Origin of the sequence: Streptomyces sp. S186, assembly GCF_051603415.1 — a bacterium.
Lineage (GTDB): Bacteria > Actinomycetota > Actinomycetes > Streptomycetales > Streptomycetaceae > Streptomyces.
The window spans coordinates 8,097,879-8,154,200 of the sequence record NZ_CP193932.1 but is presented as its reverse complement, the minus strand read 5'-3'; the positions used below and the strand labels follow the sequence as shown (position 1 = coordinate 8,154,200).

The following is a 56,322-nucleotide window of genomic DNA, read 5'->3' as shown; positions in this document are numbered from 1 at the left end:
TGGTTGTGGGGGACACGTAGGACCATCCTTCGTTCGTGGTGGGCAGGTGGACCGAGGGGGTTTCCGGGTCTGCTGCCGTGCATGCAGACGGCATGCAGCCAATACGGCATGTCTCCGCGGCAAGCCCGATCAGGACTTGAACCACCATGGGAGTGGGAATGGGAATGGGAATGGCGACCCCGGGTCGTGAATCTCCACATGGTCGGCCGTTGTCAGCGGCTTCGCAGGGGAGTTGGCCTTCCAGCCCGGTGTGGCCTGCGGCAAGAAACTAGGAAGCTACTGTTGCGTTCTCCGGGATATCTCGTAACAGAAATGTCTCGATCATCACCCGTCACCTCCTCGGTGGGCCTCCCGGACCCACGGGTATTCCTTTTGGTAGAGGCGCCGTATTCCGCTGGGCAGAGGCGCCGTATTCCGTAGGGAATAGGCCCGCCCGGCAGCTCTGTCCTTCGGCAGGCCGCTGATTCGCAACCCGGGGACGACGGATCCGGCCACCTGCGCGACCACGATGGAAGCGAGTCGAGCGTCCCTTCCCGCAGTCCCCGGAGTTCCCATGTCGCAGGCAGCCCCCCATCCCTGCAGTCCCCCAGGCTCCAGCACCGCCCCTCGCAGCTCTCCGGCGGCCAGCAGGTGGGGACCCTCCTGCTCCTCCAGAGCTTGAGGGAGGGTCGCTGTGGCCCGCGCACTTGCCAACCGCCCGGAAATCATCTTCGCGGACGAGCCAACTGCCAACCTCGACTCCCGCTCCGGTGCCGAGGTATTGGGCTTTCTCCGGGACACCGTAAGGGAGTTGGGACAGACCGTCGTTTTGGTCACCCACGACCCGGTCGCCGCCTCCTACGCTGACCGCGTCATCTTCCTCGCCAACGGACAGAAACTGGAGCAGTGAGCACAGGCGGTAAAGCCGATGGGCGGGTGTCGCACCATCCGCAGCGAGCACCAGCACCCCGCCTCAGTAAGGGGGGTGAGGTTGCAGGCCACGACGCGCTCAGACATGCGGCACCCCGCGAGCGACGCCACCCCACCACCCCCACCACACCCGGCGTCGGGCCCCTCCTCAACTGATGGTGGGCGTTCGGATGTTATGGGTCCGTATGGGTCCGGATGGCGTTGCGCTGCCGCTTCGTCGGATCCCTTGACACTCGACGTCCTGTCATGGACATTGCCCTAGACCCTAGTTGGTCCAGGCCAGAGCGGGCCGGCACAGACACGCTCAGGCAAGTACAGGTGAATACGGGCACGCTCAGATCTGCGCGGACAAGCACAAGCACACTCGGACCAGCTCAGGGAAACCCCCCACATGCCCTGGAGGTCAACCGTGAACAGCCCCGGACTCAGAACCGGTTCCAGAGTGAGATCCCGTTCGCCCCTCACCGCCGTGGCCCTCGCCACCTCCGCCCTCACAGCCTTGGTGACCGTGGCTCTGGCCGCCCCCGCCACCGCCACCATCCGCCCAGCCGCCGTACGGACCACCCCGCCCCCCTCCCCCACGGCCCCGCACACCGGCGTCGTCGCCGGAGCGCGCACACCGGCCCGCACACCGGGACGCGCGCACGCCATCCGTACATTCCTGGCAGGGCGTCGCGCCGTAGCCGGCTCAACGTGGACACACCACCCCCGGATCCCCGGCAACCGGCCGACCATCTCGTCTCCCCGGGCCGGCCAGGTCACCCACAACTGGTGGGGCGTCTTCCCTCAACCCGGCACACATGACGGCATCATGGCCACCCATACCGTCGACCCGCCCTACACAGTCACCGACGCGGACAACGTCACCTACGCGCCCACCACCAAGGCCCAGCACTCCTGCATGGAAGTGGTGACTGCGTACACCAACACCGGCAACGAGATCTGGGCGTGGGACTGGTGCGGGACCGTCGGCCCGGCCAAGACCGTCCCCATCGACGCCAACTTCCTCAAGAACTACACCCCCGGCAAGGGCAAGCCGGCCGCGTACAGCGTGCAGATGGTGCAGGACGACGCCGCCGCCAACCACTGGTCGGCCTATCTCTACAACTACCGTACTTCCGCCTGGGACCTGCTGTTCCAGCAGTCGGGGACGGACCAGAGCGGACTGGCTCACGGCTGGGACATGTTCGAGATCTATGCGAGCGTCAATCCGGCTACGGGAGAGGGGTATTACTGCACGGAGGCACAGAACACCACCTTCGACAGCAGCGCCGTGCAACTGCGCAGGAACGGTGCCTGGAAGCCGGCCGGCCCGTCCGACTCGCCATGGACCGAAACCGACCCCGATCCCAACGCGTTCCTCTGCCCGCCACTGAAGTTCATCCAGGCGGACGCCAATGATCACTGGACCGTCCGACAATGACCCGGAAGTGACTCGGTAGCCCCCAGCGCAGGGCTTCCCAACGCCACGAAATGAAACGGGCGGTGCACCCAACGGTGCGCCGCCCCAAGGTCGTTGCCCCAGACATCACAGACCCCGCCGGGCCAGCGGGACTGACTGTCTGCGTAATGTCCGTGATCAGTCCGCACGCATCACGCACCCGGACCTATGAGGTGGCTGCGATACTGGATGTGCCGTAGACCGAGCCGGATGCGCTGGACGAGGCGTTCGGGGCCCGGGCCGACGCCCACCGCCGCAGCTCGACGGCTTGGCAGCTCGGCATGGCGGCACACACCGGACGTACACCTGTCAGTGCATCCGGCTCAGGCCAGCCGCGAGGGGCTTGACCTGCGACTTTGCCGCGAAACCGCTGCGGACCAAGGGAAACTGCCCTCGGTAGTTCTCACTGGTCCGCAGGGTTTTGCGGCCCGCTGCGGCCGTGGGCTCGGACACCGCCAGGTGGCTCACCCGTGGCTCACCAGGCTCATTCACGAGAGCCCAAAAAAATCGGACGGCGATGTCGAGAAGCCGCGTCCGGCTCCGTCCCCGGGGTGAATGCGACCACAATGGGTCGCACCAGCACCGAGGAGAACCACGATGGCCAAGTACCTGCTGCTGAAGCACTACCGCGGCGCCCCGGCTCCGGTCAACGACGTACCCATGGACCAGTGGACGCCGGAGGAGATCTCTGCGCACGTGCAGTACATGAACGACTTCGCGGCCCGGCTGGAGAAGACCGGCGAGTTCGTCGACGGGCAGGCGCTCGCCCCCGAGGGAGCGTGGGTCCGCTACGACGGCGAGGGGCGCCCGCCGGTCACCGACGGACCGTTCGCCGAGACCAAGGACCTTATCGCCGGCTGGATGATCATCGACGTCGACAGCTACGAGCGCGCCGTCGAGCTGGCCGGGGAGCTGTCGGCCGCCCCTGGGGCGGGCGGCAAGCCGATCCACGAGTGGCTGGAGGTGCGCCCGTTCCTGGCCGCCCCGCCCACCATCACGGAGTCATGTCACTGATGGACGAGGCCCTGCTCAGGAGCCTCACGCCGAGCGTGCTCACCGTCCTCGTCCGCCGCGGAGCCGACTTCGCGGCGGCCGAGGACGCCGTGCAGGACGCGCTGGTCGAGGCGCTCCGTGTCTGGCCGGCCGAACAACCACGGGATGCCAAGGGCTGGCTGATCACCGTGGCCTGGCGCAAGTTCCTCGACGCGACGCGCGCCGACGTCGCCCGCCGCCGGCGCGAGGACCGCGTCGAGCAGGAGCCGGCGCCCGGGCCGACGCCCGCGGTGGACGACACGCTCCAGCTCTACTTCCTGTGCGCCCACCCGTCGCTCACCCCGGCATCGGCGGTCGCGCTCACGCTGCGCGCCGTCGGCGGGCTCACGACCCGCCAGATCGCCCAGGCATATCTGGTGCCCGAGGCGACCATGGCCCAGAGGATCAGCCGGGCCAAGCGCACCGTCTCCGGCGTGCGCTTCGACCGGCCCGGCGACGTCGCCACCGTGCTGCGCGTCCTCTACCTGGTCTTCAACGAGGGCTACTCCGGCGACGTCGACCTCGCCGCCGAGGCCATCCGGCTCACCCGGCAGCTCTCGGCCGCGATCGATCACCCCGAGGTGGCCGGACTGCTCGCCCTCGTGCTGCTCCACCACGCCCGGCGCGCCGCCCGGACCGCGCCTGACGGCAGCCTGGTGCCGCTCGCCGAGCAGGACCGCGGCCGGTGGGACACTGCGCTGATCGCCGAGGGCGTCGAGATCCTGCAGGCGGCTCTCGCCCGCGAGCGGCTGGGCGAGTTCCAGGCCCAGGCCGCCATCGCCGCCCTGCACGCCGACGCGCCCACCGCCGAGGAGACCGACTGGGTGCAGATCGTCGAGTGGTACGACGAGCTCACGCGCCTGACCGACAGCCCCATCGTCCGGCTCAACCGCGCGGTCGCCGTCGGCGAGGCCGACGGACCCCGCGCCGGCCTGGCGGCGCTCGCGGCGCTGGACGACTCACTGCCCCGTTATGCCGCGGTGGCGGCGTACCTCCACGAGCGCGACGGCGACCTGGCAACGGCGGCACGCCTGTACGCCGAGGCAGCCCACAAGGCACCCAACCTCGCCGAACGCGACCACCTGACACGCCAGGCCGCCCGACTCAACACCCGCCGACGTCACTGACGGATCACGCCCAGATCTACCCGCAGCGCCGGGCCGCCCCGACGCCTGATCCACAGACTCTTCAGCCCGTAAAGCAGACTTGACACCAATCGAGGGGTGACAAGTAAGCTTTACACGTGCGAAACAGCGTCAGGGAACTGCGGTCGTCACGAGGACTCTCCCAGGGTCAACTGGGCACGGCCCTTGGCGTCTCACGGCAAACGATCAACGCCATCGAGACCGAGCGGTACACACCTTCTCTGCCGCTCGCCTTGTCCATGGCCAAGTTCTTCGAAGTCAGCGTTGAGGAGATGTTTCACGTCGATGAGAAACCAACAGATGACCAGTAACACAGCCAGGCGGTCCGTCCCCGGCTTCTTCCTCGCAGTCGGAGCCGCCTGCCTCGTGGCCGCGACTGCCGGCGGCCACCTCACTCTCGGCCTGGTGACGTTCGGGATCCTGGCGGTCTGCAGTCTTGCCTTGGTGCTACTGGGACGGCGGAGCGAGACCTATCAGGGCATCACCGAGAAAAATCCCGACGAGCGCTTCGCCCGGATCGCAGGGCGAGCCTGGGCCGGCACGGGCGTGGTGCTTACCGTGGGGAACCTCTACGCCTTCATCGGTGAACTCGCATCAGGAAGAAGCGGCGATCCGTACTTCTGGTTCGTGGCCACCGCCGCCATCACCTACATCGCGTTCGTCGCCTTCTTCTCCCGGCACACCTGAGAAGAAGCCATAGTCTCGAAAACGGGGCGCCGCGGGGACGGCTCACCACCGCACGTCCGACCATGCAACACGATCAACCTGAACGGGGGCACCCTGCACCCTGCTCGGCGCGATGGCGACACTGCCGCCACCCAGCACCCAGATCTTCAAGGTCGGCCCCTGAAGCCGTAATTGGGTCACGCCATTGGGGCACGCCCCCTCTGCCGCCCAAGTCCCTTCAAGGTCAACTACTGGCGCTACTGGCGGGGCGCTTATCTCGGCGACGCCCCTGGAACGGTACGCACGGCCCGGCGTCGGTGCCGTTGCCCGGCACGTCGGCCACCGCGACCGGCGGCCCGCCGCAAACACCTGCGACTCCCCCGATCACATCTGTTGCCTGTTTCTGTTGCCTGTTTCCGACGTACTCCGGCTGCCCCCAGAAGGACGCCGTGCTCCGGCTGCCCTCCAGACGGACACGGCAGGGGCGCGTCGCGCACCGCCGGTCAACTCATCGGCCGCCGGCCGGCGCCAAGCCGGAGCACGGCGAGCAGCTGAACAGAGCGCGGGGCGCTCCCCCGGCCCTCCGTTACCTGCACCGTCGCGCACGCTCCATCGAAGCATTCATGGAACCGTGCATCGCTCTGCGGTCCCACCGAGAACCGAAGTTCCGCCGACTCGAGCGCAAGTGCACAAGTGCACAACTGCCAGGTTGACCGCCTTGTCCTCCCGGGCAAAGGGATACCCCAGTGCGGTGACGGTTCGCCAGGAGCCGACCGTACCGCGCTGCAGCACAGCTATACCGACACACCGCGGTGTCAGCCAGTGGACTGTGGACTTTTGACGGCGGTCAGCGTTGCGGCGGGGAGGGGTCGCTGAACAGATCGGCGACCAGGGCGCGGGCGTAGGCTTCGTCGGTGTCCGGCACGGAGAAGACGACGCGGAAGTAGAGCGGGGCGACGATCCGGTCGAGCAGCCGTTCCAGTGAAGGGGGGCTTTCGCCCCGGCCGCGGGAGGCTTCGAGGACCGCGTCGAGGCCGGCGGTGGCGCGTTGCAGACATTCCCGGAGGCCGCTGCGGCGCTCGTCGATGTCGGAGGAGACCTCTGCCCGGAAGAACGCGATGCCACCGGGCCTGGTCAGATCGGCCAGTGTCCGGATCGCGTAGGTCTCAAGGTCCGTGCGGAGATTTCCGCTGGACGAGGTCCGGGCGTCGGTCTCGTGCCGGGCGGCCAGCTCGGCCAGCAGGGCCTGCAGTGTGCCCCAACGCCGATAGATGGTGGTGGGGTTGACCCCGGCGCGCTCGGCCACCGCGGGAATCGTCAGCTGGGCGGCGTCGAGTTCGCCGGTCAGGTCGATGAGGGCCTGGTAGACCGCCGCCTGGACGCGGGCGCTGCGGCCACCGGGACGCTTGGCGCGGGGTTCGGCATTCACGCTCCACAGGTTAACGCAGAGAGGATTGCTTTAGCGATAGGGAGGCACTAGCCTCACTAAAGCAAATCGAACTGCTTTAGACGGCTCGGTTATCGCCATCACTCCGGAGGGGACTGCCATGACCACCACTGCCCGCGACCTCGGCCAGCGCTTCCACGCCGCACTCATCACCGGCGACTGGCCGGCCATCCGGTCCATGCTCCACGACGACGCCACCTGGACCCTGCCGGGCGAGAACACCATCAGCGGTACCGTCGTCGGCGCGGACGCCGTGGTCAACCGCGCCCAGAGGATCGCCTCCTACGGCCTGTCCTTCGAGCTGCTGCACGTCCTGGTCAGCCGCGACAACATGGCCCTGTCACTGCACAACACGGCCCAGCGCCCGGACGCGATCCTGGACGAGTACCTGACCACCGTCTGCCGCCTGCGGGACGGCAGGATCGCCGACATCGAGACCTACCTGTCCGACGTCCCCGGCATGAACGCCTTCTTCGTCTGAGGGGAACGCACGCTCCGCACAACCTACTTGGCGGGGCGCCGGCCCGTTCGGCTTTCGGCTACGTGACCGCGGCAGGCGATCCGATCGCCCACGTCCGCGACACCGCGCCCGTGGCCGCGGAGTTGCACAGCGTCGGCATCGACCATCTGGTCCGGCTCGGCGTTGGGCTCGACGTGAGGCCCGGCGCCGGCTGTTGGTCCCTGGCATGTCCGGGGCCCGACCTCCCTCTCGCCGGGGCGCCGGAGGACCCGCCCCATAGGCTGACACGCTGCTAAGTGGTCGGCGCCGTAAATCCTTCTTGCGAATCGGGCGGGTCGTCCGGGGCCGCTCCCGCACCAGGTGTTCCACGGCCTGGCCCGGCCCAGCCAGGCCCCGTCGCCGGGCTTGGGCGCTTCCCCCCCTCATTGAGGGTCGCCCCGAGCAGCGCCTCGAACAGCTCCATGCCAGTGGAGGTGTACTTGCGGGGGGCCGTCGGAGGAGAACACCCGGTCCTCGCGGTTAGACCCCAACCCTCGCGGTTGAGTTGGCATGTGCGGGCGGGCGTGGCATTGGTTGACCTCGTCAGGGCTGGCTTGCCGCGGCCAGCGGGGGCTCCTGCCATGCCGGGTAATCGGTGTAGCCCGCAGCGCCGTGGCCGTATAGCCCCGGCTGGTCGATGTGGGTGTTCAGTGGCAGATTCGCCGCGAAACGGTGTGGCAGGTCGGGGTTGCTGAGGAACAGTCGCCCGTAGGAGACCAGGTCGGCGCGGCCCGTCGTGAGCACCGCCTCGCCCGCTTCGCGGGTGGTCGGGGTGCGGTTCTCGCCGACGTTGGCGATGAGGGTGCCGTGCCAGCGCGGGCGCAGGTCGGCGAGGGCGGGGTAGCGGTCGTTGTCGGTGAGGTGGAGGTAGGCCAGGCCGAGGCCGTCGAGGTGGGTGAGGAGCGCGCGGTAGACGGGGGCCGGGTCGGACTCTGCCATACCGAATTGGGGGTTGCCCGGCGAGAGGCGCAAGCCGAGCCGGCCGGCGCCGATCTCGTCCGCGACGGCCCGCACCAGCTCCCGCGGGAAGCGGATGCGGCCGGCGACGTCGCCGCCGTAAGGGTCGGTGCGGAGGTTGGTGTTGTCGGCCAGGAACTGGTGGATGAGGTAGCTGTTCGCGCCGTGTAGTTCGACGCCGTCGAAGCCGGCCCGGATCGCGTTGCGGGCTGCGGCTACGTGGTCGGCGATCGCCGTGCGGATGTCGTCGTACGTCATCTCGCGCGGCGTGACCGGGGCCGCCTTGCCATCCTTCACATGCATGGGTCCGGGCACGGGCACCGGGGAGGGGCCGGCCGGGAGGTCGCCGAGGATGCGGGAGCATGGGTGGCCCTGGCGGCCGCCGTGCATCAGCTGCGCGAAGATCCGGCCGCCGGCGGTGTGTACCGCCTCGGTGACGTGCTGCCAGCCGGCCACATGTCGCTCGGACTCCAGCCCGGGGATACGCCAGCCGCTCTGGCCCCGGCGGCTGGGCCAGATGCCCTCGGTGATGATGAGGCCGGCGCCGGCCCGCTGGCGGTAGTAGTCGGCGACGATCGGCAGTGGCGTCCCGTCCTCCTCGGCCCGGAAGCGCGTCATGGGCGACATCACCATGCGGTTGGGGAGGATGAGTTCTGCCGAGCTGAAGGGCGTCAAGAGCTTCGTCATGCCGGAACCGTAGAATCTGACATTGACGTCAATTTCAAGTCCGGCGAGGGGAGATGTCCGATGCGGATCGGTGAACTGGCCCGCCGCACCGGCGTGAGCGAACGCTCGCTGCGCTACTACGAGCGGCAGGGGTTGCTCGCGGCCGAGCGGACTCCCGGCGGCCATCGGGAGTATCCGGAAGGCACCGTGGACCGGGTCATCCGCATCCAGGAGCTGTTCGCCGCCGGTCTGTGCAGCGCCAAGATCGCCCAACTGCTGCCCTGCCTACGCGATCACGACGGCGGCCCGGCGGCCACCGCCACACCGCGGTTGGCGCAGGAGCTACGGGCCGAGCGCGAGCGCATCGACCGCACCATCGCGGACCTGTGCCGCTCGCGCGCCGTCCTCGACGAGGTCATCGACGCCGCCTCCGGCCCGTGACAGTGGCCCTTCCGCCGACCCGGCCCTACAACTCCCGTTCCTCCGCCTGGAGTCGGCTTTCTACGCCGGCCCCGGCCGCCCCGCTGCCCACCGCGGCCACGAGGTGGCCGAGCACCACTACAGCCCACACCCACACCACCAAGAGAGGCCCAGTGGTCCGCTACACGCGCGGGGTGCGCGCCTCGATGCGGTGGTCGAAGGCGGCACCGCCGACGCCGACCGTGGTCACCCCGCCGTCGACGGTGAGGACGGCCCCGTTGACGTAGGACGCGGCGGGCGACAGCAGCCAGTCGATCGCCTCGGCGACCTCCTGCGGATCGCCCGGCCGCCGGGCGGGAGTCAGCCGGTTCGCCTCCTCGTATGCCGCCTCGGCACCGCCCGCCAGCCCCGCCTCCGCCGCGAACCGCGCCATCCGCTGGTCGGCCATCTCCGTACGCACCCAGCCCGGGCACACCGCGTTGGCCCGCAGCCCCTGCGGACCGTAGTCGACGGCGAGAGAGCGGCAGAGGTGGAGCAAGCCCGCCTTGGACGTCGCGTAGGCGGCGTTGCCGACGCTGTTGCGGAGGGCTGCGACCGAGGCGACCGCGACCACCGCGCCGCGGGCCGCCAGCAGGTGCGGAAGCGCCGCACGCAGCAGCAGGAACGGGCCGGTGAGGTTGGTCCGTATCAGCTCTTCCCAGTCCTCGACCGCGGTGTCGCCGACCGCGCCGCCCCGCCCGATTCCGGCGTTGAGCACCACACCGTCGAGTCTCCCGTAGGCCGCAACCGTCGTCTCGACGAGCTCGCGCACGGCCTCGGGGTCGGCGGCGTCGGAAGGGTGCGCCAGTGCTCCGGTCTCCTCGGCCACCCGGCGCAGTGGCTCGGGCCGCCGCCCGGAGATCACGACCTGGTGCCCGGCGGCGCGCAGCAGCTGGGCGGTGGCGGCCCCGATTCCCGTTCCCCCGCCAGTCACCAGGACAACGCGCTGTTCTGACATGGTTGTTTGCCTCCGAAGGTGGTTGGCTGCCGGTTCCCCGCACTGCGAGCATATGAAGCGCCGGCACCGCCGGCCCGACCGGGTGCCGCTGCCGTCGGCACCGCGGCTGGGTGCGAGTCGAGGAACGACCGCAACGCCCGCAACGCCCGCGCGAAGGGCAGCGGCGAACAAGGCGGCGAATGATGGTGGAAACGGTGTGACGGCGGGGCGACCCCACCGACCTCGGCATGCCCGTCGTTCCCAAGCCGCACTCCGGCTTGAGGCGAGGATGAAAACCACTGGTCGTTCCGTCGTAGGTGGGGAATGCTGCCTGAATGATCGACCGTGAATTCGCCGTCCGGCTGGTGGAGGCACAGCTGGAGCGTGAGTCGCCGGGGCGGCTGCTTGTGGCTCATGTTGAGGAGCACGAACTGGCGTGGATTGTCTACTACCAATCCGCGGAGTATGTGCGGACGGGAGACCCCTCCCGGTTGTTGGTGGGCAATGGCCCATATCTCGTCGATCGCGTTGATGGCGGACTGCATTCGATCGGTGTGGCATCCGCGATCACCGGCGCGTGGGAAGCGGACTACCGGACCCGCATCCGGAAGACGGCAACGCGAACGGCGGTGGACGACCTGCACGACGAGATACGCCAGACAACAGCAACTCACGGGCGGATCTTCGCTATGCGCGTGCTGCGACAGAAGGTTCCGGCGCTTGCTCCCGCGGAGGTCGTCGAATACGTCAATGCTCTGCAGAGCGGCTCAGCGCCGCCCCCTCTCGTGGCGATCGCCACCAAGGCCCTCGTCCCCGAACCAGCCCCCGTCCTCAGCGTTCACACCATCCAGAACGGCTTCGCGACGCTGTGACCTGTGGAACCAGAATGTGACGCAGCTTCTCAGGATCGATCGCTGGGGGTTGCGATGCCAGGCCGGCTGCCAAGGGTGAGAACCCGGACCCGATGCGGCATCTGATGCGCGCTCACGGCTGCGTTCCGCAGGACCTGATCGACGCTCTGATCGCCGTCGCCGTCACCGGAGGGATGACGACTGCTTCGACGCCACGGCCCTGGCACTCGCACCTCGCAGATCGCCGACGGCGTGGAGGATCCCTGGAAGGACGCGGACACCGAACGGTTGTCGCGGCAGCCGTCGAGTGTGCGGCGTAGCAGAACCGCCGTGGTGCCGGCGTCGCGCGTTCGGCCGGAGCGTGGGCTGCTCCTGGCCGTGGACGTGAACTGATCTCCCTTGGAGGGCCCCTCTCCCCAGGGGACAGCCGATCAGCTCTCGCGTGCGGTCGGTTTGACTTCGACGGGCCTCCTTCACGGTGGGGTTGGTGAGCCGCGCCCAGTCGGCGCTTGGCACGACGTGCGCGACGGTGACGCTTCGCCAGTTCCTATCTCTCCCATGGCGGCAGTCCCCCTTACAGCGGAAATCTCCACCTGTTTATGATTTAAGAGATATTTACCAGTTGTTTTCAGGAAAGTGAGGGTGTGCGTGAAGCCGTCCCGTATTGCATCTGCCGTCGCGGCTGCCGCGATAGCGCCTGCCGTCCTGTTCGCTTTGCCGGCGGTCGACGTTGAAACCGCCACGTCGCCGGCCAGCTCCACCCCTGATACGGCACCGGACACGAAGCCAGACATGCAGGGGAACGCGAAAGCCAACGAGAACAACGGACCTTGCCCACCACGCCCCTGTTCATGAGCAAATGGGCGTTATGTAGAGTCGGTTGACTCGACGATCAAGGGGAACCCCATGTTCAAGCCCTCAGCACCGGGCAAAGCCGTTACCGCCATAGCCCTGGCCGCGCTCAGCGTCTCCTGCAGCACCAGCCCGAACGCCGATAGGCCAGCTGGTGGCTCGGTCGCCGCCGGTAGCGAGGCCACAGCGCAGGCGAGCCCGCCCGCTTCCCCCATGACGTCCCGCGAAGCGTCCGCTGACTCCACACCGGCCCAGGAACCCATGGAGGAACCGGTCAGCGAGGTCCGAGACGCTTTCGCCGGGCTCCAGGCGACCCTGGGTGACGCGTGCACCCCGGGCAACTGCGCCTACTTCCTCGGCCGGGTCTACGACGAACTGCACCGCCTGGACCGGGCCATGAAGGCGAACACCAAGGGAGCCGGCCACTTCCCCGAGCCGATCGCCCTGATCAAGGAGCTCGACGTGAAACTCGGAGGCGACCGGTCCTTCGAAAACCTCAAGAAGCACCAAACCTCGCTGATCGAAACCCGCGACGAGATCAACACTTGGATGCAGGGCCACCCCGACGACTACCGCTGACACGCCTGTCTGCCACCTACCGCGGTCCGGGCCGCGGCGCTTCCTTCGGGGCAGTCAGCGGTGGTTGGGGTTCAGCAGCGCGGCAGCCGCAGCGATGAAGGCCATGGACGACTCCTTGGCCGCACGCCGCAGGGCGTCCAGCTCGGCACGGCCGGTGGCGTTGCGCAGGGCGTACGTGGCATCGGCGGCCTGCTGGGCGGGTCCGGCCAACTCGGGGACCAGGACCTGGAGACGGACGTGGGGCGTGGTGATCGCCGTTCGGGTGTCGTGGGACTTCGTCTGGGCCTCCAGCTGGTGTTCGGTACCGGCCTCGATCAGAGCCAGGCGCTCCCGGTGGAACATCGCCGAGCGGTGCGCGTCCAGGGCGGCCGCGAAGTCGGTGACGGCGGCTAGCTGATCCTGGCGGTGGGTGTCGGCACGCTGCTCAGCGCGGGCGGAGACGGCGGCGCGGTGCTGAAGGAGCCCGGCAGTCAGGGCGCCGGCCAGGGTGCCGATCACGGCAACGATCGAAGGCCACATGGACATGGGGTGTTGGGTCCTCTCCAGGTGCGGGTCGCAAGGGGCGGTCAAGTCAGGGCAGGGCGGTGGCCAGGGCGAGGAGCAGGCAGCCGAGGACAGCCGCGCGGTGGTGTCCGTCAGCCCCGGAATCCGCCCCCTGCACCGAAGAGCATGAAGGGGATGGCTCCCCGGGCGGGCCGGAACTCGACCTGGACCGGGCATTCACCGAGCCAGCCCGGCCCGGCCGCCACGTAGGATCCAACCTGTCGCACTGCAGCTGAAGTTGAGTCAGTACAGCAGGATATGGGTCAAGTCCGATCACCTGCGGCAGAGTGGCGTCCTTGGCGATGACGTACTCAATGATGCCCATCGCCCCGCGTCACCGAACGGCAGCACCCGGCACTCCGGCCAGCCCTCCGTCGCCGTGCCTGGGCCCCTGTACCAGGCCGGTCAATGAGCCACGGCAACCGCAAAACCGCCCCCGCCGCCACTGCGGGGCCGGCCCGCTGCACGGTCACCATCTGTCACAGCTGCTGCGGTAACCCGAAGATCCCCGGCCTCGACCAAGCCACCCAGCTCGCCGAACTCCGACGAGCTGGTGGTCCGCCCGGCGCCCGGACGCCAGGGCAATGCCGCCGGCGCCGGCGGTGCCTTCCGCACCAGCCTGCTCCTGGGCCGCCTGGCACCGGAACTGGTCGCCGGTTCCGTAACGTGGCGCTGCGTCCCCTGCTGACCACCGACTCCAGCGCTGCCGCAGCCCACGCCACACGCTAACCTCGGCATGAGGGACGATCCGCGATGAGCGCACCCGTACTGCCAGGCGTACTGGCCGACCTCGCCCCGCTGCTGGATCACTGGGGCTACGCGGCGGTCGGCGGTCTGCTGTTCCTTGAGGACTTCGGGATCCCGGTCCCCGGGGAAACGGTGCTTATCGCCGCCGCCGTCTACGCCGGAGCCGGGCGGCTGAACATCGTCGCGGTCGGTGCGATCGCACTCCTCGCCGCCATCCTGGGCGACAACGTGGGCTACGCCATCGGCCGCTTCGGCGGCCACCGCCTGGTGACCCGGTTCGGTCGGTACGTCCTGCTGACCCCGGCACGCATCGCCAGGACCGAGGCGTTCTTCAACCGGCACGGCGCCAAGATCATCACTGTTGCGCGCTTCATCGAGGTCCAGCGCCAGGTCAACGGCATCATCGCCGGGCTCAGCGAGATGCCCTGGCGGAGGTTCCTCGCCTTCAACGTCCTGGGAGCCCATCAGCACGGCGAACGCCGCCACCTGTCCCCTGCGGCGGGTGTCGGTGGGTCCAGCGGTGCCTGCACGCACTGCGGCCCGCCCGCCGGTAGCGGCCGGCGCCCCCGCGCGGCCACCAACGGCATGTGGCCCACTGCGGTGACCGCGAAATCGCCAGCCGCATCGCCCGTGTGCCTGCCGCCACCACCGCTGAACAGGCCATAGGCCCAAGCCCCGTACACGGCGGCATCCCGCGCCCCGCCCAGGACACCATCAGCGCCAGTGCCACACTCACCAGCAACGGAGATAACGGGCCAGGGCTCTGACCGGCATCCCCGGTCCAGGCTGACGGCACACCGAAGCTCCGGTTGTGAACGGCGACTTGGGAAGGTCATCCGTCCACAACGGGAGCTTCGTTGCTTTCGTGGCGGGCCACCCGAACCTCGTCACCCCGCTGTGACCGGCCCACTCACTTGACCAACGACGTCCGGGAACCCTTCGCAGTGCGGCAGCCGGAGGACGACGCGGCGGACACCCTGTTGCCGGTGGCGAGGTGTCCTAGATCACTGAGGCAAGTTCCGTCACGAGTCCCCCATTCCGGCTTCGACCGCCATACGCTCACCAAACACACAAGAAACCCACAGAAGCTACACAGTCACCACAGAAAGCGATCATGGACAGAACCATACGAAGAGCCGCGAAACTCCTCACCGCGGCGGCTTTATCCCTGACCCTTCTCTTACCCGTCCTCGCCGTGACCGCGACCCCCGCAGCCGCCGCGACCGACGCCTACACCTTCACCAACCCCGACGGCACCCTCAACGCAACTGGCACCGGCGACGGAAACCAGATCTCCGTCACCCCCGACGGCACCAACTACACGGACTGGCGCCTGATCAAGCTCGGCGACCCCGGCACATTCAACATCGCCAGCACCTCCTCCGGGAAGTGCATCTATGCCACCCAGCCCGCCGTTCAGCAGTCCTGCGGCAAGGACGGCGAGCAGTGGCACTTCCGCCCCGTCGACGGGAAACCCAACACGTTCGGCATCGTCCGCCGCGACGACCGCAGCGGCACCGAGTGGTGCATGGACAACCGGGGTGGTCTGCACCTGTGGGGGGTCCTCGCCCAGCCCAACGTCTGCAACGGCAGCGCGAGCCAGGAATGGACGGTGCCCGTAGCGAAGGCGGCCGAGGCGAAGCAGCTCGCCCTGGACTACTACGCCGACCTGTGTTCCAAGAAGACCGCCACCTGTTCGTGGACGCAGAAGTCCGAAGGGCAGCCCGAAGTCCTACCCCGTCAGCCCGCCTCGTCGGTCTGGTACAACGACACCGGCGCCGCGATGAAGCAGGTCTTCACCACGATCTACCACTCCGGCTGGGCACAGTCGTACTCCGCGGGAATCTCCACCTCGGTCGGTGTCACCACCCCGGTCCAGGCAATGATCACCAGTCAGCTCACCGCGACGCAGACCTACCAGTCCGACGAGACCACCGTGAACGGCATCGCGATCGACGTCCCGTCCAAGAACTACGGATGGGTCGACTTCGCCGCAGTGGGCAAGAAAGTCACCGGCACGTGGACCTTCAACACCGACAACCAGCCGTGGACCGCTGACGCGACCGTGACTGTTCCCGTCATCAACTCGACGGCCGGCTCCACCATGTACGTCGCCCACACCAGCCCGGACGCACCCGGCGGTGGCACCAGCAGCACCGACGTCAAGCCTGCCGCTCTCGCGAAGACCGCGACGGCCACGATGGACGTGCCCGCAGGCGGCAGGCTGACCGCCTACAAGGGCGGTGTCCAAGTCAGTGACGCCGACGGCAGCACGATTGCAACGGTGCAGCCCGGCACCGTTACGGACACCAACGGCATGACCCACAAGGTCCATCTCGCGGTGGACGGCAGCACGGTCACACAGACCATCGAAGGCGTCACCGGCGACACCATCACCGGCACGATCGCACCCCCGACCTTCTCCTTGGGCAGCGGCACCACCGCCACCGCCACGAAGCAGACCGTCAAGATGATGACGGCGGCGAAGTCCTTCATGGCCGCTTCCGCCTTCGCTTCCGCGAGTAGCGACGAGCACGACAAGTGCATGGCCAAGAAAATCGGCGGAAGCATCGTCAAAGGCGGTGCCTGGGGCGCCTTGACGGGCGGGCCCGAAGGACTTGCCATCGGCATGATGACCGGCGCATTCAAGGGCATCGCCGAGGGTGTCGTACTGTGCAGAAACAAGTGACACAAGTGACCTGACCACCCGAACGCCGTGGCCCCCTGCCTGCGGTTCGGCAGGGGGCCGCGGCGGATCACTCGGATCACTCGGCCGGGATCGGTCCGAGGTAGGTACCACCGGAGACGTCGATGGTCTGGCCGGTCACCCAGCGCCCCTGCGACCCCGCAAGGAAGGCCACCACGTCTGCGACGTCCTCCGGCTCACCGATCCGTCCGAGCGCGGTGATCGACTCAAGCTCGGCGACGGCCTCGGGAACCGCGGCGTAGGGCGCGATCATGTCGGTCAGCACCACCCCGGGTTCGACCGTGTTCACGGTGATCCCACGCCGACCCAGCTGGTTGGCCAGCGACGGGCCGAGCGCCGCCAGCGCCGCCTTGGTAACGGTGTAGCCGATCTGGAGAGGGTCCGCGATCCGGGTGGCCGCCGAGCCCACGTTGACGATCCGTCCGCCGTCCCGCAGCAGCGGCAGCGCCCGCTGGACCACGAAGACCGGCGTGCTCACATTGACCGCCAGCAGCTGCTCGAACTCCTCCTCGGTGAGCTTCCCGATCGAGGCGACCGAGTGGATGCCCGCATTGTTGACCAGGATGTCCAAGCCGTCCACGTGATGGTCCGCCAACCCGGCGGTGAACCCTTCGAACAGCCGGTCCACCGCACCGCTCTCACCGAAGCGGGCCTGCACCGCGAACGCCCGGCCGCCACTCTCGGCGATCTTCGCTACGGTCTCCGCGGCAGCCGCGTCGTTGCCGCCGTAGTGGACCGCGACCAGCGCCCCCTCGGCGGCGAGCCGCAGGGCGACCGCACGCCCGATCCCGCGCGAGCCGCCCGTCACCAGCGCAGTCCTGCCGTCCAGTTCGCCCACGATCGCCCCTTCCCCAGTGATGCCTCTGCCCCGACCGAATCCGGGAACGACTCAGCCTAACCAACCGCTGCAGGAGCCAAGTTGCGGACAGCGTCAGACGAAAGATCTCGGTGCCCGAGCCAGTACGCCGGGTACTCCCCCGAGCCTGTACTCACCGCTCCCGCACCGGCCAACAGTGGGTGCGCCTCAGCACGTACCGAGGACACCGTCATCGACGGCTCGGTGCGTTGACCTCCCGCCGGGTTGCTTGATCACTGGTGGGCTGTTGCGGTGAGGCGTTGCAGTGCGGCGTGGGCGGGTGGGCCCCAGGTGGGCTTGCCTCCGGGGCGGCCGTGGATGCCGGCGTGGCCGATGTGGATGCAGGCGAGGGCGCGCAGCACCGCCCAGCCGCGGGCGCGGCGTAGGGTCGCGGGGTCCGGGCGTGGCTGGTAGCTCTCGTGGAAGAGGTCGATGGCGTCGTCCGGCAGCAGGATCCAGGCGGCGGCGAGGTCGCAGGCCGGGTCGCCGGCGAAGAGGTCGCCGAAGTCGATCACGCCGGAGAAGGTGCCGTTCGTGGTCAGGATGTTGGCTGGATGCAGGTCGCCGTGGAGCCAGAGACGTGGGCCTTGCCACTGCGGCGCGGTGGCGGCGTCTTCCCAGACCGCGCGGACGGCGTCCGGGTTGTGAATCAGGCCCAGTTCGGTGGCCGAGGCGAGCCCTTGGGCGAAGTGTTCGGCGGTGTCGGCCAGCGGGCCACCGCGCTCTCGGCCCGCAGGCGCTCCATCGGGGGCAGGGTGGTGAAGGGCCGTCAGGAAGGCTGCCAGGGTGCGGGCCGCCTGCGCGGGACGCGTCGCGGGGGCACGGTCGGCAGGCTCGCCCGGGACCCAGGTGGTGACGATCCAGGGCCGTGGAAAACGCTCGGAGGGCTCACCAAGGCGCTGCGGGACGGGGATCTGCAAAGGAAGATGCGGAGCCAGGGTGGGCAGCCAGGCGTATTCCTTGCGCAGCAGCGCATCCGCGGACTGCGTTGCCCAGGGCAACCGGACGGCGAGGTCGTCGCCGAGCCGCCACACTTGATTGTCCCAACCACACGCTCCAAGCTTCAGGGGGCGATCCGCCAGGTCCGCGTGCTGCTCGCGCAGCAGATCCCGGATCAGGTCCTCTGTGATCTCCATCTCGACCGTCATGGGGGCCACGGTAGTTGGGTGGCGGGCGGCCGCAGGTCAGATGTCGGCCCGCCCCGCAGCTCTGTCTCCAGCCCTCGCCGCCTCGGACGTTCCGCAAACCTCGATCCATGCCAAGTATGCGTTGTTCCCCGGCGTCGATATCGAGGTGCAGCAGCCTAAGATCCGACCATGAAGGTGCATCTGACCCGAGACAGCGTCGCAATGGGCGACGACGTTGATGCTCCGCATGAGGACACCAGGGATCTGCCCGCCGAGATGTCGGTCCGCGAAGCGGTCGCCTTCGTCGTCCGGAGTGGTTACCTCGCCCCGATCGCCGGGGGCAAGGCCAGCTGGGTCCTGACCAGTGCCTGCGCCTCGATCGCAGTGGTTGCACAACAGTGGAAGGAGCCCCGGATCATCACTCCCGGGGACTGCTCGCTGGCTTCGCTCGCCACCGACGACGGAGTCATCGAGTGGCACTTCCGCTACCTGGCTCAGCAGGACCCAGTAGCGATCTACGAAGAACTGAGGGCAGCACAAGCGACCTGAGTCCGGCCGCGATGATCGCGGGCTGCGCGGCGCGCCGGGAGGCGGCGTCCCCCTCTGGTTACCACTCCATCAGTTCCCTGAGCCGGGCCGTGTAGAAGGCCGCCACGCGGGCCGCCTCCTCCGGGTCGGCGGTCGCCAGCTGCACCGCGTCGTTGAGGGCGGCCCGCCGGGCGGCCTTCAGTTCCCTGATCCGCCCCTCGTCGCGGACCGGAGCCCGGCGTTCCGCGGTGATCTGGGCGCTGTACCAGAGCGTCACGGCGCGGACGGCGTCGTACGCCTGCTGCTCTGCGCCACCCCCGGGTGGGGAGGAACCCGGGGCGTTGGGGACCGGCACCGCAACCACTCTCCTCTGATCTTGGAAGGGGATCGTCATCGTCCTACCCGCACCGGCCCGGAATGCTGCGCGACTGCTCCTAACAGGGAAGAGGAGGAGGAAGAAGAGGAGAGCGCCGCATCGGCTCGGTGCTCCGGCTGCGGGGGGGGGACCGAGGAGGACGTACGACTCGTCCCTTTTACGCGCGTGGCGGCCGGTACGCGTGGTGACCTTGTGGGGATTCTCCGTACGTCACCCGGTTCGGTCAGATGTACGCAAAAACATGCTCGCCCTACTGTTTGCGGGGCGTTCTCGGGCCGTAAGAATGACACCGCTCCACGACAGTTCATTCACCCATCAAGGAAGTCGATCAGGTTGGAAGCGTCAGGGCTGACGAAACTGAGCGCGGTTGGCATATCCGTCTACGAGCTGGCGTTGAACAGTGCGGCCGTCCTCCCCGCCTCCCTTCCGGGCCAGTTGGGCACGTCCGTCGAAGAGGTGGAGGAGGCGCTCGGGCAGCTGAGCGCGATGGGACTGCTGTGCCCGGCCGACGACAAGCCCGGGATGCTGACGGCCGTCAGCCCGGACAGTGCGGCCGCCCAGACCCTCTTCCCGATGGAGCAGGCCCTGCGGGACCAGCAGAGCGCCGTCGCCCAGATGCGCGCCGAGTTGGAACGACTGCGTCCGCTCTACGCCACCAACCGGGCCAAGTGGCTGCAGAGTTCGGGCATCGAGATCCTGCAGACGCTCAAGTCGGTGCGCAGCATGCTCACCGAGCTGGCCGCGTCCTGCACCACCGAGATGCTCACCTCACAGCCCGGCGGCGGCCGTCCCACGCCGGTCCTCGAAGAGGCGATCGTGCGGGACGAGGACATGCTGCGCCGCGGTGTCAAGATCCGCACGCTCTACCAGCACACCGCGCGCTACAACCAGCCGACCGTCGCGTACGTGGGGCGCGTCGCGCAGCTCGGGGCCGAAGTGCGGACCCTCAGCGACGGGTTCGCACGGCTGATCGTCTTCGACCGGAAGACCGCGGTGATCTCGTACCACGGGCATCCGCACGGCGGCGTGCTGGTCCACGACCAGAGCATCGTCGACTTCGCCGTCGCCTCCTTCGAGCGGACCTGGCTGACTGCCACGCCGTTCTCGGCGGACTACCAGTTGGAGCAGGTGCGGGCGCTGTCGTCGGAGGTCAAGCAGGACATCATGCGGCTGCTGGTGTCCGGTCTCGACGACCGCGCCATCGCCCGGCGTCTCGGTATGGGCCTGCGCAGCTGCCAGCGCCATATCGCGGAGATCATGGACCAGTTGGGCGCCCGCAGCCGGCTGCACGCGGGTTACCTGATCGGTCAGAGCAATCTGTTGGCGTCCCCGGACACGGACACGGGTGCTCCGGCCGTCCGCGCCGCGGCGGCCGGAGCACCCGAGGGCGCCGAGGATCCGGTGCGTACCTCCTAGGAGCAGGACGTGCCTCAGCCGAGGTGGCCGGCGGTGGCGAGGGGCAGAGGCTCGGCCACCGTCGCTATCCGCGGAACGGCCAGTTCCAGGTAGTCCTCGGTGCGCAGGGCCACCGAGCGGTCCAGCCTCGCCGCGTTGAAGAAGATCTCCTCGTGGCGCAACAGGTCGGGGTCCACCAGGAGGTCCATGGACGCGGCGAAGGTGAACGGCGTGATCGTGCCGCTGACGCTGCCGGCGAGCCGTTCGGCGACGTCGCGTGCCGCGAACGCGGCGTCGCCGCCCTGGTAGAGGTCCCGGACCCGCTCCAGGTCCACCCGGCGGTCCCCGGGGACGACGGCCAGGACGTACCGTCGGCGCCTCTTTCCCATCCCGACCCGGATCACCAGGCTCTTCGCCGCCTGCCGGAGCGGGTGGCCGCGCAGGGCGGAGGCAAGCTCGGTGCGTCCTTCGGGGGCGTGGTCGATGAGTCGGTAGCCGGCGCCGGCGCCGTCCAGCAGGGTCATCAGCCGGGCGTACGCGTCGGGGGACGACGGGTGTGCCCTCACCTGTGCCCTCACCGGTCGTCGGCGACGGCGTGGAAGACCGCCCCCATGGAAGCGCCCGCGGCGAGGTTGATGACGTCGGCACCGGAGCCGGTGCGGGTGGCCCGGATCCAGGCTCCGCCGCTGACCGTGGCGGTGGTGAACACTCCCCACACGGGGGTCCACGCCACGAGGTCGCCGTTCTGGTCGGTGCACAGCTCGGGGACCGGTCGGATGCGCCGTTGCAGCACGAACGGCCCGTCCACCGCGGCCCGTACCCGCTCGGCCCACTGCCCGGCGGTGAGGTCTTCCTGCCAGCCGAGCACCACGCCCTCGCCGCCGTGCGCCAGGGTCGGCTTCAGCGCCAGCTCGTCCCGGTTTTCGAGGGCGTAGGCGACGAGGTCGACCCGGCGGCCGTCCTCCAGCGTCACCTCACCCTCGCGCACGCTCCGGGTCCAGGGCAGGATGCGGTCCAGGCTTTCCAGCTCGCGGGCGCTGAACAGAGGGCGGTTGGCTTCGTCGGACAGCATCGCCAGGGCGGCCTTGCAGCCGTACAGTTCGGCGTCGAGCGGGGTGAAGAGCTTCACCTCGCCGCGCTCGGCGGCGTCCAGGACCGGGTCCAGCAGGTCCATCGCCCCCGGGCCGGACAGTACGTCCTCCAGCATGAAGAGCCGGTTGATGATGTCGACGCGGCGCTCGCCCAGCCAGACGCCGCCGTCGCGGGCCGTCAACTCGCCTATGTGGCAGGCGTGCGCCTCGACGCCCAGTTCGCTCCAGCGCCGGGCGACGGCCTGCATGTACGGGGCGAGCGACGCGTAGCTGCTGGGCCAGTCGGTGAGCGCGACCACCGGGCGCCTGCCGGGGGCGGCACCCGATTCGATGCGGAGGGTGTCGACGTGGGACCGGAGGGTGTCGACGTGGGTGAGGCGGTGCTGCTCGACGAACTCCTTGAGGCCGGTGTGGTTGAGCAGGCCGCGGGCGATGTCGACCGCGTCCGAACCGCCGATGGTGCTGCCCATGTTGTACTCGAGCAGCCGGAAGCCGGCGGCGTCCGCATACAGGTCGGCGCGGCTCAGTCGGGTCACGCTGGTGTTGCGGCCGCGCAGCACGCAGCTGATCTGGTCGTCGTTCATGCCCAGGGCGCGGGCGAACGCCGTGAGGTCGCCGCCGAACAGCCGGTCCGGCAGGCTGGTCAGCGCCCCGTGCAGCACGTCGAGGTCGCCGACGAGGCGCTGGTGTTCGTCCGCCTCCAGGAAGAGCGGGCGGGTCAGCAGGGCACCCTTGTAGAAGATCTTGAGGAGTTCCGACTCCGGATCCACCGGGACCGGCTCGGAAACCGTCTCCAGGAATGCGGCGCTGAGCGCATTGCGAGCCACGTGATAACCCTTCGGTGAGTGGGGAGCCGGCCGGCGGTGGAGCGCAGGGTGCCGGCCGGCTCGCGTCCTACGAGGCGCTCCCGCCGTCGACGGTGAGGGCGAGGTAGCAGTAGTCGTCGAGCATCTTGGGCAGGGGGCGGGCCGGGCGGCCGAGACCGGCGGCGAGCTTCAGCGCGCCGTCGAGGTCCGGGCCGAGGCCGGCCTCCTGGAGGATGCGGGTGGCCCAGGTGCGCCCGAGCCGCTGGTGCGCGACGTACGCGGTGTGGTCGCGGGCGCCGTGCAGGTGCGCGGCGATCGCCTCGTCCCACGGCATCAGCGACTGGGGGCGCAGGGCGTGCAGGGCCTTGGCGGCGGCGGTCGGCCCGAGGGTGCGGGCGCGTCCGGTGGCCGGGGACAACGCGGCCTGGGTGGCGGCCAGTTCGGCGAAGCAGGGGCCCAGCGTGTCGAGGTCGTCGTCGGTGAGCTGAGCCAGGGGGCGCCGCGGGAGCGCGGCGCCCCAGGTTTCCCACCAGGCGGCCAGACCGGTGTCGAACAGGTCCGGCTCGCCCGGCTTGGGGTAACGGATGCGGCAGCCGGCGAGGTTGAGCCAGCGCAGCAGGGCGGTGCGGTGTGCGGGGCGGGCCGGGTCCGGCTGCCCGCCGGTGGCGGCGAGGTACTCGTCCCAGATCTCGTCGACCCTGGTGAACTGCGCGAACCGGGTCACGGCCGCGGTCAGGGCGGCCTGGTTCATGGGAAGTTCGGGCATGCGGGTCTCCTCGGTGTGGGACGTCCCGGGGTCAGCGGGACAGGACGTATCCGTCGTCGGGTCGGTGGTCGCGCGAGCGCCGCAGGTCGGTGAGGACGAACGTGCGCTGGAGCCAGCGGTCGTGGCCGTCGTAGCGGGGCGTGAAGGCGGTACGGCCGTGCAGCGTCACCCGATTGTCGACGACGGCCAGGTCGCCGGCGCTCAGCCGCACCGTGTACGAGACGTCGTCGAACGCCTTCTCCAGGACGTGCAGGGCTTCCACGGCGCGTTCGGTGGTGCCGGTGGTGGCGGCGAAGTCGACCCGCACGTCCGGGTCTTCGGGGTCTCCGGAGAGTATCGGGTGGGCCGGGACGGTCCCGCCACAGGCTCCGAAGGAGGGCGGCGGCTGGGTGGCGAACTCCGGGGCCGACAGCGTCTCGACGGTGGCCTCGGGCAGCAGCGGCAGCGCCTCGCGGATGCCGGCGGTGCGCAGTCCGGCGGCGCCGTCGTGGTCGGCGCGCAGGCACAGCAGCATCACGTAGTCGGGGCGGTGGGCGTGGAAGGCGTTCTCGTTGTGCATCATCAGAGCCACCGAGCCGGCGTTGCCCTGGAAGGTCTCCTGGCCCGGCACCGGCACCACGTCCTGGACGAGGGCGCCGGACTTCTCGGCGCGGAAGGCGGCCGGATCGCCGAGGCCGCAGGCCGTCATCATCAGCACGGCGGCGGGCACGCTCGCCTCGCGCTGTACGGAGCCGGGCACGGTCGGGGTGAGCGGCAGGTTCTCCTCGTCGACGGGGAGGCCGCGCACCAGGAGTGCGCCGGAGGTGCCGGAGTGGCGCCGGTAGGTGGCCGCCCGGCGGCGCAGCGCGGCGGGCAGCTCTTCCCAGGCGGACCGGGCCTCGGCGACCCAGCGCGGGTCGTCGACCCCGGGCAGCCGGGCGCACAGGGCGCGGGCCGCGGCCTCGACCTGGGCCATCTCTTCGGGTTCGAGGACGAAGACCCCTTCGGTCGACCGGTCCCGTACGACGGTGGTTACTGACATTTCATGGCCATTTCTGTGCGCGGTGCGGAGGGCGTCCGGCGCGCGGACACCCGCTCGATCAGATTGAGTGCGGGGGCCGTGAGGATCGTGGTGACCAGCGTCATCACCACGAGCATCGCGAAGACGGTCGGCGTGATGACCTTCAGTTGCAGGCCGATGCCGAGGACGACGAGTTCGGTCAGGCCGCGGCAGTTCATCAGGGCGCCCAGGGAGACGGACTCCTGCCAGCCGAGGCCCGTCAGGCGGGCCGCTCCGGTGGCTCCGGCCCACTTGGCGAGGATGGCGACGGCGGTGACCAGCGCGCACCAGCCCCACATCCCGACCCCGCCGAGCAGCCGGAAGTCGGTGTGCAGTCCCGCGTACACGAAGAACAGCGGGAGCAGCAGCACGACGGTGAGCGCGCGCATCCGGTCCACGGCCGCCGCCACCATCGCCGAGTCGCGGGGCATCGCCGTACCGAGCAGGAAGGCGCCGAAGATCGGGTGGATGCCGATCCGGTCGGTGGTGTAGGCCGCCAGCAGGATGCCGGACAGCACCAGGGGTAGGGCGGCGCGTTCGACCCGGCCGCCGTGGTGGGCGGCAAGCCTGGCGAGGAGCGGCCGCACCCCGAAGTGCACGGCGGCGATGAAGGCCAGGCTCAGGCCGAGGGTGACCAGCACCGCCGTGGGCGAACCGCCCTTGGCCAGTGCGGTCACCAGGGCGAGCAGGCACCAGGCGGTGATGTCGTCGACGGCCGCGCAGGTCAGGGCGAGGGCTCCGAGCGGGGTGCGGTCGGCCCCGCGGTCGGTGAGGATCCGGGCGATCACCGGGAACGCCGTGATGCTCATGGAGACGGCGATGAACAGGGCGAACGCGGGGAAGCCGACGCCGGGAGCGGCGAACTGACGGTACATCGCGAGCGCCAGCAGCAGTCCGCCGAGCAGCGGGAGGGCGATGCCGGCGTTGCTGACCAGGACCGCGGTGCGCCCCCGGCTCCTGATGTGGCGCAGGTCGAGCTCGTAGCCGATCAGGAACATGAACAGGACGAGGCCGAGCTGCGCCAGGGCGTTGATAACCGGCAGCATGTCCGCCGGGAACAGCCGGCGCTGTCCTTCGGGCCAGACGGCCCCGAGCAGGGAGGGGCCGAGCGCGATCCCGACGAGGATCTCGCCGATGACCGGGGCCTGCCCGACCCGGCGGCAGAGCAGCCCGGCCACCTGCCCGCAGCCCATGATCAGGGGAAGGGCCAGCAGGAGGTGGGCGACCGGGTCCACCGCCGGGAGGGCCGCGGCGAGGTCAGCCGGTGGCATCGGAGTCGTCCGGCTGTTCGGCGAAGTACCAGTTCTCGGGGTTGATGAAGCCGAGCGGGTTGATCGGCTCGACGCCCTTGAGCTGGTGGGCCACTTCGAAGACCCGCAGCGGGAAGTTGGGCATCCAGATCACCGGGACCTGCTCGGCGAGGTAGTCCTGGTAGGCGTACATGTCGGCGAGGTCGTCGCTGGTGACGGTCTTGGCGATGAGTTCGTCGGCGACCGGGTCGGAGTAGCTGCCGAAGTTGCAGCCGGCGCCGGTTTGGTAGAGCAGTTCGCCGGTCGGGTGGAAGTTGGGCCCGTACACCCAGCCGCCGTTCCAGCAGGACAGCTCCCAGTTGGTGGTTCCGGTGGTGTCCTGACCGACCAGGACCGAGGGGTGCACCTCCTCTAGTACCAGCTCGATGCCGGCCCGCGCGGCGTCGTCGCGGAACTTGCGCATCACCCGGGTCAGCGTCTTCTCGTGCCCGGCGGCGTAGCGCAGCGAGAGGGTCAGCCGGGTGCCGGCGGGGATGCCCTCGCCGGCCTGGCCGGGCCCGGTGCCGGGGTCGACGCAGACGGCGGGGGTGACCGAGGTGTCCCAGCCGTTGTCCTGGAGCATCCGGCGGGCGCGGTCCACGTCGAAGGGGAACGGGTTGGACTTCTGCGCGGGCGACAGCAGCTCGGTGGCCGGCAGGGCGGGGACCGGGCCGTAGGTGGGGTAGCCGTAGCCCTGGTAGATCTCCTGGAACGAGCCGTCCTGGTCGAGGGTGGTCTGGAGCGCCTGCCGGAAGTACAGCTGCCGGAAGATCTTCCCGGAGACGGTGGGGTTGGCGAAGTTGAACGGGAAGTAGTGGATGGCGTAGAGGATCTGCGGGACGATCCGGTAGTGCTCGGCCAGCGGGTTGGGGCCGCCGGTGACGGGGGCCGCGGCCGGCTCGGTGATCTTGTCGAAGGGCAGGAAGCCCAGGTGGATGGCGTCCGGTCCGTGGGGCCCGCGCTCCAGCGCCCGGTACTGTTCCTCGTCGGTCTCGGTGGGCACGAGGCGGAACGCGTCGGCGTACGGCTTGTTGGGCCCGGAGTAGGACGGGTTGGGCACCATGGTGACCAGGCCGTCCATGGCGTAACTGGCGAGCTTCCAGGGGCCGTTGACGACCGACCAGATGGGGCTGTCGGCCCAGCGGGCCCGCGCGGAGTTGTCCTCCGCGTAGACGTCGCCGTTCTCGGCCATCAGGTAGTCGTAGACCGCGTACGCCTGGTCCTTGTCGGTGGTGGCGTCGGCGGAGCCCTCGGCGGTGCGGTCCCAGGCCCTGGGGAGCGGGGTGATGAGGCTGAACTGGTTCATCAGGACCCAGTTCTGTGCGTACGCCCGGTCGAAGGTGAAGCGGACCTGGTCCTCGGCGACCTTCTCGTACCCGGTCAGGTTGTCCGGGAAGTAGCCGGGCACATAGCCGCCGTACTCCTCCTTCTTGGCCTCCAGCAGGTGCATCCAGAGCATCACCCCGTCGGCGTTCACGGTCTCGCCGTTGGACCACTTGTAGGGCTTGACGGTGAGCGTCGCGGTGCGTCCGTCCTCGCTCCACCGGGGCGCCTCGGCCATGCTCAGCCCGTAGTCGACCCGCGCGTCGCCCTTGGTGCCGTACCAGTACAGCGGCCGGTACATCAGCATCTGGAACTCGTACAGGCTGCGGGCGCCGAACCGGCCCGGCGGCAGCAGGGGGAAGATGGCGGCGGGCGGGAAGCCGGGCGTGCAGGCCCAGCTGATCGTGCCGCCCTTGCGGGGTGTCGGGGTCATGACGAGGGTCCTTGCTCGATGAGGGGGTCGGTCGCGGCGAGTTCTTCGATGCAGGAGGTGCCGGTGGCGGCGTCGGGGCCGTAGCGCTCCCACGTCTCGTGCAGGCGGACCCGGCCGTCGGGGAGGATCTCGGGGACGGACACGCAGTGTCCGGCGACGGTCCGGCCGCTGGTCAGGACCATCGTGTAGGCGAAGGTGAGGGTGCCGTCGGGGGCGGCGACGCCGGTGAGCGAGCCGCGCCGGACGTCGCCTCCGGCGGAGGAGCCCCACAGCAGGTCGCCCTGCTGGCGGTAGTGGGCGATGGGGGCGTCGGGGCCGGCCGTGACCTTCCGGAACCGCCTGCCGTCGTAGTGGATCAACATGCCCTCCAGGGGTGGTGGGGGCCGCTCAGGCACGGTCGCGGAGTTCGAGCGTGCAGCACTTGACGCTGCCGCCGGCCTTGAGCAGCTCGGACAGGTCGACGCCGCGCGGTGCAAAGCCCCGCTCGCGCAGCGCGTCGATGAGGTGGGTGGCGGACTGCGGGAGCAGGACGTTGCGGCCGTCGCTGAAGGCGTTGAGGCCGAAGACCGCGGCGTCCGCGGCGGTGGCGAGGATCGCGTCCGGGTAGAGCTCGCGGAGCACGGCCTGGCTGCCGGGGGTGAAGGCGGCCGGGTGGTACATGACCTCGGTGTCGGACAGCACCGCGAGCGCGGTGTCCAGGTGGTAGAACTCCGGGTCGACCAGGGTCAGTCCGGTGACCGGGACGCCGAAGAACTCCTGTGCCTCGGCGTGCGAGCGCACGTCGGTGCGGAACCCCGTGCCGGCCAGCAGCCGGCGTCCGACGAGGAGGTAGTCGCCCTCGCCCTCGTTGATGTACTCGGGCCAGCACAGCTCCTGGTAGCCCTGGTCGCGGAACCAGTCCAGGTAGGCGGGGCCCTCGGCGGTGCGCTCGACGTGGCGGAAGCGGGCGCCGAGGACCTTGCCGTCGACGACGGTGGCGCCGTTGGCGGCGAACACCATGTCGGGCAGGCCGCCGACCGGCTCGATCAGCTCGACGGTGTGCCCGAGCTCCTCGTACAGCGCGCGCAGCGTCTCCCACTGGGCGAGGGCGAGCTCCGCGTCCACGGGCTTCTCGGGGTGCATCCACGGGTTGATGGAGTAGTGCACGTCGAAGTGGCTGGGGCGGCACATCAGCAGCCGGCGCCGGATCGCGGTGCGGGTGCGGGGAGCCTCGGGGGTGTGCGGCGGCTCGATGGGCTGCGGGTAGGGCATGGTGGTCCCTCCTGGGGTGCGGAAAGGGCTGGTGGGCGGCCGGGTGACGGCCTGGTTCAGGGGGCGAACCGCACGTCGATGGAGTGGGCGAGGTCGGTCGCCGTGCGCATCGCGTCCTCGAAGGAGGTGCCGGTGACACCGAGGAAGCCGAGGATGGAGTTGCCCTCGGGGGGACGGCGGATGAGGTCTCCCGGCCGGGCGGTGATCTTGAAGAAGAAGACCTTGTCGGAGTCGGTGAGTTCGGCCGGGACGTCGACCCGCTCGATCCGTCCGGAGTCGCACAGCAGGGCCATACCGGCGATGTGCACGCCGGTCGGGGTGTACGCGCCGACCTTCGGCCGGACGCCGCGGGCGGTGTCCATCAGGGCCCGGATCGGGCAGTGGCCGGCGGTGAGCCGGGCGATGTGGTCGAGCCCGCCGCCACCGGGGCGCACGGCGATCTCCAGGATGTGCGGGGCGCCCTGGTGGTAGCGGACCTCGGCGTGCAGCACGCCGTGGGTGACGCCCTGGGCCCGTACGCCGGCCCGGACCGCCCGGTGCAGCTCCTCGATCTGGTCGGGGCTCAGCGAGGTCGGCGCGGCGTGCACGTCGTCGTCGAAGGTGTCGCCCTCGACGGTGACCCGGTCGACGATCGAGCCCAGGTGGACCTCGCCGTCCCAGGCGACCGCCTCGCACAGGAACTCCCGCCCGTCCAGGAAGGATTCGACCAGCAGCCCCTGCGGGCCCAGGTCGATGCCGTGCGCCTCCATGCGGTACCAGGACATGCCGTCGATGCCGTCGAGGGCCTGGCCGAACCGCTCGACCATGTCGTCGGCGTCCTCGACGCGGAAGACGAAGTTGCTGGCCGCGCCCAGCGTCGGCTTGAGGATGACGGGGTAGCCGAACTCCTCGCCGGCCGCGTGCGCCTCGGCCAGGTCGGACACCAGGCGGAAGGCCGGGATCGGGACGCCGCCCTTCTCGTGGGCCCGGCGCATCAGGTACTTGTTGCGGCTGGTGCGGGCGGCTTCCACCCCGATGCCGGGCAGACCGAGCGCCTCGGCGACGGCGGCGACGGTGACGACACCGGCCTCGGAGAAGGTCAGGACGCCCTCGAAGTGCTCCTCGGCGTGCCAGGCGCGGGCGGCGGCGACGATGTCGTCGATCTGCTGCGAGCCGGCGACGCGGTAGCGCGCGGCGGGCCAGTAGGCGTCCTCGCCCAGGCCGTTCAGGACGTACAGCTCGGCCCCGAGCTCCTCGACCTGCTGGTAGCGGGACAGGTAGTACTGGGCGTTCTGGAGGGCCTCCAGCGCGAGCAGTTTCATGGTGCGGGCTCCTCGGGGGTCAGTTGGCGGGCTGCGGCACGGGCGTGGTGGCGGTGGCGGTCCGCTCCTGTGCGGCGTAGAAGCGCCGCATGGTGGCGATGACGGCCAGCGGGACGACGCCGATCAGGATCGACAGGCTCCAGAACGCGAGGGCCACGGACCGGTGGTCGGCGAGGTAGGACAGGGTGATCGTGACGACGAGTCCGGCCGCCAGGCTGACCGCGTTGACGGTGCCGAAGACCCGGCCGGAGCGGCTGTCCTCGACGGCCCGCATCAGCAGGGTGCGCGAGGAGATCGCGGCGAAGCCGAAGGCGAACGCGGCGAACGGGATCGCGGTCATCAGCGAGGCGATGTGGAACGGCTCCACGGCGATCAGCGCCGCGTTCCCGGTGAATCCGAAGGCCGCGAGCGCCAGGTTGGAGACCCGCGCGGAGATCCGCTTGTAGACGGCCGCGCCGATGAGCATGCCGACCCCGGCGAGCGCGTCGACCAGCCCGAAGATGCCCGCGTGCTCCTTGAACACCTGGATGACCAGGACCACCAACAGCACGTTGCTGACGGTGATGTTGACGCTGCCGACGGCGAGCAGCAGCCCGAGGCGCCTGACCGGTCCGCCCGTCGGCGTGGCCGCCTCGGCCCCCTCCTCGGCCGCCTGCCCGGCGCTGGTCCGCGGCTTGCGGCCGAGCAGCACCCAGCACACCGCGGAGAAAGCGAAGGTGGCGGCGTTGAAGTAGAACATCGGCGTCAGGCCGAAGACCTGGATCAGGAAGCCGCCGACGGCCGCCGACAGCAGCGAGCCCGCCTGCGTCGACATCGAGAAGTTGGCGTTGAACGGTCCGAGCCGTTCGTACCGCACCCGCTCCCGTACCAGGGCGTTGCTGGCGGGGTTGAAGGCGGCGGAGATCAGCGACAGCGCGAAGGTCACGGCGTACGCGGTGAGCTGGGTGGAGGCTCCGAGCGCCAGCGCGACCGGCAGCGACAGCGCCGCGAGTGCGCTGGCCACGTCGCAGAGCAGACACATCATCCGCCGGTCGAAGCGGTCGACGAGCCGCCCGAAGAGCACGGAGAGCAGCACCTGCGGGATGGCCATCACGATGAACAGCCAGCCCACCGACAGCGCGGTCCGCTGCTCTTCGAGGACCAGCAGCGACGCGCCCATCAGCTGGATGCCGTTGCCGAGGTAGGTGACGAAGTTCGCCGGGAGGATCAGCCACTCGGCCCGGTCCCGGCCGGACGGCCGGGCCGCCTGCGGTGCCCCGGGGGCCTGCGAGGTGGTCATGGTGCGACTCCTGAGATCGAGTGGTCGGGGGCGCGCAGCCGGCCGGGCAGCCGCACCGGGCGGTCCACGGCGGCCAGGCCGGTCGGGACGCCGGGCCCGGTGCCCAGCGCCCGGCGGGCCAGTGAACGGGCTATCAGGGGGGCGAACTTGAACGAGGAGCCGCCGCAGGCCGCGTAGATCCACGCGTTCTCCTCGCCCAGCTGCCCGAGGACCGGGCCGTGGGTCGTGCTGTCGGCGAGGTAGTAGCTGTCCTCGGCCCGCTCGACCCACTCGGCCCGGAATCCGTGCAGCAGCGCGGTGAAGAGCCGTACCAGCCGGGCCCGTTGCGCGTCGGGGGCGATCCGGTCGGTCATCTCCTCGACGGGCCGGCAGGCGACGGCCGCGCTGAGCTTGAGGGGCGTCCCGGCCACCGGCGGCACCAGCCAGGAGCCCTCCGGGGTGCCGAGGGACGGGATGGTGGGCGTGCGCTCCCACACCCCCCGCAGGTCCGGGGGCACCGTGCACAGCAGCTGGGTCTGCCGGTAGAGGGTCAGGCCGTCGGACCGGTCGGGGCCGAGCAGTTCGCGCGACCAGAGGCCGGCGGCCAGCACGACCGCGTCACCGCGCAGGGCGGTGCCGTCCGCCAGCCGCACCAGTCCGAACGGCGCCTCCACGCCGGTGACCCGCCGGCCGGGCAACAGCCGGACACCCGGCCGACCGGCCAGCAGGCCGGCGGTGCCGGACAGGATCCGGTCGGCGAGCAGCACTCCCCCGTTGCGCTCCAGCACCGCGCGGCTGCCGCGGGGCGGCCTCAGGTGCGGGAAGCGCTCGGCGGTCTGCCGCTCGTCGAGCCGCACCGCGCCCGGCACCTCGGCGAGCGCGGCGGCCGGGGCCTCGGGCTCGCCGGGGCCCAGGACGGTCAGGGCCCCGACCCGGTGGTAGATCTCGGCGCCGAGCCGGGACTCGACCTCGGCCCACCGGTGATGGGCCTCGATGGCCGCCGCGGCTTCGGGGGCGCCCGGGTGCAGGGCCCGCAGGACCCGGTGCCGGTCGTAGGAGGTGGCCTCCGGGTTGGGGATCTCGCCCCGGTCCACGACGCTCACCTCGGCACCCGCGAGCGAGCACTCCAGTGCGGTGAGGAGGCCGATCACTCCGCCTCCCACGACGATGATCCGCACGGCTTCAGCCGGCCCGGGCCGCGGTCGTGCCGAGCGGCGGCAGGGCGAACGGCTTGACCTCGGCGAGCGCGAAGGTCTCGAAGCCCAGCGAGCCGTCGAAGCCGTCGGCCGTCGCGGCCGCCTCGGCCAGGTCGATCAGGATCGGAGAGGCGCAGGCGATCAGGGTGCGGACCTCCAGGTACAGATCGCCCAGGGCCGTCCGGTCCAGCTTCTGGCAGCTCAGGTCGAGTTCCTCGGTCCAGCGGGCCAGTCGCTCCAGCTGTACGCAGATGAGGTCGGCGGCGCGGGTGAGGCTGTAACCCTCCAGTTCGTAGCAGGCGGCGAACCGCTCCAGCATGATCGCGGCGTGCCGGCGGCCACGGTCGGAGACCGGCAGGGTGGTGGTGCCGGCCGTCCGGGCCGCCTCGTCCAGGTGGGAGCGCAGCCGCTGCCACGGGTGGACGAGCCGCTCGTCGGTGACCTTGTCGAGGGCCACCCGGCTGAAGTTGGTCCGCTGGTTCTCGGGATTGGCCAGGGCCAGGTAGAACCGGACGAGGTCCCGGGGGACCTCCTTGAGCAGGTCCTCGGCGTACAGGACGTGCCCCCGGCTGGTGGAGAACTTCTCGTTCTCCAACTCGTAGAACTCGTTGACGATCATGGCGTCGGGGACGATGTAGCGGCCCTCGTGGGCCATGATCAGGGCGAGGTGGGTCAGGCCCCAGAACCAGATGTTGTCGAAGCCGATGAAGTAGACCAGTTCGTGGTCGCGTTCGGTGCGCCACAGCTCGTCGGAGGCGGTGGTCTCCTCACCGAGTTGCCGGGCCGCGTGGTCGGTGGTGTACATGACCGCCGGAATGCCTTCGACCCAGGCGTTGATGACCTGTCCGGGGGTCTCCGGGAACGGCGCCTCGATGCCCCAGCCGATCGGGTAGGTGATGGGGAAGTCGGCGAGCGGCCGGTCCAGGAGCTCGCGCACCAACTGCGCCATGTGGGGCCGCAGATACGGCAGCTTCTCGGCGTAGTAGGTGGTGAGGCGGTCCCGGTAGTCCTCCATCGGGAGGACCAGGATCTCGGCCTCGCGGGTGGTGAGCTGGTCGGTGGGGTCGACGGTGGAACGGGCGCCGATCAGCTCGTCGAAGTTGTTGGGGTGGCCGCAGGTCTCGCACAGGCCGCCGCGGCTCTCCGACAGGCAGATCGGGCAGTCGCCGCAGACCAGGCCCTCGACGAGGAATTCGCCGGTCTTCTCGGAGTACGGCAGGCGCACGGTGCGCAGCTCGAACTTGCCGGCGGCGTGCAGTTCCTGGACGAACTTCAGGACCGTGGCGCGGTAGCCGTCGTCGTACGGGGCGAAGCCGTCGACGGACATGCCCATCGTCTCCAGGGTGTCCCGGATGCCGGTCCACGAACGGCGGGCCAGCTCCTCGGGGGCGATGCCGAGCTTGCGGGCGCTGGCCAGGACGTAGGTCTGGCTCTCGTCGGTGCCGGAGGAGTACAGCACGCCGCGCCCGGTGGCGCGCAGGTAGCGGGCGTGGACGTCGGCGGCGATGAACGGGCCGGCGAGGTGGCCGACGTGCAGGCTGCCGTTGGGGGTGGGCGGGGTGTCGATGACGATGACTCGCCGGTCGCCCAGCTCGTTGCGGGACGGCATGGCTCAGCCCTCGCTCTCGTGACGCTTCAGGAACGCCGCGCTCATGTCGCTGTCCCACCAGACGCTGAACATCTCGAAGTCGGTGTCGGTGTCGTTGATGACCTGGTGTTCGTGGCCGGGCGGGAAGTGCACGATGTCGCCGGCCACGAACGGCAGCCGCTCACCGCGGGACTCGATCCACGCCTCGCCCTTCACCGCGATGAAGATCTCGTACTCGTGGTGGGCGTGCCTGGGCGAGGAGGCGCCGGCGCGGATGACGCTCTGGGCGCCTTCGAAGGGGGCGTTCAGCGTGGGCCACGGCAGCAGCCGTTGCGACCAGCTGTTCTCCGCGTCGAGCGCGGCGCGGTCGAAGTGTCGGATGTCCAAGGGAGTTCCTTAGGGAAGGGCAAGAGCGGGCTTGCCGACGGGGCGCGGGCGCCTGGCGGGTGCGGGGCCGTGGGGCTCAGAGGACCGGAACGGGCTCGCGGTCCCCGGCGGTGGGCCGCGGCGCGGTCCGGGGGGACCGTGCGGCGTGGTCGATCAGGTTCCGGGCGATCTCCTCGCTGCGGGTGGCGAGGATGCTCAGCAGGGAGTCGGCGATGCCGTGGGTGGCCTCGTTGACGCCCTGCAAGTAGCAGCTGGCGGCGGTCTGTTCGCCGAGGTCCAGCCGGTAGTCGCGGCCGACCTCGATCTTCGCGAGGCCGAGTGCGTCGGCCAGGTTCCGGATGACGGCGGGCTGCTCGGGGCGGAATCCGGTGCCGAGCAGGACGAGGTCGCAGGGGAGTTCCTCGACGGCGCCGGTCAGCCGGTTGGCCAGGGTCAGGACGAGCTCGTCGCCGGTGTCCCGGACGTCGGTGACGCGGGTCATGGTGCGGATAGCGAGGCCCCCGCCGCCGCGCATCCGGTCCAGGTAGACCTGCCGGTAGAGCTGCTCCAGCATGGGTGGGGTCAGCCCCGCGTAGTTGGTGCGGTGCATCTCCTCCAGGATGCTGCCGCGGGCGGTCGCGTCCGCGGCGTAGAACGCGTCGACGAAGCCGGAGAAGAACAGCTCGTTGGTGAACTTGCTGGTCTCGTAGTGGTTGAGGCCGATCGAGCGCATGATCAGCGTGGGGGTGCAGCCGGGCAGGTCCTGCTGGACGGAGTGGAACATCTCGGCGGCGCTCTGCGCCCCGCCGATGACCACCACCCGCTCCCCCGCCCGCCGGGGCCGGGCGGCGATGCGGTCCACGTATTCGGTGCTGTGGATGACGCGGTCGGCGCCGAGCCCGCGGAAGACCGCGGGGATGTTGGCGTCCCGGCCGGCGCCGACGACCAGGTGGCGGCCGGAGATGACGGCACCGTCCGCGGTGTGGGCCAGCCAGCCGTCGACGGCGCCGGCACCGTCCCGGCGCGGCATCAGCGAGGTGACCTCGGAGCCGTACCGCACGCGGACCCGGTCGAGGGATTCGGCGACCCAGCGGTGGTAGTCGGATATCTCGCTGCGGTAGGGGGTGAAGGTGGAGAGGTTGATGAACTCCTCCAACCGCCCGCTCTCGTGGAGGTAGTTGACGAAGGAGAACTTGCTGCGCGGGTTGCGCAGCGTCACCAGGTCCTTGAGGAACGAGACCTGACTCTGCGACCAGGGCAGCAGCATGCCGCGCTGCCAGGCGACGGTGTCGCCCTGCTCCAGCAGGAGGGTCCGGCCGGCCAGGTGGGGCGGCGCGAGCTCCTCCAGGGCCACGGCCAGTGCCAGATTGGCCGGGCCGGCTCCTATGGCGAGAACTTCGACGTCGTGCTTGGACATGAACTTCCCCTTGTGCGGTGGCGTGGTGGCGCCCCGGTGTCGCGCCCGGAGCCGGATGGGTCGGGCGGTCAGATCCGCAGGGCGCCCGCCGGTCTGGTGTCGGTGGTCAGCGGGGTCGAGCCCCAGCCGGAGTCGTCGGCACCTGCCTGGGTGGCGCCCCAGCCCGAGTCCTCGGGGTCGCCGCTGGCGTTGACGGCCAGGACGGACACGAAGGCGGCGAGCGCGAGGGCGGCTGCGGCGGTACGGATGCGGGACATACGAACTCCTCGTGCGTGGCGTGCGGATGGGGAGGGCGGGGCCTCGACCGGCTGTGGTGCCGGGATGCCCGCCGTGGCAGCAACCATGGCAGCGCCCGGGCCGGTTGACTGGCCGAAAAGACACCCGACAAACCGCCTGGCAGAAACACGCCCCTCTCACAAAACCCGCCAAACGAACCTGAAGCACAATGAACTCATGCTTCCGCGTACGAAACGGAGGCACATCTGCCAGATTCTCGTCACGATTTGCCATGCCCTCGGGAAACTTGTCCCGATTAGGGAAATCCCTCCCCTTGGCAGGTTTCCGCCTGGCGGATTGCCGGTGTCGTCCACGGGCCGCCAACCCGCCCGCGCGCAGCGATGGTTGGTATCAGGCCGGGCACCCGCGCCCGGCCCCCGTCACGGCTGAGGAGTCAGAAAGATGACCGCCCCCACCGACGTACTGCTCGTGATCGGCAGCGGCCAGCAGCGCTACCGCGAGTACCTCCTCGCGAGCGCCGCCGAGCGGCACCCGCTGTGGCTGATCGACTCCTCGGAGCCGACCTGGCAGCAGCCGCACATCGTGGGCTCCAGCGTGGTGCCGCTGCTCGACCGGACCCGGCTGATCCCGGACCGCGAGCGGATAGCCCGCACGGCCCTGCGCATCGCCGCCTCGCGCCGGATCACCGGCGTCCTCACCTATGACGAGACGCTGGTGACCACCGCCGCGGCGATCGCCGAGAAGCTGGGCCTGCCCGGCCTGACCACGGACGGCGCCGACCGGTGCCGCAACAAGCACCGCACCCGCGGGGCCCTCACCCTGGCCGGTCTCCCCCAGCCCCGCTACGCCCTCGCGCTCACCCTGGACGAGGCCCGGGAGGCCGCCGCGGCGATCGGCTTCCCCATGGTGCTCAAGCCGCGCGGCATGGGCGCGAGCATCGGCGTGGTGCGGGTGGACGACCCGGCCGGACTGGACGACGCCTTCGTCATGGCGGAACGGGCCGGCCACGGCGGCTCCCCCGACTACGAGGGCGGGGTGCTCCTGGAGGAGTACCTGACCGGCCCCGAGATCAGCATCGACGGCGCCTGTCTCGACGGCACCTACCAGCCGATGTTCCTCGCCCGCAAGCAGACCGGTATGGAGCCGTACTTCGAGGAGACCGGCCACGTCGTCGACGCCGGCGACGAACTGCTCCGCGACCCCGAACTGCTGCGGATCCTGCGGGCCGCCCACCGGGCACTGGCGGTGTCGACCGGGACCACCCACACCGAGGTCCGCTTCACCGCCAAGGGCCCGGTCATCATCGAGGTCAACGCCCGCCTCGGCGGCGACCTGATCCCATGGCTGGGCCAGTTGGCGACCGGCATCCGCCCCGGCCGGGTGGCCGTCGAACTCGCCCTGGGCATCCGCCCCGACCTCACCCCCACCGAGCGCCGGGCGACCGGTATCCGGTTCAGCTACCCACCGCGGGACTGCCGCGTCGAGGAGGTCACCGTCCCGGCACCGGATCCGGCCGGCGGGCTGCTGTACGCCGAGCCGATCGCGGACCCCGGCACCGAGCTGCGACTGCCCCCGAACGGCTATCTGGGCCGCTTCGCCTACGTCGTGTGCGCCGGCGAGGACCGCGCCGCATGCGAGCGGCGGCTCGACGCGGCCGCCGACGCCACGTCCCTGGCGTACACCCCGACCGCCTGACCCGTCCCCCAACCGTCCCCGCACACAAGGAGCACCCCACGGTGTCCGCGCTCACTGAACTCACCCGCGCCGAAGCCGACGCGCGCGCCCGGCTGCTGCACATCGACTCCTACCGGATCCACCTCGACCTGACCGCGGGCCCGGACGTCTTCCGCTCCGAGACGGAGATCCACTTCACCGCCGCCGAACCGGGCGCCGCCACCTTCGCCGAGCTGATACCCGAGCACCTCCACTCCATCGAGCTCAACGGCCGCGAGCTGGACCCCGGTTCGGTGTGCGCGGGCGGCCGGATCCACCTCCCGGCCCTCGCCGCCCGCAACCGCCTGCGGGTGGTCGCCGACTGCCGCTACACCAACACCGGAACCGGCCTGCACCGGATGACCGACCCCGCCGACGGCAAGGTCTACCTCTACACCCACCTCCAAGTGGCCGAAGCGGCACGGGTCTTCGCCTGCTTCGACCAGCCGTCGCTGAAGGCCCCCTTCACCCTGAGCGTGACCGCGCCGGACGACTGGCAGCTCTTCTCCACCTCCCCCCCCCCCCCCACACCCCACGGCGCCACCTGGCACTTCGCGCCCACCCCGGCCCTGCCGACGTACGCCTTCGCCCTGGTCGCCGGCGACTACCACGTGGTGCGCGACACCACCTACACCGCTCCCGACGGGCGGCCGATACCCCTGGCGGTGGCCTGCCGCGCTTCCCTCGCCGCGCACCTCGACGCGGATGAGATCCTGCACACCACCCGCCAGGGCCTGGACCACTACACCGGGGTGTTCGGCGCCTTCCCGTTCGCCAAGTACGACCAGGTCTTCGCGCCCGAACTCAACGTCGCGGCCATGGAGAACGCGGCCTGCGTCACCGTCCACGAGAAGTACGTCTTCCGCTCCCTGGCCACCGAGGCGCTCCGGGTGCGCCGGGCCGGCACCATCCTGCACGAGATGGCCCACATGTGGTTCGGGAACATGGTCACCATGCGGTGGTGGGACGACCTGTGGCTGAGCGAGTCGTTCGCCACCTACGCCGCCGCCCGCTGCCAGGCCGAGGCGACCGAGTGGACCCAGTCCTGGACCATGTTCGCCAACGTCGAGAAGGTCTGGGCGTACCAGGCCGACCAGCGGACCACCACCCACCCGGTGGTGGCCGACATCGCCAACCTCACCGACGTCCAGGTCAACTTCGACGGCATCACCTACGCGAAGGGCGCCGCCGTCATCAAGCAGCTGGTCTCCTGGGTGGGCACCGACGCCTTCAACGACGCGGTACGCGCATACTTCCACCGGCACGCCTGGTCCACCGCCTCCCTGGCCGACCTCCTCGCCGTCGCGGGCAAGCACTCGGGCCGCGACCTCGGCCACTGGGCCGACGAGTGGCTGCGCACCGCCGGCCCCAACACCCTGCTCCCCGAGCTGACCGTCGACGAGGCCGACCGCTTCCGCTCCTTCACCGTCGTCCAGGAAGCGCCCGCCGCGCACCCCCGGCTGCGCTCCCACCGGATCGCCATCGGCTTGTACGAGCTCCGCGACGGCCGCCTGGAACGCGTCCGGCGGGTGCAGGCCGACGTGACGGGCCCACGCACCGAGATCCCCGAGCTGCGCGGGGTACGCCGCCCCGATCTGATACTCCTCAACGACGACGACCTCGGCTACGCCCGCATCCGCTTCGACGAGCGTTCGCTGGCCACCGTGCTGGCGCACGTCAGCGCGCTGCGCGAACCGGTGCAGCGAGCGGTGTGCTGGTACGCGCTGTGGGACATGGTCACCAGCGCCGAACTGCCCGCCCGGACCTACCTCCGGGCCGTCACCGCCTGCCTGCGCCACGAGACCGACTTCGGCATCGCACAGGTGCAGCAGCGGCAGGCGCAGACGGCCGTGGCCCGCTGCACCGCGCCGGCCGACCGCGCCGCGGCCCACGACGCACTCGCCGCCACCTGGTGGGAGCTGCTGGGGCAGGCCGAGCCCGGCAGCGACTTCCAACTGATGTGGGCCGGCGCCTTCGCCGAGACGGCCCGCTCGGCCCCGGACCTGGACCTGGTCGCCTCGCTGCTGTCCGGCGAGCGGACCGTGCCGGGGCTGGCGGGCGACGCCGAGCTGCGCTGGCAGCTGCTGACCGCGCTCGCCGCCGCGGGACGCGCCGATGCCGCGGCGATCGACGAGGAGGCGGCCCGCGACCACACCGCGGCCGGGCTCCGCCACGCGGCCCGCGCCCGGGCCGCCCGCCCCACCGTCGACGCGAAGGCGGCGGCCTGGGACTCCGTCGTACATCGCACCGACCTCCCGCACGCCGTACAGACCGCCGTCGCCGAGGCGTTCACCACCCTCCCCCAGGACGGCGCCGAGCTCCTACGTCCATACATCGACCGCTACTTCGCGGCATTGGCGCCCCTCTGGAACGAACGCGGCGCCGACCTCGCACGGGCCCTCGTCGACCCCCTCTTCCCCCGCAGCCTGATCGAGGAAGCCACCCTGAAGGCCACCGACACCTACCTCGCCACACACCACCCGGCCCCGGCCCTGCGCCGACTGCTCCTCGAAGCCCGCGAGGACGTCGCCCGCGCCCTGAACGCCCAACGACACGACGACACCGGCCAGACGATCGCTTCCGGGGGCCGGCGATCGTAGGGCAGGCGGTCCATTGGTGAACGGAGGGGCACCTGTCCGGTCCTGGGTGAAGCCGCATCAGGCGGCACCGAGTCCCGTGATCAGGGACTGGGCCACCATGTCGGCTCCCTGGGCGGTGGTCAGCTCCGGCATCTCGTGTGAGGCGATGTTGGTGAGGTGAGTGAGCAGGGAGCGGGCCCAGCGGTCCGGAAGGCCGGGGCGGATGACTCCCTCGCGCACAGCGCGGGCCATGAAGGCGTCCAGTTGCTCGATCAGCCGGCGCAGGCGTGCGGCCGCCGCTTCGTCCTGTACTTCCTGCACGTCCACCGGCCACCGCCTGCTGACGGTGATGATGCCCTCCGCGTACCGGTGCAGCGCCACCATCACGGGCGCCTCGGTCAGCCGCGCCTCGGCGACGACCTTCTCGCAGGCGTCGAGCTTGGCCAGGTGGACGGCGGCCATGAGCGCCTCGCGGGTCTTGAAGCGGCGGTAGACGGTACGTCGGTCGACGCCCGCCGCCGCCGCGATCGCCGCGATGCTCGTGCTGGGGTCGCGCGCCAGCAGGCGTGCTCCGGTCTGCAGGACCGCGTCCAGGTTGCGTGCCGCATCAGCTCTCACGTGACCGGAGCATACGCAGGACTGGGGCTGATCGACCAGCAACTGCCATATAGCTATTGCAAGTTACCGCTTAACTGTCACATAGTTGTGGTGGTTGTTCCTTGGCACTTCCGACGTCGCGTCATCCCTCCCTCATTCCAGGAGTCCTGCGTGAGCCCGGTCCACATGTCCGAGAAACTGAAAGCAGCCCTCGATTCCAAGGTCTTCGTGACCGTGGCGACCCTTCAGCCCGACGGGAGCCCGCACCAGTCGGTGGTCTGGGTGGGAAGGGACGGCGACGATCTCTTCTTCGTAACCGGTGTCGACAAGCTCAAGGTGCGCAATCTGCGGCGCGATCCACGGCTGAGCGTGACCGTAAACCCGCCGGACGAGCCTTACGCATACGCGGTGATCACCGGCACCGCCCGTTTCAACAGCACGGGCAGCCGCGAGCGCATGGACGAACTGGCCGTCAAGTACACCGGCAAGACCTACGCCGAACACAACCCGGAGTCGTACGCCACCCTCCCGGAACTGGTCACCGTCCACGTCACCCCCGAAAAGATCGCGGCCCGGTTCCTGTGAGCCGAAGGCGCAACAAGGGAGCACTGCGATGAAGACCTACGTCATCACCGGCGGAACGGACGGCATCGGCAAAGCCGTCGCCCACAGGCACCTGGTAGGCCAGGCCGATGTGGATGTTGTTGCCGATGACGTGCTCACCTTCGGCCTTGGTGTCGGCGGTCAGCTCGGCGACGCCGAAGGCATCGGTGTAGAGGGCGATCGCCTCCAGGCTGTCATGCACGTACAGCAGGGGCACGAAGCGCTGGAAGATTTCCTTGGTGGCCACGATGGGTTCCTCTCTTGCGTCGGAATGGCTGCTTCATATGGGGAGGAAGCGGGGTGTTTCACTCGATGTCTTCGACGGTAGAGGCCCAATAGGTCATTGAATGTCCTTACACTCGGCCAAGGTGGACGGCATGAGAGCCGAACCGGGAGAGACACGAGGGGCGAGAGATCCAGCTGCCCGTCTGCTGCAGCTGCTCTCGCTGCTCCAGCGCCCACGTGACTGGACGGGCGCGGAGCTGGCCGAGCGTCTCGGGGTCACCGCCCGCACCATCCGCCGCGACATCGACCACCTGCGCGAGCTGGGCTACCCCGTCCAGGCCACACAGGGCAACGTCGGCGGCTACCGCCTCAGCGCAGGCACCGCCATGCCGCCCCTGCTCCTGGACGACGACGAAGCCGTGGCCATCGCGATCGGCCTGCGCGCGGCGGCCGTGGCGGCGGTCAGCGGTATCGAGGACACCTCGCTGCGTGCCCTGGCAAAGCTGGAACAGGTGCTGCCCTCACGGCTGCGGCGCCGGGTGTCGCACCTCGCCAAGGCCGCCACCTTCCTGCCCCAGCCCGTCCAGGGGCCGGAGGCCGAGCTGCTGGCCGCCCTCGCCGCCGCCTGCGTCGCCCACGAGAAGGTCCGCTCCAGCTACGCCCCGTCCCGCGGGGCCTCGTCACGGCGACTGGCCGAGCCCAAGCAACTGGTGGCCGCCGGGCGGCGCTGGTACCTCGTCGCGTACGACCTCGACCGCGCCGACTGGCGCACCTTCCGCGTCGACCGCATCGACGCCCTGCACCGCACCGGCGCCCGCGTCCCGGAACGCGAGCTGCCCGGCGGCCAGGACGCCGCCGCCTACGTAGCGGACGCCCTGGCCGCCGGCCCGGGCAACTGCCGCGCCGAACTGATCATCCACGCCCCCATCGAGCGCGCCGCCGAGGGCGTACCGGCCTCACTCGGAGTCCTGGAACAGCTCGACGCGCACCGCTGCCGCCTGCGCACAGCCGTCGACTCCCCCGAATACCTGGCCTTCCGCATCGCCTCCCTGCGCCTGGACTACACCCTCGTCGGGCCACCCGAAATCGCCCCGCACCTGCGGCGCATCGCCCAACGCGCCCTGGCCGCCGTCCAGGGCCAGACACCGGACGACGGCTGAGCCGGCATACCGAGCAGGGCGCGGGAGTCGGACATCTCTTCGGGCATCTACAGCGCCTGGTGGCGGCGGAACAGGCAGCAGCCGGGCCCGCCCCTGTTCCGCCACGCCTACACGTTTACGCGTTGCCGTTTACGTGTTGCCGTTGGCCTGGTGGTCGATGTCGAGGGTGAGTTGGAGAGCGTCCAGCGCGGTGACCGGTGCGATGTCGTTGTCCGCCTCGCCGCGCAGGCAGGCCAGGACGTGGTCGATCATCGCGGCGTACTGGTCGGCGGGCGGCAGATCCAACTCATGGGCACCGAAAGCGTTGTAGGAGGTGACGGTGCCGTTCGGTTTGCCGTCGAAACCCACCGATGAGGCCGCCTCCAGCACGCCATCGCTGAAGGTTGCGGTGTAGCCGCCGCGGGCGCCCCACGACATCGGCATCAGCGAGGAGACCGAGTCGCGGGCGACAGCGCCGTCGAAACCCAGGGTCGCCTCGACCGCGGCGCTGTCGCCGTCGCGCGCGACCGTCGTGACATCGACGCTGCGCGGGTGGCCGAGGGTGCGCGTGACGATGTCCATATCGCTGTGCATGGCCTCCAGCGGAAGCGTCTTGAGACCCAGCGAGACCCCAGGCCACAGGTGCGCGGTCCAGTTCCACAGCGTCAGCTGCTCCAGGCGGCCGTACGTGCCTGCGCGGACGGCGTCGAGCAGTGCTCGGTTGGCCGGGATGAACCGCTCGAACATGTCCACGAACACCTGCTTGCCGCTGCGCCCGGCGGCCTCCACCACTCGCCGGGCGTCGTCCATCGTGCCGGCGAGCGGCAGCTCGACCAGGGCGTTCCTGTCCGCGTCCAGCGCCCGCAGCGCGTACTCGGCGTGCAGCGGCACCGGCAGACAGATGTCGACCAGATCGAAGTCGTCCTCGAATGCCCGGTCCATGTCTGTGGACGAGGCGAACCCGAACTTCCCGGCGACCGCGGCGGTCTTGTCAGGATTCCGGCCGAACATCACCACATCGATGTCCCTGCGCGCGGTGTACACGGCGGCATGCGCCTGCCCGAATCCGGTGCCCAGCAATGCGATCTTCATGTGGTTCCTCTCCTCTTTGCTCTGTGTGGGACGTCAGGCGTCCGATCCGTTGACGGGTGCGGAGAACAGGCCGAAGCGGTTGCCGCGCGGGTCGATGATCCGGGCGTAGACCAGTCCGTCGGGGTTGGTGTCCGGCCCGAACTCGACGGTGGCGCCCAGCTCGGTGGCCTTGGCGGTGACGGCGGGCACGTCGGTGATCAGGAAGTCGGGCATCAGGTAGTCGACACCGTCCGCACCGAGGTCGTACCTGCCGCCCGACGGCCACTGGTTGCCGGTGAAGACGTTGGAGTACCGCTTGCCGCCGGCGCTGTCGTCGAACACGAACCGCCAGCCGAACGCCTGGCCGTAGAAGTCCTCAGTCGCCTGGGCGTCGGTGGTACCGACCTCGAACCAGGCATAGGAGCCAGGCACCGGCTTGCCCGGCATCTCCTGCATCTGCTCCTGTCCCCGTTCGGCGAACTCCCGCAGCCGCTCGGGCGTTTGGTTGGCCTGGAACAGCGAGAACGGCATGCCCGGTGCCATGATCCGCGCGTAGGTGACTCCGCCCACCGACGAGTCAGGGTCGACAGCGAAATCCCAGCCGAGCAGCGTGCCGTAGAAGTCCTGGACGGCCTGGCCCTCGGCAGTGCTGATCTCGAACCAGACGACGTTTCCCGGGTCCATGAAGCCCATGACGGCTCCTCCTCTTTCTCGTCAAACTTCTCTTCAAACTTCTTCAACAGAACGTTTTTGAATGGGCGTCATGTGCGGTCGCGCTTCACGCCACCGATCGCCGCAACCGGCGGGCGGGGCCGAGACTCCGCGCGGTACGGCTGCGGCCCCGCCGAACACCTCGACGCTAGAAGCCCAATAGGTCGGCGAACGTCCCTGCGGGTGCCGCGACCCGATCTGCTTCAGCGGACGAGCGCGGCGTCCCCGCCCGGCTCTGCCGCCTCCGCGGACTGCTTCTCGCCTGGCGCGCCGTTGGCAGCGTTCGCGCCCTTGCGCCCGGCCCTGCGCGGCACCGCGTACAGCAGCGCGAAGGCAGCGAGGAAGGCGGCGGCCACGTACGGCAGGGTGTGGGCGAAGGCGTCCGGCATCCTGGCGGCCCGGGTGACGAGGTTGCCGTCGCCGCCCAGGTGATTGAAGAAGATCACCGAGGACAGCGCGGTGCCGACTGCCTGGCCGAGCTGGGTGGTGGTGTTGTTCAGGCCGGAGGCCGAGCCGGCGTGCCGGTGCGGAACCTCGGAGAGGATGATGTCCGCCAGCGGCGCGACGATCAGGCCCATGCCGATGCCCATCGGCACCAGCGGCAGCATCGTCTGCCACAGCGCGATCTCCGCGCCGTAGTGGCCCGTCATCCAGGCGAACAGCACCATCCCGGCCGCGGCGATCAGTGCGCCCGCCTGGAGCACGGCGCGGCCGAAGCGCGGCACCAGCACCTGCATCGAGATCCCCGCGCCGGCCATCAGCAGCAAGGAGAGCGGCAGCCCGGACAGGCCCGCCTTCAGCGGCGAGAAACCCAGGCCGAGCTGGAGGTAGAGCGCCCAGGCAAGAAAGAACACTCCGGAGGCCAGTCCGAACAGCAGTTGCACGCCCAACCCGCCTGAGAAGCTCCTGCGGCTGAACAGGGTGAGCACCACCAGCGGGGAGCCGCCGCGGGCGATCACCCGCCGCTCGTAGGCGACGAACAGCGCGAGCACCGGCACCGAGGCCGCCATCATCACGTACGTCCACAGCGACCAACCCAGCTCGCGGCCCTGGATCAGCGGCAGGACGAGGAAGAGCAGACCGAGAGCGGACAGCAGCATCCCGCCCACGTCCAGCCTGGCTGCGTGCCCGTCCCTGGACTCGCGGATCAGCAGCGCGCCGGCAACCAGGCCGGCCACCCCCAGCGGCAGGTTGACCAGGAAGATCGGCCGCCAGCCCAGCCCGAACACATCGCCCTCGACCAGCAGCGCACCGACCAGCGGCCCGGCAAGCACCCCAGCGAGCTGACCGCCCCGAAGACCCCGAAGACCTTGCCGCGCTCCTCCTTGGGGAAGGTGACGTGGATGGTCGACAGCACCTGGGGCACCATCAGCGCGGCCGCCGCACCCTGCGCGATCCGGCCGACCAGCAGCACCTCGGGGGACCCGGCGATACCGCACACCAGCGAGGTGAGGGTGAATCCGGCGACGCCGGCGAGGAAGATCCGCCTGCGGCCGTAGAGATCACCCAGCCGCCCGCCGCTGATCAGGCCCAGCGCGAAGGCCAGGGCATAGCCGCCCACCACCCACTGGATCTGGGCGGTCGACGCCCCGGTGTCCTCCTGGATGTGGGGGACGGCGATATTGACGACGGTCACGTCGACCGCGTCCATGAAGGTCGCGAGGAGAAGGACGATCAGCGCAACCCACCGGCGGGGATCGGCCTGGCCCGTTGACTGTGTGGAATCTCCCGGCGCATTTCCAGTCAACGCCACAGAGGCTTTCGTGTCGCTTTGGTGAGTTGTGTTCTCAGGCATGCCTTCGACGCTAAGAACCCAATAGGTCACCCAACGACCTCAATGGCGGGCAGCCTGGACTGCCTGCACCGACCTGCCGCCCTCCCGGATGCCCCTCCCCTTCGACGGCGAGGAGGCCGTCGCCCTCGCCGCAGCCCTGCGCGCCGCCGCGACGGGTGCTGCCGGCACCGCAGAAGCCGCCGTCCGCGCCCTGACCAAGCTCGAACAGACCCTGCCCGCCCGCCTGCCTGCCTGCCCGACCAGATATCCACCATCCAACACTCCACCCCGGCGCGCGGCCGCCGGACGACCAGGCCGCGACCGGGCAGCACCCAGCGAACGGCCAGGCGGCGGACACCAGACAGACAAGGGACGAGCAACGCCCGGGGCCACCAGAACAGCCACGGCCGAACACGGCGGCCGAACAACGAACAGCGCGCAACGCGAGCCCGCAAGGCAGCGACCAACGAACGACGCCGCCGCGCGCTTGCCAGCTGCTGCCAGTGATCCAGCGTGGCAATCAACAGACGCGCATTCTTTGCAATGCGGCAGCTGGCAGCGCGGGCGATCTGGAGTCCGCGACAATCACGACCGTCCCATCACCGGAAGTCGGGACAGCGGCGGCCGGCACGGCCGCCCCAGGCGGAGTGGCTGTGGTCAGACAGAACTGCCTTAGTTCAGACAGGACTGCCTGAATGACGTGGCGATGACCAGCGGCCCAGTTCGCATCGGTGTCGATGTGCTCCGCCCAGAACCAGAGCCTCCCGCAGTGCCCACGCCACGGGCCCACACCCACGCTGTTCTGCCGACGGCGAAGACCGGCCCCACCAGGCTCAACGATCGCTACAGTCCAGCTTCATGACGACAGTCACAACACGCACGGTCGAGTACCCGGCCGACGGCCTGACGATGATCGGGCACCTCGCGCTCCCCGCCGGTGCCGACCGCCGGCCCGCGGTGCTACTCGGCCCGGAGGGCATGGGTCTCAGCGACGTCGAGCGCCAACGGGCCAATGCGCTAGCCGAGCTGGGATACGTGGCGCTGGCTTTCGACCTCCACGGCGGGCGCTATTTGGGCGACCCCGAGGAAATGCTCGCTCGTTGCATGCCGCTGCTCGCCGACCCTGACCGGATGCGGGGCATCGGCCACGCGGCGCTCGATGTGCTGCGCGCCGAACCACGGACCGACCCGGACCGGATCGCCGCCATCGGCTACGGCACCGGGGGCGCCATCGCGCTGGAACTCGGACGCGACGGCGTCGACCTGCGCGCGATCGGGACCATCAACGCACTGACCACAGGCCGACCGGGCGAAGCGAAGCACATCCGCTGCCCCGTGTGGGCCGGCGTCGGATCGGAAGACCCGATCATGCCGCCCACGCAACGAGACGCCTTCACCGCCGAAATGCAGGCCGCCGGCGTCGACTGGCGCCTCGCGGTCTACGGCGGCGCACTGCACGCCTTCCACCACCCACCGGTCGACCACGCCGCGCCCCCTGGCGTCGGCTACCACCCACGGCACGCGCAGCGAGCCTGGCGCGACATCGTCGACCTGCTCACCGAGTGCCTGTCACCCACAGCACAGCGCCCTCGGCACGCTGACGGGGGCACAGCTTCACAGCTTCCCGCAACAGCGTGACGGTCACGACCTGCATGTCCTGTCGCAGTGCATATGGCGAGGCAGGGTCCGCTGAACTCCAGCTGCCAAGTCGGTTGAGAACCGCGGCGCCCGCGGCGGCCGACGCCAAACCGGCCGTCGCGCCCGGCCAGGCCACCACGGCCCCGCCCTGAGCTGGCCGCGCCCCTACGAACCCGCCACCTGCCAGAAATACTGCTCAATCTCGCGGTCGCGGTGCCCCTTCTCGTCGGCGTCTCTGACGCCAACATCCACGACAGCAAAGGGCTGCATCCGATGGTCGCCGGCCACCAAACGAGACACGGCCCCCACCGGGGCCGGTGTGCGTTTCAAGCCCCAACGCCTGCACACGAACGAGGCGTACGGCACTCCTCACCTGCCGAAATGGCTCCAGGCAAGCGCATCGGCGTTCGCATCGCCCGCAAGAATCGAGCCCAACCAACGCTTGGGGCGGCGCCGTTGGGAGATCGAACGCACCATGTCCTGGCTGGGTGCCGCAGACTCAGCCCCCGCTACAAACGCGATGATCTCCGCAACTACCTCGCTTTTCTCGGACTCGCCGCAGCCCTCTGCTGCTACAAACGCTGTTCCACCTCACCACACAGGACACGGTGTAACACCTCCCAACGCCACTGTCAGGGCTCGTGTGCGAGCAGGTGGGCTAGACGGCGTCGAGCATGATGCGATACGCGCCCCGGGGCGCAGGGAGGCTCCGACGTCTCCGCCCAGGGCGAGCATCTCGCCGTAGTGGTCGGCGCAGAGGACGCCTTCGATGGCGACGTGAAATCCGCAGTTCAGGGCGTAGCGGGCGGTCAGGTCGATCAGGCCGATATTCGCAATCCGCCGGTTCATCAGCCGCGGACTGCTCACCGGGTTGAGCGCGAACCCGAACGGATCGCTGCTCCACCCAGGGCAGTCGGGGAGGTCTACCAGCTTGAGGATCTGACGAGTTGGTCGCCGCTGACACCCGCTCCGGCCGGACCAGTCAGCGCGAGAGGGCGCTGTGGTCATGCCGGTTCAACGAGCACCGCCCGGCCGGGCCATAGCTCTGAACGAGCGCCTGGCGACGCGGGTAAGCCGTCGCGGCGGAGAGCTTGCCCAGGAGCGCCTTCGGCTTCCTGCCGGGCGACGTTGTCAGCTTGGCAGGTTCCGCACATGGCCGGGTCGCCGGCCTCCCAGTCGTATCCACGTGCGGTGGTCTCCTCCCAACGCTGGTTAGCGGACCGTCGGACGGCCCGTGTTTCACAGGCGACCACGACAGACGGGAACGGCCACGGCGGTGACAGCTCGCTTCAGACCAAACCTCCTGGACCACGGCAGCACTCACCACCCCTGCCAGGATCCGAGCAGGCCCACCCACCGAGGTACGCGAGGAGCATGTAAGGAGCATGTACGGACTCACACGAGGTAGCCCACCACCGACGCACAAATGCTTGCCGGTCTGTCCGCATCACCAATTACCGTGACCCGGTCCGGGCCAGCGACATACATGCGCACCGGCGAGCCGAAATGGTGGTTTTGGCAACTTCCAAACGGATTCCCGTAGTCCAAGGGGTCGGAGACAGAGTAGACAGGGAGGTAAACGCGTGGGAACGTGGTTTGTTCGGTGGCATAGATTTCAAATGGTGCATGGTTCTCACTGACGGCCAAATAGCCCGAAACGTGTTCGACGACCAGCAGCTTTCCAGCGGGAACGGGATCCAAGTCCAGGGAGACCCTCGTATTCGGCCAGGTTGCCTTTACGCATTTGGACGAACTAAACGCTTGGATTGCCACAGATTCCACTCCGTCCAATCGATGCTGCTCTACAGGTCCAGTTCACTGTGGTAGGGGCCTGGTATCTGGCAGGTAGAATCAACGAAATGCGGCGGCACTCCGATCCTTGCTCACGGCGATACGGCTAATATCACTTCGCCCGACGCATCGGTATGCGCGAAGATCCTCTCAGCCGCGGGTGAGGCTCTTTAGCCGATCGTCGCGATGCAGTCGCGACGAAAGCCCTTCGCGGCGTGTCCGAGAGATCCCACTCAGACTTACACCCTCGGCTCACCCGGGACCTTCCGACTTAGGGGTCATCTCATTTGGTGAGTCTGCGATAGCAGATGAGGGTGCAGGCGATGCTGGTGAAGGCCAGAAAGTGGTGGGCCTTGCGTTCATAACGGCGATGGAGGCGGCGGCATCCTGCGAGCCAGGCCATGGTGCGTTCGATGGTCCAACGATGTCGTCCCAGCCGCTTGGAAGATTCGATGCCTTTGCGGGCGATGCGGTGCCGGATGCCGCGCCGGCGTAACCATCGGCGCAGGTGGTCGTAGTCGTAGCCCTTGTCGCCGTGGAGCTTGGCGGGCCGTCGTCGACGAGGGCCGCGGCGGGAGCGGATGGGCGGGATGCCGCGTACGAGCGGTTCGAGGGCCTGGCTGTCGTGCAGGTTCGCTCCGGAGATCCCGACAGAGAGGGGCAGTCCGGTCCGCTCGGTGATCAAGTGGATCTTCGAGCCGTACTTGCCCCGGTCCACAGGATTCGGACCTGTCAGTTCCCCCTTTTCAGGGCCCGCATGTTCACCGAGTCGATCGCACAGCGGGACCAGTCCAGTTCACCGCGGGAGCCGAGTTCGTCGAGGACCAGGCGATGGAGCTTCGCCCATACCCGGGCCTTTGACCACTCGGCGAAGCGCCGGTGAGCTGTGGCTCCCGACGGCCCGAACGAGGCGGACGGCAACTGCTGCCACGTGCAGCCCGACGTCGCCACGAACACGATCGCAGCCAGCACTTCCCGGTCGCCATGCCGGCGCCGGCCGCCACCCTGAGGCCGGACCGGCGCCTCCGGCACCACTCTCTGGAACAGCTCCCACAGCTCATCCGGCACCAGCCGCTCAATGATTCCCACGCCGACAGGCTACCGAGCCCACCAAATGAGATGACCTCTTAGCCAAACGGGTGCCTGTCGCTCCTACTGGTCCGCCCAGCCCCTTCCACCTCGGGGTCCCGGTGGGCGGGGTGGGGTAGGGGCTTCAGGTCCCGGATCACTCCGTGCGCGCGGGCTGGACCACGCTGCATACCAAGAAGTACTCATGGCGACTTAGCACTCCTGACAAAAATGGTGGGCTTGAGCTGGTCAGCGTCGGTGTCCTGCACGAGCCGCCGGGTATTGGGAGACAGTCAGCTGCGCAATCGCACGGATAAACCCGGTGACGTCGGCGGTCTTCTCGGGATACTGGTCGCCATGGATGAGGTCAAGCTCGTCGTCGCCCATTCCGAGCGCGCGACCCTGCGCGTCGGCGACGTGTTCCTGAAGGTGGATGCCGATCAGGCGCGCATCGACGTCGAGGTCGAGGCGATGGCCCTGGCGCCGGTCCCGACCCCGCAGGTCCTGTGGCGCAAGCCGCCCGTGCTCGCGATCGCCGCGGTCCCGGGGACGGCGCTTGGCCGGCTCGGCGAGCCGTCGACCGCGTCACCGGCGGCGTGGGCCATGGCGGGTGCCGCCATCCGGAAGCTGCACAATGCGCCATTGCCGCCCTGGCCCGGCCGGGGCGGTTGGGGCGGCCAGGGCCTCGACGAGTTGGCGGCGGCTCTCGACGGCGAGTGCGAGTGGCTCGTGACGAACGGCGTCCTGCCCGCCGACCTGGTCACACGCAACCGTCAGGTCGCCGAGGCCGCGCTCCGGCCGTGGACTCCGGTGTTCACCCACGGCGACCTGCAGATCACTCACGTCTTCGTCGACGGCGACGGCGACGGCGACGGCGACGGCGACGGCGACGAGATCACGGGCATCATCGACTGGTCCGAGGCGGGCCGGGGCGATGCCCTTTTCGACCTCGCGACCTTGACGCTCGGACATGAGGAGCACCTCGGCGACGTCGTCGCCGGCTACGGCACCGACGTCGATCTCGACGTAATCCGCGCGTGGTGGTCGTTGCGAAGTCTGCTGGCGGTTCGCTGGTTGGTCGAGCACGGCTTCGACCCGTTCGCGCCGGGCTGTGAGGTCGACGTGCTGAGATCCCGACTGTGAGGCTGCGCGGGCCCGACTACTGCGAGTGCGTTCTGACGCATCGACCAGGCCATCTCCGTAAAGCGCATCGCCCGCTCATGCTGCCTACCAACAAAGTCTGCCAACAAAGTGCGGTGCGGAGTCGTCGCCAGCAGATGGCGGCGCAGCCGAGGATGACGAACGGGTGGTGGATGTCCTCGCGGATCTCTCCCGGCGGATGCGCAGGCGGCGGAACCGGTGCAACAGCGCGATCACTCCTTCCACGCCCCAGCCGTACACGCCCAGGCCGGAGCCGTGCCCGGTGCCGCGCCGGGCGGTGTGCGGGGTGATCTGGAATCGGCGGACCTTGTCCCGGTAGACCTCGTGGTCATAGCCGTGGTCGGCGTACGGTGTTTGGGGCGGCGCAGTGGCTGGCCGCGCTTGCCGCGGATCGGCGGGACGGCCTGGATCAGCGGGATCAGTTGGTGACGTCGTTGCGGTTGCCGCCGGTGGTGATCGCGGCGAGCGGGATGCCGTGCGCCTCGACGAGCAGGTGGTGCTTACTGCCGGCCTTGCCCCGATCCACCGGGGAGGGACCGGTGGCCGGCCCGCCCTTCGTCGCACGGATGTGGCTGAAGTCGACCGTGAGACGGGAGAAGTCCAGCAGGTCTTCAGGCCGCAGCTCGGAGAGCAGCAGCTCTGGCGGACCGCCGCGCTGCAGGCCAGGCGCCTCCGGCGTCCCCTGCTCCGTACGCGCCCCCGGCTACCTCATCGTCCTCCTCCGCCCCGCCTGCCTGACGGCAGATCGCCGACGAAGCCACCGTCGCCTGGGGGAAGGCAGTACGCCTTCTGACGAGCCCGTCCCAGACCCCATGCACCCCGGTCCTCCCCGCCCAGGGCACACGGAGACCCACCATGCCCACCCCCTCCACAGACAGCGTCATCGAGCAGACATCCCTCCCCCGCACAGCGAGGACGCGGGTGCGCGGGCGGACCGCGGCGCACGGCCCAGGATCGGCCTGGCGTTCGCGGCGCTCGCCATCGTCCAGGCGACACCGATCTCATTCACTATCACCGTGACCTCGATTCCCCTGCTGGACATCGCTCGTGAGCCCACCAGCGGTGCCCGTCAGACCTGGCCTGGCGCTGGTCCAGGCCGCGTGGGGGCTGCCTACAACGGGCAGCTGCTGTTCGGCGGGCGGCTCGCGGACCGGTACGGCGGGCGTTGCGGCGCATGGCCGAGGCGATCGCTTCCCTCATCATGGACCCGCCGACCGTCTGCTACTTCGCGTACGACATCTCCGGGAAGCGTGGCGACGGGCCGTCCAGCAGGTGGTCGTCGTGGCCGCGCAGCCACCGGTCGAAGAACGAGGCCACGTACGCCCAGGTCGCGGCGACCGCCCGCTGTGGCCGTATGGTCCCGATGTCCGCCCTGACGATGGTTTCCGGTGCTGCGCCCTGACGGGCGAGTTGCGGCAGCAGGGCCGCGGCGTCGGTGTAGGAGCCGTGCTCGGAGTTCTTGAGTGTCACATCAGCGTGCCAGCCGCGGGAGTTCGTCCAGAATGCGTCCCAGGACGGCTGGTGGTGGTAGTCGCCGGAGTCCGCCGCTGACGTGCCCATCAGGAGGAACGGCCGGTCCACACCGTCCCGGGCCACGGAGCTCAGGTGGTGGCCCCTGCCGTCGGGGCCGCCGAAGTCCATGGTGCCGTCGAGGTTGACGCCGGCCTTGATACGCGGGTCATCGTGCATGGTCTGCGCGGCGGTGAAGCCGCCCGCCGAGTGCCCGGCCATCCCGATGCGGCCGAGGTCCATCATGTCGGCGAGCCCGGCCGGCAGCCCGGTGCGATGCCGGAGCCCCGGCAGCGCATCGAGCACGAAACGGGTGTCGGCCACGCGAGCGGCCATGGTCTTACGTTGCAGAGCGCCGATGTCAGCGCCGGGCTTCATCAGACCGGGCAGCACGGACTCGGCAAGGCGGCCTCCGGGGAACTGGACCTCGGATGCCTCGTAGGTGTGGTCGACGGTCACGACAACATAGCCACGCGAGGCGAGATCCTCCACTAGCCCGGTGTTCCAGGTCCGCGGATCGCCGGCGCCCGGGGAGTACAGCACCACCGGCCTCCGCCCGCCGCCACGTACGACGGGCGCGTTCTGCCGGGCCTGCGTCCCGGTCGCCGACCAGTCGGTCCGGCCCGCGGGCAGGTGGTAGTTGAACGACGCGGCCCCGTGCTTGCTCCCGAAGTGCGCCCCCGCGAGCGGCTCCATGTACGCGGCACGGACCGCGTGCGAGGCTCCGCGCTCGGCCGGATACCAGAAACTCACCATCAACTCGCGTGCCCCGCCTTGGAGCTGCCACGGATCCTGTCGCGAGTGGTCGGTGAGCTGGAGGGAAGTAGTCCCGACGGCATACGGCCCGGTGGGCGCGGGCAGCACGGCCTGCGCCTGCTTGCCGACGCCGCGGGGCGGGCGCTCCGCAGGGGCCGCGGCCTAAGGAGAACGGCCCGCCGCAGTCGTCATACGACGGAGCCAACCGGCAGGTGATACCCCGGTATGACATGGCCGCGCAGACGCGCCGAAGGTTGAGAAGAGCCCGCCTTGAAATCGGGGTGCTGTACGGCCTGCGGAGGCCGCCCGAGTAAATCCAATTGCGCAATAACCACAGGTCAGGGCCAGCCCCAGCGTGGCTCAAGAGGTAGCGATATTCATGTCGAGAGGGGGTACCCTGCGCTTGACGCATATAACTTGACGCTCAACACCACTGTGGGTTCAGAGGGCACCGACACCCGAGCCTTCTCTCTCCTCCTCGGCTCCCTCATGGCCACGCCACCGGCCACCCGCCTCCTGGCCCGCGCCGGCGAACGGGCGGCAGCCTGGGGGAGCCTGGCCCTGGCATGCGGGATCGCGTCGTACTGGGCCCTGTCCGACGGACAGAAGGACCCCTTCCTCTTCCAGGGCGGGCTCTTCCTCCACGCCCTGGCCGCCGCCCTGCTCATCGCCTGCCTCGCCCAAGCACCCCGTACTCCGGTGGGCCGCGTCTTCGCCGCGCCTCCCCTGCGCTGGTGCGGCCGGATCTCCTACAGCCTCTACCTGTGGCACTGGCCCATCTACCTGCTCCTGAGCGAGGAACGCCTCGGCATGACGGGCTGGAGCCGTACGGCCGTCATCCTCGCCGCCTCCCTCGCGGCCGCGTGGCTCTCCAAGGTCCTGATCGAGGACCCGATCCGGTTCCGGGCCCACTGGGCGAAGGGCCGCACCGGAGCCGCCGCCCTGCTGGCCACCTTCGCTGTACCGGCAGTCCTATGGACCCTCATCCCCGAGCCGCAGACCGGGGCCGGCACCGTCGACGTCACCCGACTCGTCACGACCGGAGCCCCGCCCCGGACCGGGGCCGTGAAGGGGCCGTTCGCCAAGCCGTAACGCCGTGATCAGCCCCTCAACAGCCCCCGAAGAGCCCTCTGAATACCGGCGCGGCCGACCAGCGGCCGACGCCGAGCAGTTCCCGACAAGTCAAGGAGATCCGCGTGTCCACACTGTGCACCACCCCTGCTCGTCGAGGCCCACGGAATGCCGTCCTGGTGACGGGAGCCCTCGCCACCGCCTTCCTCACCGGCATATCGCTGGTCGGCTCCCCCTCCCCGGCCCACGCCGACGACGGCAACACCTACTTCAAGACCGAGAAGGAAGTCACCGACTTCCTCGCCCAGAGCGCGCCCCTGAACCAGAACGAAGCCATCAAGGGCTACCCGGTCAACGGTCAGGACTCGCAGGAGGTCAAGCTCGCCGACGTCGAGAAGGTCTACTCGCACGACCAGGCGCTGAAGGACGCCCCGTCCAAGCTGGGCAGCGGATTCGACCTCGCACAGCCCGCCCCCACCGAGCACGGTCCCTCCCTCACCACCGAGGGCCCCGACATCCGCAGGAGCAGCAGCGACGACAAGGAGCCGTGGCTGAGCAACTGGGACGCCAAGTCGATGTGCGGCCAGCCCGGCCACAACCCCGGCGGCGACCCGATGCCCTGCGGCTTCGTCGGCGTCCTCGACCAGAAGTACCCGGTCATGCAGACCTCGTCAGGGGTGATGGGCAAGGCGTCGTTCGACTACAAGTTCGGAGCCATGATCGGCCAGGACACCAGCCAGACCAGTGGCTGGTCCGTCGGCGGAAAGGTCACCTCGGAACTGAGCACCCCTGGCGGGCCGGGCGGCGGCAAGGCCGGAACGGAGCTCAACTTCACC

At 69.7% G+C, this 56,322-nt stretch carries 50 protein-coding genes and 5 pseudogenes (1 of these 55 cut by a window edge); 23 read left to right on the top strand and 32 right to left on the bottom strand.

The genetic code is table 11. From position 1 onward, the window contains the following. Positions 1–582 precede the first annotated feature (582 nt). The 6 genes and pseudogenes from ACRAS8_RS35420 to ACRAS8_RS35395 all read left to right on the top strand — a co-directional run. Positions 583–886 (top strand): annotated as a pseudogene (locus ACRAS8_RS35420) (ABC transporter ATP-binding protein); the annotation flags it as partial. Between the two features lie 834 nt (positions 887–1,720). Further along, a complete protein-coding gene (locus ACRAS8_RS35415) occupies positions 1,721–2,332 on the top strand; it encodes a hypothetical protein (RefSeq protein WP_438490133.1) in 612 nt (203 codons plus the stop codon). Between the two features lie 615 nt (positions 2,333–2,947). Next, on the top strand, positions 2,948–3,364 hold the full coding sequence (locus ACRAS8_RS35410; protein ID WP_438490132.1) for a YciI family protein: 417 nt from the start codon (positions 2,948–2,950) through the stop codon (positions 3,362–3,364). Next, on the top strand, positions 3,364–4,509 hold the full coding sequence (locus ACRAS8_RS35405; protein ID WP_438490685.1) for an RNA polymerase sigma factor: 1,146 nt from the start codon (positions 3,364–3,366) through the stop codon (positions 4,507–4,509). The genes ACRAS8_RS35410 and ACRAS8_RS35405 overlap by 1 nt, the downstream gene beginning before the upstream one ends. Before the next feature lie 116 nt (positions 4,510–4,625). Further along, a complete protein-coding gene (locus ACRAS8_RS35400; protein WP_438490131.1) occupies positions 4,626–4,838 on the top strand; it encodes a helix-turn-helix transcriptional regulator in 213 nt (70 codons plus the stop codon). Beyond that, positions 4,828–5,214: a hypothetical protein gene (locus tag ACRAS8_RS35395; protein WP_438490130.1), complete on the top strand. Its 387-nt coding sequence runs from the start codon at positions 4,828–4,830 to the stop codon at positions 5,212–5,214. Before ACRAS8_RS35400 ends, ACRAS8_RS35395 begins: the two co-directional genes overlap by 11 nt. Before the next feature lie 826 nt (positions 5,215–6,040). Here ACRAS8_RS35395 and ACRAS8_RS35390 read toward each other — a convergent pair. After that, on the bottom strand, positions 6,041–6,622 hold the full coding sequence (locus ACRAS8_RS35390) for a TetR-like C-terminal domain-containing protein (protein WP_438490129.1): 582 nt from the start codon (positions 6,620–6,622) through the stop codon (positions 6,041–6,043). A 118-nt stretch (positions 6,623–6,740) separates the two neighbouring features. Here ACRAS8_RS35390 and ACRAS8_RS35385 point away from each other — a divergent pair, with 118 nt between their 5' ends. Next, positions 6,741–7,121, top strand: coding sequence for a nuclear transport factor 2 family protein (locus ACRAS8_RS35385; RefSeq protein ID WP_438490128.1), 381 nt, complete (start codon positions 6,741–6,743; stop codon positions 7,119–7,121). 561 nt (positions 7,122–7,682) lie between these two features. Here ACRAS8_RS35385 and ACRAS8_RS35380 read toward each other — a convergent pair. Further along, a complete protein-coding gene (locus ACRAS8_RS35380) occupies positions 7,683–8,783 on the bottom strand; it encodes an alkene reductase (protein ID WP_438490127.1) in 1,101 nt (366 codons plus the stop codon). A 60-nt stretch (positions 8,784–8,843) separates the two neighbouring features. Here ACRAS8_RS35380 and ACRAS8_RS35375 point away from each other — a divergent pair, with 60 nt between their 5' ends. Next, positions 8,844–9,203, top strand: a complete 360-nt coding sequence (locus ACRAS8_RS35375) for a MerR family transcriptional regulator (protein WP_438490126.1) — start codon at positions 8,844–8,846, stop codon at positions 9,201–9,203. A 160-nt stretch (positions 9,204–9,363) separates the two neighbouring features. Here the strand turns inward: ACRAS8_RS35375 and ACRAS8_RS35370 are convergent, their stop codons facing one another. Continuing rightward, the gene (locus ACRAS8_RS35370) at positions 9,364–10,179 is read right to left on the bottom strand and encodes an SDR family NAD(P)-dependent oxidoreductase (RefSeq protein ID WP_438490125.1); all 816 of its coding nucleotides are present in this window, start codon (positions 10,177–10,179) and stop codon (positions 9,364–9,366) included. A gap of 314 nt (positions 10,180–10,493) precedes the next feature. On the opposite strand from ACRAS8_RS35370, the gene ACRAS8_RS35365 reads away from it, so the two are divergent. After that, a complete protein-coding gene (locus tag ACRAS8_RS35365; RefSeq protein WP_438490124.1) occupies positions 10,494–11,030 on the top strand; it encodes a YrhB domain-containing protein in 537 nt (178 codons plus the stop codon). Between the two features lie 1,044 nt (positions 11,031–12,074). Next, complete coding sequence (locus tag ACRAS8_RS35360) at positions 12,075–12,440, top strand: hypothetical protein (RefSeq protein WP_438490123.1); 366 nt, start codon at positions 12,075–12,077, stop codon at positions 12,438–12,440. Positions 12,441–12,494: 54 nt separating this feature from the next. Here the strand turns inward: ACRAS8_RS35360 and ACRAS8_RS35355 are convergent, their stop codons facing one another. Continuing rightward, positions 12,495–12,965: a hypothetical protein gene (locus ACRAS8_RS35355; protein ID WP_438490122.1), complete on the bottom strand. Its 471-nt coding sequence runs from the start codon at positions 12,963–12,965 to the stop codon at positions 12,495–12,497. Positions 12,966–13,736: 771 nt separating this feature from the next. On the opposite strand from ACRAS8_RS35355, the gene ACRAS8_RS35350 reads away from it, so the two are divergent. Continuing rightward, positions 13,737–14,396, top strand: a complete 660-nt coding sequence (locus tag ACRAS8_RS35350; RefSeq protein ID WP_438490121.1) for a DedA family protein — start codon at positions 13,737–13,739, stop codon at positions 14,394–14,396. Between the two features lie 448 nt (positions 14,397–14,844). Next, on the top strand, positions 14,845–16,419 hold the full coding sequence (locus ACRAS8_RS35345; protein WP_438490120.1) for an RICIN domain-containing protein: 1,575 nt from the start codon (positions 14,845–14,847) through the stop codon (positions 16,417–16,419). A 76-nt stretch (positions 16,420–16,495) separates the two neighbouring features. Here the strand turns inward: ACRAS8_RS35345 and ACRAS8_RS35340 are convergent, their stop codons facing one another. Together ACRAS8_RS35340 and ACRAS8_RS35335 are read right to left on the bottom strand one after the other, a co-directional pair. Then, positions 16,496–17,275: an SDR family NAD(P)-dependent oxidoreductase gene (locus tag ACRAS8_RS35340; RefSeq protein WP_438490119.1), complete on the bottom strand. Its 780-nt coding sequence runs from the start codon at positions 17,273–17,275 to the stop codon at positions 16,496–16,498. 251 nt (positions 17,276–17,526) lie between these two features. Beyond that, entirely contained in the window at positions 17,527–18,441 is a 915-nt protein-coding gene (locus ACRAS8_RS35335; RefSeq protein WP_438490118.1) for an aminoglycoside phosphotransferase family protein, read from the bottom strand. Positions 18,442–18,609: 168 nt separating this feature from the next. On the opposite strand from ACRAS8_RS35335, the gene ACRAS8_RS35330 reads away from it, so the two are divergent. Then, positions 18,610–18,969, top strand: coding sequence for a hypothetical protein (locus tag ACRAS8_RS35330; RefSeq protein WP_438490117.1), 360 nt, complete (start codon positions 18,610–18,612; stop codon positions 18,967–18,969). Between the two features lie 58 nt (positions 18,970–19,027). Here the strand turns inward: ACRAS8_RS35330 and ACRAS8_RS35325 are convergent, their stop codons facing one another. Next, the gene (locus tag ACRAS8_RS35325; RefSeq protein ID WP_438490116.1) at positions 19,028–19,303 is read right to left on the bottom strand and encodes a hypothetical protein; all 276 of its coding nucleotides are present in this window, start codon (positions 19,301–19,303) and stop codon (positions 19,028–19,030) included. Between the two features lie 354 nt (positions 19,304–19,657). On the opposite strand from ACRAS8_RS35325, the gene ACRAS8_RS35320 reads away from it, so the two are divergent. Beyond that, positions 19,658–20,740: a helix-turn-helix transcriptional regulator gene (locus ACRAS8_RS35320; RefSeq protein ID WP_438490115.1), complete on the top strand. Its 1,083-nt coding sequence runs from the start codon at positions 19,658–19,660 to the stop codon at positions 20,738–20,740. Between the two features lie 14 nt (positions 20,741–20,754). Here ACRAS8_RS35320 and ACRAS8_RS35315 read toward each other — a convergent pair whose 3' ends face one another. From ACRAS8_RS35315 to ACRAS8_RS35245, 15 genes are all read right to left on the bottom strand, one after another. Beyond that, positions 20,755–21,285 carry a YbaK/EbsC family protein gene (locus ACRAS8_RS35315; RefSeq protein WP_438490114.1) on the bottom strand — a complete coding sequence of 177 codons (531 nt, stop codon included), beginning with the start codon at positions 21,283–21,285 and terminating at the stop codon, positions 20,755–20,757. Between the two features lie 8 nt (positions 21,286–21,293). Continuing rightward, a complete protein-coding gene (locus ACRAS8_RS35310; protein WP_438490113.1) occupies positions 21,294–22,637 on the bottom strand; it encodes a hypothetical protein in 1,344 nt (447 codons plus the stop codon). Positions 22,638–22,704: 67 nt separating this feature from the next. Then, positions 22,705–23,382 (bottom strand): hypothetical protein, encoded by a 678-nt coding sequence (locus ACRAS8_RS35305; RefSeq protein WP_438490112.1) that lies wholly within the window; start codon positions 23,380–23,382, stop codon positions 22,705–22,707. Positions 23,383–23,413: 31 nt separating this feature from the next. Beyond that, positions 23,414–24,403: a TauD/TfdA family dioxygenase gene (locus ACRAS8_RS35300; RefSeq protein WP_438490111.1), complete on the bottom strand. Its 990-nt coding sequence runs from the start codon at positions 24,401–24,403 to the stop codon at positions 23,414–23,416. Continuing rightward, on the bottom strand, positions 24,394–25,692 hold the full coding sequence (locus ACRAS8_RS35295; protein WP_438490110.1) for a cation:proton antiporter: 1,299 nt from the start codon (positions 25,690–25,692) through the stop codon (positions 24,394–24,396). Before ACRAS8_RS35295 ends, ACRAS8_RS35300 begins: the two co-directional genes overlap by 10 nt. After that, entirely contained in the window at positions 25,679–27,466 is a 1,788-nt protein-coding gene (locus ACRAS8_RS35290; RefSeq protein WP_438490109.1) for an ABC transporter substrate-binding protein, read from the bottom strand. The genes ACRAS8_RS35295 and ACRAS8_RS35290 overlap by 14 nt, the downstream gene beginning before the upstream one ends. Further along, positions 27,463–27,828 carry a hypothetical protein gene (locus ACRAS8_RS35285; RefSeq protein ID WP_438490108.1) on the bottom strand — a complete coding sequence of 122 codons (366 nt, stop codon included), beginning with the start codon at positions 27,826–27,828 and terminating at the stop codon, positions 27,463–27,465. The genes ACRAS8_RS35290 and ACRAS8_RS35285 overlap by 4 nt, the downstream gene beginning before the upstream one ends. A gap of 25 nt (positions 27,829–27,853) precedes the next feature. Then, positions 27,854–28,717 carry a dimethylargininase gene (gene ddaH, locus ACRAS8_RS35280; RefSeq protein ID WP_438490107.1) on the bottom strand — a complete coding sequence of 288 codons (864 nt, stop codon included), beginning with the start codon at positions 28,715–28,717 and terminating at the stop codon, positions 27,854–27,856. 56 nt (positions 28,718–28,773) lie between these two features. Beyond that, on the bottom strand, positions 28,774–30,018 hold the full coding sequence (locus ACRAS8_RS35275; protein WP_438490106.1) for an ATP-grasp domain-containing protein: 1,245 nt from the start codon (positions 30,016–30,018) through the stop codon (positions 28,774–28,776). 19 nt (positions 30,019–30,037) lie between these two features. Further along, a complete protein-coding gene (locus tag ACRAS8_RS35270) occupies positions 30,038–31,297 on the bottom strand; it encodes an MFS transporter (protein WP_438490105.1) in 1,260 nt (419 codons plus the stop codon). Then, positions 31,294–32,454: an FAD-dependent oxidoreductase gene (locus tag ACRAS8_RS35265; protein ID WP_438490104.1), complete on the bottom strand. Its 1,161-nt coding sequence runs from the start codon at positions 32,452–32,454 to the stop codon at positions 31,294–31,296. Before ACRAS8_RS35265 ends, ACRAS8_RS35270 begins: the two co-directional genes overlap by 4 nt. Positions 32,455–32,458: 4 nt before the next feature. After that, complete coding sequence (locus tag ACRAS8_RS35260) at positions 32,459–34,081, bottom strand: class I tRNA ligase family protein (RefSeq protein ID WP_438490103.1); 1,623 nt, start codon at positions 34,079–34,081, stop codon at positions 32,459–32,461. A 3-nt stretch (positions 34,082–34,084) separates the two neighbouring features. Continuing rightward, on the bottom strand, positions 34,085–34,447 hold the full coding sequence (locus tag ACRAS8_RS35255) for a cupin domain-containing protein (RefSeq protein ID WP_438490102.1): 363 nt from the start codon (positions 34,445–34,447) through the stop codon (positions 34,085–34,087). Positions 34,448–34,523: 76 nt separating this feature from the next. After that, positions 34,524–35,843: a lysine N(6)-hydroxylase/L-ornithine N(5)-oxygenase family protein gene (locus ACRAS8_RS35250; protein ID WP_438490101.1), complete on the bottom strand. Its 1,320-nt coding sequence runs from the start codon at positions 35,841–35,843 to the stop codon at positions 34,524–34,526. Between the two features lie 68 nt (positions 35,844–35,911). Further along, entirely contained in the window at positions 35,912–36,100 is a 189-nt protein-coding gene (locus tag ACRAS8_RS35245; protein ID WP_438490100.1) for a hypothetical protein, read from the bottom strand. Positions 36,101–36,521: 421 nt separating this feature from the next. On the opposite strand from ACRAS8_RS35245, the gene ACRAS8_RS35240 reads away from it, so the two are divergent. Continuing rightward, entirely contained in the window at positions 36,522–37,775 is a 1,254-nt protein-coding gene (locus ACRAS8_RS35240; RefSeq protein ID WP_438490099.1) for an ATP-grasp domain-containing protein, read from the top strand. Between the two features lie 41 nt (positions 37,776–37,816). Then, complete coding sequence (gene pepN, locus ACRAS8_RS35235) at positions 37,817–40,393, top strand: aminopeptidase N (RefSeq protein WP_438490098.1); 2,577 nt, start codon at positions 37,817–37,819, stop codon at positions 40,391–40,393. 57 nt (positions 40,394–40,450) lie between these two features. Here pepN and ACRAS8_RS35230 read toward each other — a convergent pair whose 3' ends face one another. Then, positions 40,451–40,990 carry a TetR/AcrR family transcriptional regulator gene (locus ACRAS8_RS35230; RefSeq protein ID WP_438490097.1) on the bottom strand — a complete coding sequence of 180 codons (540 nt, stop codon included), beginning with the start codon at positions 40,988–40,990 and terminating at the stop codon, positions 40,451–40,453. Positions 40,991–41,140: 150 nt separating this feature from the next. On the opposite strand from ACRAS8_RS35230, the gene ACRAS8_RS35225 reads away from it, so the two are divergent. Next, positions 41,141–41,554, top strand: a complete 414-nt coding sequence (locus tag ACRAS8_RS35225; protein WP_438490096.1) for a PPOX class F420-dependent oxidoreductase — start codon at positions 41,141–41,143, stop codon at positions 41,552–41,554. Here the strand turns inward: ACRAS8_RS35225 and ACRAS8_RS35220 are convergent. Further along, positions 41,520–41,819, bottom strand: coding sequence for a hypothetical protein (locus ACRAS8_RS35220; RefSeq protein WP_438490095.1), 300 nt, complete (start codon positions 41,817–41,819; stop codon positions 41,520–41,522). The two genes, ACRAS8_RS35225 and ACRAS8_RS35220, sit on opposite strands and share 35 nt — an antisense overlap. 130 nt (positions 41,820–41,949) lie before the next feature. On the opposite strand from ACRAS8_RS35220, the gene ACRAS8_RS35215 reads away from it, so the two are divergent. Further along, positions 41,950–42,957 carry a helix-turn-helix transcriptional regulator gene (locus ACRAS8_RS35215; RefSeq protein WP_438490094.1) on the top strand — a complete coding sequence of 336 codons (1,008 nt, stop codon included), beginning with the start codon at positions 41,950–41,952 and terminating at the stop codon, positions 42,955–42,957. A 129-nt stretch (positions 42,958–43,086) separates the two neighbouring features. Here the strand turns inward: ACRAS8_RS35215 and ACRAS8_RS35210 are convergent, their stop codons facing one another. The 3 genes and pseudogenes from ACRAS8_RS35210 to ACRAS8_RS35200 all read right to left on the bottom strand — a co-directional run bounded on the left by ACRAS8_RS35210 (position 43,087) and on the right by ACRAS8_RS35200 (position 46,513). After that, positions 43,087–44,028, bottom strand: coding sequence for a Gfo/Idh/MocA family protein (locus ACRAS8_RS35210; RefSeq protein ID WP_438490093.1), 942 nt, complete (start codon positions 44,026–44,028; stop codon positions 43,087–43,089). A gap of 33 nt (positions 44,029–44,061) precedes the next feature. Further along, positions 44,062–44,700 carry a VOC family protein gene (locus ACRAS8_RS35205; RefSeq protein ID WP_438490092.1) on the bottom strand — a complete coding sequence of 213 codons (639 nt, stop codon included), beginning with the start codon at positions 44,698–44,700 and terminating at the stop codon, positions 44,062–44,064. A gap of 221 nt (positions 44,701–44,921) precedes the next feature. Next, positions 44,922–46,513, bottom strand: a pseudogene (locus ACRAS8_RS35200) (MFS transporter). Between the two features lie 837 nt (positions 46,514–47,350). Here ACRAS8_RS35200 and ACRAS8_RS35195 point away from each other — a divergent pair. Together ACRAS8_RS35195 and ACRAS8_RS35190 are read left to right on the top strand one after the other, a co-directional pair. Continuing rightward, positions 47,351–48,130, top strand: a complete 780-nt coding sequence (locus tag ACRAS8_RS35195) for a dienelactone hydrolase family protein (RefSeq protein WP_438490091.1) — start codon at positions 47,351–47,353, stop codon at positions 48,128–48,130. A 210-nt stretch (positions 48,131–48,340) separates the two neighbouring features. Beyond that, a pseudogene (locus tag ACRAS8_RS35190) lies at positions 48,341–48,712 on the top strand (transposase); the annotation flags it as partial. Positions 48,713–48,856: 144 nt separating this feature from the next. On the opposite strand, the pseudogene ACRAS8_RS35185 reads toward ACRAS8_RS35190, so the two are convergent. From ACRAS8_RS35185 to ACRAS8_RS35175, 3 genes and pseudogenes are all read right to left on the bottom strand, one after another. Then, positions 48,857–48,964: pseudogene (locus ACRAS8_RS35185) on the bottom strand (kinase); the annotation flags it as partial. Positions 48,965–49,525: 561 nt separating this feature from the next. Further along, positions 49,526–49,831 (bottom strand): hypothetical protein, encoded by a 306-nt coding sequence (locus ACRAS8_RS35180; protein ID WP_438490090.1) that lies wholly within the window; start codon positions 49,829–49,831, stop codon positions 49,526–49,528. Between the two features lie 373 nt (positions 49,832–50,204). Then, positions 50,205–51,004 (bottom strand): IS5 family transposase gene (locus tag ACRAS8_RS35175; protein ID WP_438490684.1). Its coding sequence is split into 2 segments (ribosomal slippage): positions 50,205–50,666 and positions 50,669–51,004, totalling 798 coding nucleotides; the frame shifts between segments, so codons are not numbered across the junction. 342 nt (positions 51,005–51,346) lie between these two features. Here ACRAS8_RS35175 and ACRAS8_RS35170 point away from each other — a divergent pair. Continuing rightward, positions 51,347–52,132, top strand: coding sequence for a phosphotransferase family protein (locus ACRAS8_RS35170; RefSeq protein ID WP_438490089.1), 786 nt, complete (start codon positions 51,347–51,349; stop codon positions 52,130–52,132). Positions 52,133–52,244: 112 nt separating this feature from the next. Here the strand turns inward: ACRAS8_RS35170 and ACRAS8_RS35165 are convergent. Next, positions 52,245–52,790: pseudogene (locus tag ACRAS8_RS35165) on the bottom strand (transposase); the annotation flags it as partial. Between the two features lie 581 nt (positions 52,791–53,371). Further along, positions 53,372–54,523, bottom strand: coding sequence for an alpha/beta hydrolase family protein (locus ACRAS8_RS35160; RefSeq protein ID WP_438490088.1), 1,152 nt, complete (start codon positions 54,521–54,523; stop codon positions 53,372–53,374). A gap of 327 nt (positions 54,524–54,850) precedes the next feature. On the opposite strand from ACRAS8_RS35160, the gene ACRAS8_RS35155 reads away from it, so the two are divergent. Together ACRAS8_RS35155 and ACRAS8_RS35150 are read left to right on the top strand one after the other, a co-directional pair. Continuing rightward, complete coding sequence (locus ACRAS8_RS35155) at positions 54,851–55,507, top strand: acyltransferase family protein (protein ID WP_438490683.1); 657 nt, start codon at positions 54,851–54,853, stop codon at positions 55,505–55,507. 104 nt (positions 55,508–55,611) lie between these two features. Beyond that, positions 55,612–56,322: the 5' portion of a hypothetical protein gene (locus ACRAS8_RS35150; protein ID WP_438490087.1), read on the top strand. 165 nt of this gene lie beyond the right edge of the window; the window shows 711 of its 876 coding nt (coding positions 1–711); it begins with the start codon at positions 55,612–55,614; the stop codon falls past the right edge of the window.

What these genes read in the sequence shown, in the direction of transcription:
- ACRAS8_RS35240 (WP_438490099.1), top strand. Translation starts at nt 36,522, where the DNA reads ATGACCGCCCCCACCGACGTACTGCTCGTGATCGGCAGCGGCCAGCAG.
- ACRAS8_RS35305 (WP_438490112.1), bottom strand. Translation starts at nt 23,382, where the DNA reads ATGCCCGAACTTCCCATGAACCAGGCCGCCCTGACCGCGGCCGTGACC.
- ddaH (WP_438490107.1), bottom strand. Translation starts at nt 28,717, where the DNA reads ATGCCCTACCCGCAGCCCATCGAGCCGCCGCACACCCCCGAGGCTCCC.
- ACRAS8_RS35290 (WP_438490109.1), bottom strand. Translation starts at nt 27,466, where the DNA reads ATGACCCCGACACCCCGCAAGGGCGGCACGATCAGCTGGGCCTGCACG.
- ACRAS8_RS35355 (WP_438490122.1), bottom strand. Translation starts at nt 12,965, where the DNA reads ATGTCCATGTGGCCTTCGATCGTTGCCGTGATCGGCACCCTGGCCGGC.
- ACRAS8_RS35350 (WP_438490121.1), top strand. Translation starts at nt 13,737, where the DNA reads ATGAGCGCACCCGTACTGCCAGGCGTACTGGCCGACCTCGCCCCGCTG.
- ACRAS8_RS35300 (WP_438490111.1), bottom strand. Translation starts at nt 24,403, where the DNA reads ATGTCAGTAACCACCGTCGTACGGGACCGGTCGACCGAAGGGGTCTTC.
- ACRAS8_RS35370 (WP_438490125.1), bottom strand. Translation starts at nt 10,179, where the DNA reads ATGTCAGAACAGCGCGTTGTCCTGGTGACTGGCGGGGGAACGGGAATC.
- ACRAS8_RS35295 (WP_438490110.1), bottom strand. Translation starts at nt 25,692, where the DNA reads ATGCCACCGGCTGACCTCGCCGCGGCCCTCCCGGCGGTGGACCCGGTC.
- ACRAS8_RS35375 (WP_438490126.1), top strand. Translation starts at nt 8,844, where the DNA reads ATGCGGATCGGTGAACTGGCCCGCCGCACCGGCGTGAGCGAACGCTCG.
- ACRAS8_RS35215 (WP_438490094.1), top strand. Translation starts at nt 41,950, where the DNA reads ATGAGAGCCGAACCGGGAGAGACACGAGGGGCGAGAGATCCAGCTGCC.
- ACRAS8_RS35260 (WP_438490103.1), bottom strand. Translation starts at nt 34,081, where the DNA reads ATGCCGTCCCGCAACGAGCTGGGCGACCGGCGAGTCATCGTCATCGAC.
- ACRAS8_RS35345 (WP_438490120.1), top strand. Translation starts at nt 14,845, where the DNA reads ATGGACAGAACCATACGAAGAGCCGCGAAACTCCTCACCGCGGCGGCT.
- ACRAS8_RS35285 (WP_438490108.1), bottom strand. Translation starts at nt 27,828, where the DNA reads ATGTTGATCCACTACGACGGCAGGCGGTTCCGGAAGGTCACGGCCGGC.
- ACRAS8_RS35250 (WP_438490101.1), bottom strand. Translation starts at nt 35,843, where the DNA reads ATGTCCAAGCACGACGTCGAAGTTCTCGCCATAGGAGCCGGCCCGGCC.
- ACRAS8_RS35170 (WP_438490089.1), top strand. Translation starts at nt 51,347, where the DNA reads ATGGATGAGGTCAAGCTCGTCGTCGCCCATTCCGAGCGCGCGACCCTG.
- ACRAS8_RS35335 (WP_438490118.1), bottom strand. Translation starts at nt 18,441, where the DNA reads ATGACGGTCGAGATGGAGATCACAGAGGACCTGATCCGGGATCTGCTG.
- ACRAS8_RS35210 (WP_438490093.1), bottom strand. Translation starts at nt 44,028, where the DNA reads ATGAAGATCGCATTGCTGGGCACCGGATTCGGGCAGGCGCATGCCGCC.
- ACRAS8_RS35405 (WP_438490685.1), top strand. Translation starts at nt 3,364, where the DNA reads ATGGACGAGGCCCTGCTCAGGAGCCTCACGCCGAGCGTGCTCACCGTC.
- ACRAS8_RS35365 (WP_438490124.1), top strand. Translation starts at nt 10,494, where the DNA reads ATGATCGACCGTGAATTCGCCGTCCGGCTGGTGGAGGCACAGCTGGAG.
- ACRAS8_RS35380 (WP_438490127.1), bottom strand. Translation starts at nt 8,783, where the DNA reads ATGACGAAGCTCTTGACGCCCTTCAGCTCGGCAGAACTCATCCTCCCC.
- ACRAS8_RS35330 (WP_438490117.1), top strand. Translation starts at nt 18,610, where the DNA reads ATGAAGGTGCATCTGACCCGAGACAGCGTCGCAATGGGCGACGACGTT.
- ACRAS8_RS35395 (WP_438490130.1), top strand. Translation starts at nt 4,828, where the DNA reads ATGACCAGTAACACAGCCAGGCGGTCCGTCCCCGGCTTCTTCCTCGCA.
- ACRAS8_RS35385 (WP_438490128.1), top strand. Translation starts at nt 6,741, where the DNA reads ATGACCACCACTGCCCGCGACCTCGGCCAGCGCTTCCACGCCGCACTC.
- ACRAS8_RS35275 (WP_438490106.1), bottom strand. Translation starts at nt 30,018, where the DNA reads ATGAAACTGCTCGCGCTGGAGGCCCTCCAGAACGCCCAGTACTACCTG.
- ACRAS8_RS35410 (WP_438490132.1), top strand. Translation starts at nt 2,948, where the DNA reads ATGGCCAAGTACCTGCTGCTGAAGCACTACCGCGGCGCCCCGGCTCCG.
- ACRAS8_RS35270 (WP_438490105.1), bottom strand. Translation starts at nt 31,297, where the DNA reads ATGACCACCTCGCAGGCCCCCGGGGCACCGCAGGCGGCCCGGCCGTCC.
- ACRAS8_RS35205 (WP_438490092.1), bottom strand. Translation starts at nt 44,700, where the DNA reads ATGGGCTTCATGGACCCGGGAAACGTCGTCTGGTTCGAGATCAGCACT.
- ACRAS8_RS35245 (WP_438490100.1), bottom strand. Translation starts at nt 36,100, where the DNA reads ATGTCCCGCATCCGTACCGCCGCAGCCGCCCTCGCGCTCGCCGCCTTC.
- ACRAS8_RS35195 (WP_438490091.1), top strand. Translation starts at nt 47,351, where the DNA reads ATGACGACAGTCACAACACGCACGGTCGAGTACCCGGCCGACGGCCTG.
- ACRAS8_RS35415 (WP_438490133.1), top strand. Translation starts at nt 1,721, where the DNA reads ATGGCCACCCATACCGTCGACCCGCCCTACACAGTCACCGACGCGGAC.
- ACRAS8_RS35360 (WP_438490123.1), top strand. Translation starts at nt 12,075, where the DNA reads ATGACGTCCCGCGAAGCGTCCGCTGACTCCACACCGGCCCAGGAACCC.